Raw genomic sequence first — 57,671 nt, 5'->3', positions numbered from 1 at the left:
CACGTCGATTGCGGTCTTGGAAAGACGGTGGCCTTCGGCACGAACTCGCTGCTGGCCCCGACCGACTTCGTCAAGGAGACGGGCGAGACGCGCGTCATCGACGGCCTCGAATTCGTCTTCCAGATGGCGCCGGAGAGCGAAGCGCCTGCGGAGTTTCATTTCTACGTGCCGCTGCTCAAAGCCCTCAACATGGCCGAGAACGCCACCCGAAACCTTCACAACCTTCTGCCCTTCCGCGGCTCGGAAGTCCGCAATGCGCACGCGTGGTCGGGCTACATCAACGACGCGCTTCGGCTGTGGGGCGCCGAAGCGGAAGTCCTCGTCGGCCAGCATCACTGGCCTGTCTGGGGCAGCGCGCAGGTCCAGACACATCTGAAGCAGCAGCGCGACGTCTACAAATTTCTCCACGACCAGACGATGCGTCTGATCAACCACGGCCTGACGGCGGCGGAAATCGCCGAGACGATCCGGATGCCGAAGGCCCTTGATCGCGCCTGGCACACGCGCGGCTACTACGGCCACGTCCGTCACAACGTCAAAGCCATCTATCAGCGCGCTCTCGGCTGGTACGACGCCAACCCCGCGCATCTCGATCCGCTGCCGCCCGCAGCGCTCGGCACCAGGCTCGTCGCCTATATGGGTGGCGCGGACCAGATCCTCCGCAAGGCACGCGACGATTTCGCTGCCGGCGAATTTCGCATCGTCGCCGAGGTGCTGAATCATCTGGTGTTCGCCGAGCCCGACAACGAAGAGGCGCGCCTTCTCCTTGCCGACACCTACGAGCAGCTCGGCTATGCCAGCGAAAGCGCGACTTGGCGCAACAGCTACCTGTTCGGCGCCCAGGAGCTGCGACACGGCTCCGGAAAGGGGCGGAGCCGGCCACCGATCTCGCCCGCCACCGCCCGCTCGTTGCGAACGAGCCAGCTGCTCGACTACCTCGCCGTCCGCCTCAACGGCCGGGCCGCCGAAGACAAGCACCTCGTCCTGAACTGCCAGTTCGCCGATTCGGCGGATCACTTCGTTCTCAATCTCGAGAACTGTGCGCTCACCTATCTGCGCGACGCTCACGATCCGAACGCCGACGCAACGCTGACCGTTGATCGCCCCGTCTTCGAAGAGCTCGTGCTTCAAGCGACCACCATCGGCGAAGCAACCGCCGCGGGCAAAGCTAAGACGGTCGGCCGCCCGTCCGCATTCCAGGAATTGATGGACCTGATGGATCGCTACGACCGCGTCTTCGAGATCATCGAACCGCGCAAAGGCATGCCAGCGCGCTCATGATTATGCCCTCTCTCTCCTCGTGGGAGAGGGCATGTACAGCATCCAACAAGAGGATGGTCGGGAGACGGGGCGGTGCAGGACAGGCTGTGCAAGAACTCAGTTCGCGGGGCCTCCCGAGGTTCCAGCGCAGAAGAGGACGCATCGTGCTACGAGCCCAAGTCGAATCTCGTCTCGAACCCACGGTGGTATTGTGATTGAGGCCCGAGCAGTTTAGCTTCGGCCCATGTTGGAGATTGTAGAAACCCTCTAATCGTCTCGCTTGAGACGCACGGCTGCAGCCAGCCCGTGTCGCGTGATCTGCGATACGGCACGTGCCTGCGCATTTGGGCTTCTATAAAGGTTCACGACATTGGAAATCAGATCCGAGCGACCAACTGACGTCGCTGCTATCAGCTATATCACAACCGCAGCGTTCAAGACCGCGCCTCACAGTAGCGGGACGGAGGCGCGCATCGTTGAAGGCCTGAGGACAGGCCAAGCACTGGCGGTCTCTCTCGTTGCCGTAGATCAGGACGAAATCGTAGGGCATGTGGCATTCTCGCCAGTCACGATCGTTGGCGCCCGAGGAGGCTGGTATGGCCTCGGGCCAGTCTCCGTCAGGCCAGAGCAGCAGAGTCGGGGTTTTGGCCAATTGCTCATACGAGCAGGGCTCGAACAACTCCGATTGTTTCAGGCCGCGGGCTGCGTGGTCCTTGGCGATCCCCGCTACTATCACCGGTTCGGTTTTGAGAGCGATCCGGCTCTGACGTACGGCGGCCGTCATTCGCCCTACTTTCAGCGCCTGGTTCTAGGCGGCCCGCCAGCTACTGGCGACGTCGCCTATCACCCGGCGTTCGGGGCATAGCTGAACGAAGGCGGTCCAACTTGAAGGACCGCCTTCCATTTCCAACGAAATCTGGTGCGTCTGCTCCCAAGCACAGCGGGGGCTAAAGCGTGATGAGTTTAAGTTAGGCACTGACACTACAAAATATTCGGTGTCATCCCCATAGCCGTTCGAAGAACGGCGTCGCTTCGCTCGCCTATGAAAAGCAGGGATCCATATTCCAGAGCGACGGCGACAAACCCTGACGCTCTGGAATATGGGTCCCCGCTTTCGCGAGGACGACACCGAGAGTGTGGCTACGTCATCACACTTTAGGCCGGTTTCGCGGCGGGTTTTGCACAGCCTGGGGAGCGCTGCGCCTATTGCGCGAACTCCTGGTCGGCGACGTCGAGGCCGTGGTCGAGGGCTTCGAGCAGTTGCATCGCCTCGTCGTCGGAGATGATCAGGGGCGGCGCGAGAAAGAGCGAGGTCTGCTCGCCGCTCGTGCCGATGACGGCGCCCGCTTCCAGGGCACGCGAGGCGACGCGCGACGCGACCGGCGTTTCCGTCGTGTCCGCAAGCCACGTGCGCCAATCGGGTCCGTGCAGCTCCACGGTCCAGTGAAGACCCTGGCCGGCAATGCGACGGACGCTCGGATGCCGCCGGCCGATCGCCTTCAGCTTGCGCGTGAAGAGCTGCTCGAGGTGCTGCACGCGCGCCAGGATGTCGTCCTTGACGATGACCTGAAGATACGCGCTCACCGCGGCCATGCTGATCGGATGGCCGCGCAGTGTGCCGTAGTTCTGCCAGCTCGTTCCTGCCAGCCGCTCCATGACGGCCTTCGAGACGACGACGGCGGCGACCGCCGCTGCGCCGCCTCCGAGTGACTTCCCGAGCGTGACGATATCGGGGCGGCTCTTGCCGCCCTGAAAAGCAAACCAGCGCCCCGCCCGTCCCGCGCCGGTCACGACCTCGTCGGCGATCCAGTAGGACCCCGCCTCGCGGGCGCGCGAGGCAACCTCGTCCTGATACTCGGCGTCGTAGTAGATGCCACCCTGCGTATAATCGATGATCGTCGCGGCCGTGCCGGAAAGAATTTCGCCAGCACTGTGCAGATACTCCGATGGCGGCGGGTTGTGCAATTCGGCGCCGTAGATTGCACCGTCGGGTGCCGGCAGCACCCGAACCGGTGCCAGCGCAGCCGGCAGGCTGGTCCCGCCTTCGTGACGCGCAAGCCCGCCGTGCCAGTGCGGCTGCACCGTCACGCTGCGCGACAGCCCGACCAGGCCGTGATAGGCGCGCTCTCTGGTCGCGACCGCGGATCGTTTCGTCAGCGACTGGCACAGCGACAGCGCCATGTCGTTCGCCTCGCTGCCGCTGATGCAGAAACGGACGGCGCCAACCCAGTCTTCCTCGCCCTTGAAAGCAACCGATACGAGATTGTCGGCGGCCTCCTCGCGCCCGACCCACGTCCAGCCTTCGTTCACGACAGGCGTATCGGCGGCGCGGCGGACGGCCTCCACCATGGCCGGATGCCGATGACCGAGCGCGCCTCCCGTGTTGCTCCCGTCGATCACGCGCCGTCCATCCTCTAGATGGAAATAGACTCCCTCTCCGTCGACAACCGTCGGTGGCGCGTCGCGGCCTGCGTTCAAGCCTGTCGTCAACAGTCTGCTCATAGCCGCCCTTTCGTGCCGCTTCAGTTCTCGACGTAACGCACTCTCGGGTCATTCCTGCAAAAGCAGGGATGACCCCGAGCGTGTGGCGTCGACCTTCGAACTCAAACTCCTCGCTGCTTTAGAAGCGCAGCACGGATCCAGCGAGAGCCAGAACCAGACTTAAGCTCTGGGCCAGACACGCCTGTTACGAAGACGGCAAACCAAAGCCGCCGCCACCACTGCTCTCGACGGTCAAGAGATCGTCGGCCTGAAGGACGAGGTTGGACTTTCCGTCGATGTCAACGTTTTCGCCTTGTCGCGTCAGCGACACGCGGCAGGGTTCACCGGCCTGGCCTCCCTGCATTCCAAAAGGAGGCACGACCATACGCTCGATACAGGTCATGAGATGCATCGACGGCGCCAGGATTCGATACGAACGGACGATCCCGTCGCCACCCTTGAATTGTCCGCGCCCACCGGAGCCGCGTCGGATCGACTGCTGTTCGACGCGTATGTTGTAGTTCGCTTCAATGACCTCGGCCGGCGTGTTCGATGTGTTGGTGAGATGAACACGCGTCGCTGGACACCCGTGACGGTCATGCCGGGCGCCCTCGCCTCCGCCATGAACTTCATAGAGCATCTTCCAGGATCCATCTTGTCGGGGCTCCGCAAACGAGAGCACGCCGGCCGTCGTTGTCCCGCCCGCAGACAGTCGCTCCGGAATCGTGTCCTGCATCGCGCGGAACACTGCATCGACGATGCGCATCGACGTCTCATGGTTTCCCGCGGCAACGGCGGCGGTCCAGCCAGGCTCGAGTATGGAGCCAGGACGAGTGATGATCGTCAGCGGTCGCAACGCGCCCGCATTCTGCTGCATGTCGCGGCCGCTCATGATGCGCGCCGCGTAGGCGACCGCGGACTTGGCGATGAACGGCGTGGTGTTGCAGAAGTTCGAAACCCGGTCGCAACTTCCGGACAGGTCAAACGTCGCTTCGTCTCCAGCGATAGTGATCCTGACATGGATCCGCGCCGGCTCTCCGTCCGGCCCGCCGTCGTCCATATGGTCTTCGCCTTCGTAAGTGCCGTCGGGCAGCTCCCGAATGGCGGCACGCATTTCGCTTTCTGAAAGATCGTGAAGGCGAGCAAGCGTTGCGACGAACACGTCCTTTCCGTGCTGCTGGCAAAGTTCAACGATGCGCTTTTCGCCGGTCTTGGTCGCCGCGATCTGGGCGAGCAGATCCCCCTCGCAGGACTCGGCGTCACGCACGTTCACCTTGATGAAATCGAGGATCGGCGTCTGCACGCCGTCCTTATCGGCGATCAACACCGGCGGAATGCGCATCGCCTCCTGAAAGGTATCGATGGCCTTGGCAAAATAACTGCCGGGCCACGTTCCTCCGACATCGGGCCAATGCGCGAGGCTGACGGCAAAGGCGACGATGTCTCGCTCGACGAACACCGGCCGGACGACCTTGACGTCGTTCAGGTGATTTCCGCCGAGCGCGCCGAGATTGTAAATGAGAACGTCGCCGTCCTTGAGGCCTGCCGCCGGCACCACCTTGAGCAGCTCAGGGATGGTGAACGCCATCGCGCCGAGATGGACCGGAATATCGCGCCCCTGCCCGACGAGGCCGCCCTTGGCATCGGTGATCGCCGAGGAAAGGTCGCCGGCCTCCCGCAGCAACGGCGAACGGGCAGAGCGGGTCATCACCAGGCTCATTTCTTCGGCAGCGGCCGACAGGCCATGCCGGATGACTTCTACAGCAAACGGATCCAGTCTCATGCGCGCACCTTCGAAAGGAACAGGTTTCCGCTCGTATCTGCGGAGGCTTGCCATTGCGGCGGCACCACGACAGTCGACCATGCATCTTCGATGATCGCCGGCCCGGTGACGGCCTGCGCGAGGCTTGCCCGATCGACGATCGCCGTCTCGACATCGCGTTCGTCGTCAAAGGAGCAGATCCGAGACCTGATCGAGGCGTTGGCGAGCGGCACTCCGGGGCGGTTGATGGCCGTGGATGACGGCCGACGCGCCTGAACTCTCACCGATTCAATGACGCAGCGTTCGCGCGTCGCGTAGCCGAACAGGTCGTGGTGTTTCGCAAGAAAATCGTGGTGCAGGCGTTCGACGTCGATCGGCAATGCAAACGGGATCGGAATGGCGTCGTTCTGGGCGGCATAGCGCATGAGCGCCACCAGTTCGATTCCGATCTCGTTTTTCGGAATGCCATTCTCGAGCAACGGAGCGCACGCCTGCGCGATGAGCTGACCGATGCGCGCCTCGATGCCGGAACGATCGATATCATCCAGGGCAGCACGGAACGTCTGCTGCTGAAGGAAGCTGAAATCCGCGGTCAGGCATCCGAGCGCGGAGAATGCGCTCGAAGCTGCCGGCACCACCACCTTGGCGATACCGTAGAGTTCGGCCAGCCCCGCCGCATGCATTGGCCCGCCGCCACCAAAGGCGAGCAGCGTACAGTCACGACCGTCGATGCCGCACTCCACGGTCACCCGTCTCAAGGCGCGCGCCATCGTCGCGTTTGCGACACGGATGATGCCGAGTGCGGTTTCCGTCAGGCTCAGGTTCAGTGCCTTGGCGATCGGCTCGATGGCGCGGGCGGCGGCTCCGACGTCGATTCCGATGCGATCGCCCAATCGCGTTTCCGGATTCAAATATCCCAGCAGCGCATTGGCGTCGGTGATGGTCGCGTCGCGGCCGCCCCGCCCATAGCAGGCCGGGCCTGGCTCCGAGCCCGCGCTCTCCGGCCCGACCGTCAAGCCTCCCGGCCCGTTGCGCACGATGGAGCCGCCGCCAGCTCCGATGGAATGCACCGCCAGCATCGGTTGCCGCAACGGGCGATCGCCGAGCATGCGCCCATCGGTCATTTCGGGCTGTCCGTCGACGATCAGGCAGACGTCCGTCGTTGTGCCGCCCATGTCGAAGGTGAGAACGCGTGGCTGCTCGAGTTGCCGCGCCAGGCCCACCGACGCGGATACGCCCGCGGCAGGGCCGGACATCGCCATGACGATCGGCTGACGCTTGACGGCCGAAACCGGAATCATCGCACCTGCCGAATGAAAGACCTGCAGCCCATGGCCGATGGGAAGCTTCTCCTCCAGCTCGCTCAGATATTCCACGGCGATCGGCATGGCCGCCGCGTTGAAGCAGGTCGAAGAGGTGCGCTCATACTCACGTGCTTCCGGATTGATCTCCTGGGAGAGCGAGACGTAGGGAACGATCTCCTTGAGCCGCTCGGCGAGCATCTTCTCGTGGATCGGATTGGCGTAGGCATGCAGCAAGGCGATCGCCACGCTCCTCGCTTCGGTCTTTGCCAACCACGCCAGCAGCCGGTCGATCTCCGCATCGTCCAAGGAAACGATGACACGTCCCTGGTGGTCGATGCGCTCCTTCAGGCCGAAGCAGAGCTCGGCCGGAACAAGCGAAGGTGCCTTGGGAGGAATGTCCAGCCGGTAGAGATCGCGCCTGCGGTATCGACCGATTTCCAGGACGTCCTCAAACCCCGCCGTGGCGATCAGTGCAACCTTTGGCAGCCTGCCCTCCACGATCGCGTTGGTGATGCGGGTCGTCCCATGGATGAACTTGTCCACGTCGGACTTCTGCAGCCCGACCGCCTCGATCGCCTCGAGCATGGCTTGCACCGGCGCGTTCGGACGAGATGGTACCTTTGCAATCCGCGTCTGCCCGGTGTCACGCCGGATCGCGATGATATCGGTGAAGGTCCCACCGATATCGGTGCCCACTTCCCATTTTCCTGCCACGTCGATCGTCTCTTTCGTTCTCAATTGGAGGTTCGTTAAACTGGTCCCTTACCGAGAGGACCATCGCAGATGAGTTTCTCGAAATCGCAGCAAACTCGGCGCGCCCCCTCTCCCCGGTCGAAGTCGGATGTTTCCGACTTCGACCACTTGATAGCGCCGAACTCGGGTAAACCCGAGTTCGGGTGGGGAGAGGGCTGGGGTGAGGGGGAACCGGCGCCCGTGGTGTCGCACGGCTTCACGCTCGGCGCTCGTGGAAGCTCGATCTTCGCATCATGACTGCCGAACGCCCTCACCCTAACCCTCTCCCCCGGGAGAGGGAACTTGCCGAGCGCGTGGCTGCCTCTTAGCTCCTAATGCGATAGCGGGTTCGGCGACTTTCGCTTCCACCGCCGCTGTCGGATTGAATTCTGGAATCGCTGCGAGCAGATCCCTGGTGTAGGGATCGGCCGGATTGGCGAAGAGGTCGCTGCTCCGCCCCTGCTCGACGATCCTGCCGTTGCGCAGGACGATCGTTCGATCACAGAGCATGCGCACGACATTCAGGTCATGGCTGACGAACAGATAAGACAGGTTCTCCTCCTGTCGCAGCCGCACGAGCAGTTGCAGGATGACGGCCTGCACCGAGACATCCAGTGCGGCCGTCGGCTCGTCGAGGACAAGAAGCCGCGGTCCGGTCGCGATGCCGCGGGCGATGCCCACCCTGGCTTTCTGACCGCCCGACAGCTGGTGTGGAAACCGGTCGAGCAGCTCCAGCGGCAGGCCAACCCGGCGCGCGCAGTCGAAGACGCGTTCCGTCAACACGGCGCGTCCACGAATACCCATCAGCTTGCGCAGTGGATGCGCAATACAGTCGAATGCGGAAAAGCGCGGATTGAGGCTGTCGTGAGCGTCCTGGAAGACGATCTGGATATCCTTGCGCAAGGCCGATCTGTTGAACGTCCGCGCCGGCTCCGCATCGATCGCCGTGCCATCGAAACGGATCTCGCCTTCGGTCTGGTCGAGCAGGCGACAGACGATGCGGGAAATCGTGCTCTTGCCCGATCCGGACTCGCCGACCAGCCCGACGCTTTCACCTGCGTTGATCGCAAACGAAACGCCATCGACCGCAGTGCTCGCACCGAACCGTTTCGTCAGCCCCGTCACTCTCAGCAAGGGAGAGCTGCCGTACGTAGGTCGCGCGGAGATCGCCCCGAACTCGGCGCGCTCCCTCTCCCCGTTGGGGAGAGGGTTGGGGTGAGGGGCACTAGCACCGATGGTGTTGTACCGCTCACCTGCTTGCGCTGCTCGTATCGACGTTCGTCCGTCGGACCATAACCGCCTGAGCCCCCTCACCCTAACCCTCTCCCCAACGGGGAGAGGGACCACGGCCGAGCGCCTGGCTGCCGCTTGTTCAAAGACGGGTCCCCTGCTCAACGTTGCCACGCCCTCCTCAACCACCAGATCCTCGATCCGGCTCACCTTCGTCGGTGACGCCGCCACAAGCCGCTGTGTGTAGGGATCGCGAGGCGCATTGAACAATTTGTTCGGTGCCGCCTGCTCGACCACCCTACCGTCTTTCATGACGACGACACGGCCGCAGTACTTGGCCGCCAGACCCAGGTCGTGGGTTATGAAGATAACCCCCATCGCGCGTTCGGCGGCGATGCCGGCGATCAGGTCCATGATCGCCTTTTGTGTGCTCACATCCAGACCCGTCGTCGGCTCGTCTGCGATCAAGAGATCAGGCTCGCAGGCGATCGCCATCGCGATTATGACGCGCTGGCACATGCCGCCGGACAATTCGTGCGGATACGCATTCAGCCGCGTTTCCGGGTCGCGGATCAGCACCAGCCTCAGCAGATCGAGCGCGCGCTCTGTGGCGGCTGCCTGAGACACGCGCCTGTGCGCCCGGATGGCGTCGGCGATCTGCAATCCGACCGTCCGTATGGGGTTCAGGGCCGCGCGAGGATTCTGGAAGATCATCGACATGCGCGAGCCACGAACCGCCCGCAGCGCACTGGCGGACAGGTGCGTGATGTCTTCGCCCTGGAAGACAATCCGGCCGGAGGAGACGCGGCCGGCGCGGTCGAGCAGGTGCATGGCCGCCAACGCCGTGACCGACTTGCCCGATCCGCTCTCTCCCACGACGCCAAGCGTTTCGCCGGGGTTGACCGCCAGCGTCACGCCGCGCAGCGCATCCACCGTGTTTCGACGCGTCGCGAACGAAACGTGCAGATCCTCGATCGAAAGCAGAGCGCCCGTCATGTGCGCATTCTCGGATCAAGGATGTCGCGAAGCGCATCACCCAGCAGATTGAAGAACAGCACCGACAGCATCAGCGCCGCGCCGGGAAACGCCACCAGCCACCATTTTCCGGACGTGATGAAGCGTGCGCCCTCCGCGACCATGATGCCCCATTCGGCAGTCGGCGCCTGCACGCCGAGCCCGATGAAGGACAGGCCCGCCGCATTCAGGATGGCCCAGCCGAGATTGAGCGACACCTGAACGGCCATCGCCGGCAGAATGTTCGGCAGCAGAAAGAAGAGGATGATCGACAAGTCGTTTTCGCCACCCGCGCGCGCCGCCTCGACCCATCCGGAGTCGCGACGCACGTTCACCTCGGCGCGGGCGAAGCGGATATAGAACGGCAGATTGATGAAAGCCGTGGCGAGAATGACGTTCTCGACGCGGTTTCCAAGCGCCGCCACCATCGCCATGGCGAGCACGAACAACGGAAACGCCATGAGGACATCGACGACGCGGCCGACGACGCGATCGAGCCGGCCGCCGACATAACCGCAGACCCCCCCGATCACGGCCCCGAGCACAAACGACAGGCTCACCGCCGACAGCGCAATGGCGAGATCGATCCGCGTTGCCGCAACCACCCGGCTGAAGATGTCGCGACCGAGCTGGTCCGTGCCGAACCAGTGGGCCGTGGTCGGAGGCTGCATAGCGTTGGCGACGTCGGTCGCCAGCGGATCCTGCGGCGTGATCCACGGCGCGAGGACGCCGATCAGTGCGATGATGATGGCGCCTGAAGCAGCAACCAGCGTCAGCGGATTCGACGCGACGACCCATCGGACGTGTTTGAGGGTGATGACGCTCATGCGACGGAAATTCGCGGATCGGCGATGCCATAGAGGACGTCGATGACGAGATTGATGATCACGAAGATGCAGGCCATCAGCAGGACGAAGCCTTGCACCGGCGCGTAGTCCGACGACAGAAGCGCATCAAGGGCGTAAGATCCTACGCCTGGCCAGGAGAACACCTTCTCGACGAGCACGTTCGCGCCGAGCATCGTCGAGAACATGATGCCCGCGATCGTAAGAACCGGCAGCATCGCATTCCTGAGCGCGTAGACGATATTGATCTTGACCGAGGAGAGCCCGACGGCGCGCGCGGTCCGGACGAAATCGCTTGAAAGCACGCCGAGCATTGACGCCCTGGTGATGCGCGCGAGCGGCGCGATGACGAACAGCGCCATGGTGGCTGACGGCAGGATCAGCTGCTTGGCCGCTGCCATCCAACCTTCGAGATCGCCGGCGATCAGGAAGTCGACGAGCATGAACGACGTCACGCTCGGCGGCGCCGAGACGAAGATGTCGAGCCGCCCGGTCGGATCAGGCGCGACCCCAAGAATGTAATAGAAGACGAAGATCAGGATCAGCCCCGACACGAACGTCGGAACGCAGACGCCCAATGTGCAAACGAACCGCACACCGTGGTCGATGAGCGAGTTCGGGCGCATGGCCGCCGCGATGCCCAGCGGGATCGCGATGATGACCGCCAGCGTAAACGCCGTGAACGTCAGCTCGAGCGAGGCAGGCAGTCGCTGACGAAGATCGGTCAATACCGGCTGTCCTGTCGTCAGCGAGTTGCCGAGATTGCCGGTGCCGACGTCCCGAAGGTAGTGCATGAGTTGCACGAACAGCGGCTGGTCGAGCCCCATGCGCTGGCGGAGGTTGTCGATCTCCGCCTGCCCCGCATTGGGACCGGACGCGAAGAACACCGCCGGATCACCGGGCAGGACGCGCATCAACACGAAGGTGACGACCAGCACCCCGAGCAAGGCTGGAAGAGATGACAGCAGACGCTCACCGACCCTGATGATGATTGCCCTGGCGGACCGCACCGATCACCTCCGCGCCAGATCGCGAAAATCGACCTGCCGGTGAAACCAGTATGTGTAACCGTCAAGCTTTGGCGTCATGACCGCATCCTGATTGGCCTGCCAGAGCATGATGAGCGGCAGCTCCTTCAGGTACTCCTCGATCATCCGCTTGCTCATCTCCTCGTACTTCTCCGGATCGAGCTCGTAGCGCGCCTGCGTCGTCAGGTCTGCGATCGTGCTGTTGTTCCAGGAGCTGTAGTTCCAGCGCTGCTCGCCGCTGAAGAAAGTGCGGAAGAAGTAATCCGTCGTCGGCAGCCAGGCGCTGGAGCCTTCGGTGAAGAAGGCCAGCTTCTTTTCGGCCACGGCCGTCGACATCTGCGCGTCAGGCAGCTTCTGGATCTCCATATCGATGCCGACCTTCGCGAGCGCTTCCTTCATCAGGACGGCCATCGGCTCCGTGATTGCCGCCGAGCCGACATTGATCGTGAACGTCGTCTTGAGGCCATTGCCGTGTCCGGCTTCGGCAAGCAGCCGCTTGGCCTTCTCGAGATCGGTCTTGACCGGCATCGGTTGCGGAAAGGTCCCGTTCGGCACCTCCGACCAGGACGCGCCGAACATCGGAAGCCCGCGCTTGAAGATGGCGGCGCTGAACATGGCTTCGTATGGCAGCGCCGCGGCGACGGCCTGACGCACCTTGATGTTGTCGAACGGCGGCATCCGCGTGTTGAACGCGATCATGGTGAAGCCGTTGCTCTGCGGCGTCGAATCGACCTTCACCTTGCCGCGGGACTGCAACGCTGGCAGGTCTCCGGCCTGCAGATCGATGGCGATGTCCGCATCGCCTTTTTCGATGAGGTTGGCGCGCGTCGCGGCCTCAGGGATCGTCTGCTCGATGATCCGCTTGAAATACGGCAACCGTCCCTCACGCCCGCCGGTCCAGTTCTCGTTGCGGCGCAGAATAATTTGTTCGCCCGGCTTGAAGGACTCGATGACATAGGCGCCGCTCCCGGCGGTGTTCGTCTTCATCCACTCCTGTGCCCAGGCATCTTCGGCCGTTGCGTGCTTCTTCGCCAGCTTGCTGTTGATGATCGGTGCGAGCGGCGTGGCAAGGTTGGCGAGCGCAAGGCGGTCAGGTTTTGGCAAGGAAACTTCGAACGTCTTCGCGTCGACCACCTTGAACTGCTCGGGCTTCGTCAGCGACCCCGTGCCAAGCTGGCCGGCCGAAAGCGACTTGGCGCTGACGGCACGGTCGAGCGACCACTTGACGTCGTCGGCCGTGACCGGGCTCCCATCGTGCCATTTGGCGTCGCGCAGCTTGAACGTAATGGTCAAGCCGTCCGCGCTGACCTGGTAGCTCTCGGCAAGTTCGCCGCGGATCTTGGTACGATCGAAGACCCACACGCCGTTCTCGAGCTTGCGATCAAACGCAACCAGCCGGTCGTAGGTGCTCGTCGATACGCCGAAGGCCTCGCGCGTCGCGCCCGGCATCGATGGGTCCAGGGTGTTGATGTTGTTGCCGGTCAGTTGCCGAAGCGTCTCGGCGCGCGTCTGCGCCTGTGCGGCAGGGGCCAGTGCCAGCACTCCCATTGCAACCACGATCGGCTTCAAGAACCCATTGCGAGCGGCCATGATGAGCTTCCCCTGCTATCTGAAGCTCATGTGACAGCGGCCTTTCAGCGACGCATAGAGCCAGAGTTGAAGGAAAAGGCTGGGCCAGCTTGCCGTCTTAGGGGAGCCAAAATTTTGAGCCATCGCTGCTCAAGGACGCGGCATTCATCTCGTGACTTGTCTGTAGCCCGGGTGAGCGAAGCGACGCCCGGGGCTGACTCTCCGCCAAGGCTCACCCGGATGTCGCTGCGCTCATCCGGGCTACAGGCCGAACTTCCGACCGCAGGCACTCGGCCATCCGCGCAATGAGAGGGTACGCGTCGTTCGCATTGAGCTGGCCGTACCCAAAGACGAGTCCCTGCCGCGTGGGGCTTTCCAGGTAGTTTTGCGAAAGCGGTTGGACGTGAATGCCGGCTTCGCGCATCCTTAGCACCGCCTCTCGATCGGTCATCCTTTGGCGCAGGCGATCGGTGAACAGAGCAACCAGGTGCAGGCCGGTGACGGCTGACGACACGTGAAGGTCTTCGCCCATGAGCCTTTCGATGGCGTCGATTAGCGCGCGCCGGCGGGCCGCATAGATCTTGCGCATCCGGCGAAGATGGCGAAGGAGATGACCCTTGCGCATGAATTCGGCCAGCGCCAGTTGGCCGATGCCCGACGTATGGACGTCGATTCGCGACCGACCGCGTGAGAACTGCTCGATGAAGGCTCGATGGGCCACCATGAATCCCATGCGCAGGCTTGGCATCATGAGTTTGGAGAACGTGCCCAGATAGATCACGCGCCCTTCGGCATCGAGCGAGCGGAGCGACGCCGTCATGCTGGCTTCGTGCCTGAACTCGGAGTTGTAGTCGTCTTCGATGATCCAGCCGCCGCTCTTGTTGGCCCAGGCGAGCAATTCCAGCCGCCGTTCGAGCGCCATGCTGACGCCGAGCGGATACTGATGGGACGGCGTGACCACGATCAACTTCGCCTTCGGCGCGCGACGTATGCCCTCGGCGACGCAAAGCCCTTTCTCGTCGACCGGTACGGGCACGAGCTTCGCGCCCGCGGCCGTGAGCGCCCAGCGCGCTTCGACAAAGCCGGGCTCTTCCACCCACACTTCGTCCCCATGATCGAGAATCATGCGGCTGCAGAAGTCGAGCGCGCCCGACGTTCCCGACGTCACAACCACGTCCTCTGCGGTGCACGACAGGCCGCGAACGGCGCCCAGAAAATTCGCGATCTCCGCGCGGAGCAAAGGGTGGCCCTCGGCGGGCAGATTCAGGCAGTCCGCCTTCTTCGGGTTCTGCCAGGCCTGCCGCAGATGGATTGCCCACTCCTTGAACGGGAAGCTTGCGATATCCGGCGCGCCCGTGGAGAACTCGGACTTCCAGTTGACGTCGTATTGCGCCTCGAGCAGCGCCTTCCAGCGATTGGAGACGTTGGCCAGACCCCCATGACGTCCCGCCTCCGCCGGCGGCCGTGCCTCCAAAGGCTTGATCTGCTGCGGGCCGACGGCTGCAACGCTGACGCCGCCACGCGGCGTCGATTCCAGGTAGCCTTCGGCATACAGAAGATCCCAGGCGCTCAGCACGACCGTGCGCGAACAGCCAAGTTCTCGCGCGATCTCGCGCGACCCCTGGAAATGAGTGCCCACCGGAAAATGCCCCTGCAGAATGCAGCGACGCATGTGCTCGGCGATCTGCAGATGAAGCGGCACCGACGAATTCCGTTCGAGGTGCATTCCTGCAATCGAAACGCGCGATCTCGATGAACGAACTTGTTCCATGGGCCTAGAAGAGGTCAGAAACCGAACGCGTGCAAGAGGCGAGTAGTGAGCGGTGAGTAGCGAAATACTCCGTCATTGCGAGCGAAGCGAAGCAATCCAGTCTGAGCCTGCCGCAACCGCCGCGCTGGATTGCTTCGTCGCTGCGCTCCTCGCAATGACGGGGTGTGACGATCTGCACAGGATGTTCACAGCGAGTTCGTTTTTTCCGAAATTGTTCTTGCCTTCATTCCTATCCGCAATATCCTCCTCCCGTCCCGCTCCAACGGAAGGGCGCGTCGCGATCGTCTTATCGATGCGGAGCGGGATGCGGTGGCCGTTACGATGCCGGGCCTTGGAAAGCGCCGGAGAAATCCGTGTGATGCCCGAAGGCAATCAAGACGTCGGTACGACGGACGGACGGTCCAAGTGCATGTCCGGGCGACAGTTCGCACGAACCGGGCGAAGCCAGCGAAAGTGGCGAGGCCTGGGGACATGCAGCAAGCCGTGCAAGAACCATCGCGTGCGGAGCGCAGGCGTTGAGCCTCCTCCGTGGCATTTGTTGTTTGCCATGTGCTTCCCAAGAGCACATGGCGCCGCGGGCGTGGTGAAACGCCCTTGCGTTCCGCACAGCCCTTTCGGGCCAAAGGAAAGCGCAAGAAGACCGGCAAGCCTCAGGCCGGACAAAGAACGGGGGCGACGATGCACGTCTGTAGCCCGCATGAGCGAAGCGATATGCGGGGCCGACTCTGCGACACGTCTCACCCGGATGTCGCTTCCGCTCATCCGGGCTACAGCTCAAAAGGTTGTTGGCGAATGAACAATTCAGCTTCCCAGACCGTGCGCCAGAACCTTGCGCATCACTTTCGGCAAAGCTTCGCCCTCAAGCGTCGCGACAGGCACCCATCGCGCCCCATCCGGCGCGCGCGTTCGCGCAGGAACCTGCGAGGTATAGACGACAAGCTCCAGCGGAAAATGGGTGAATACATGCGTGACGAGACCGGGCTTGCGATGCCAGCGTCTAAGTCCTGCGAGCTTCGGCGCCTGGCTCTGCGCGATCTCGTCGTCCTGGCCTGCGAGCCACTCCGACGTCGGGACCTCGGTCATGCCGCCGAGCAGACCTTTTGCAGGCCGCGTGCGAACGAGCACATCGCTGCCGCAGGTAACGACGAAAGCCGCACCGCGCCTGACTGCGCCCGTCTTCTTCGGCGCCTTGCGCGGAAATGTCTCCTGGTCGCCCCGCGCACGCGCTGCACATGTGCGCGTCAGCGGACACAGGACGCAGGCGGGCTTCTTCGGCGTGCAGATGGTCGCCCCGAGATCCATCAGCGCCTGTGCCGCATCGCCAGATCTTTGCTGCGGAAGCAGCGTTTGCGCCAGCCGCTGGATGCGCGGCTTGGCCTTCGGCAAATCGTCCTCGACCGCAAACAGCCGCGACACCACACGCTCGATGTTGCCGTCCACCGGCATCGTTGCCCGATCAAAGGCGATCGCAGCGATCGCAGCAGCCGTGTAAGGGCCGACGCCGGGGAGCGCGCGCAGTCTGTCTTCGTTATCGGGAAAAACGCCGCCGTGCTCGCGCATCACCGTCGCGGCGCAGGCATGCAAATTGCGCGCGCGCGAGTAGTAGCCAAGCCCCGCCCACATCCGCAGGACATCGTCGAGCGAGGCCGCGCCAAGCGCCTCGACCGTCGGCCAGCGCGTCACGAACTTCTCGAAATACGGCCCCACCGCCTTGACCGTCGTCTGCTGCAGCATGATTTCCGACAGCCAGACCCGATAGGGGTCGCTGCGCTCACCGCGGAGCGCGCGCCACGGCAGCACGCGACGATGGCGGTCGTACCAGGCAAGCAGCGGCTCGGCGCGAACTGCGGGGAAAGACCCCGCATCTTCCTCCGGTGCTTTCTTTCGCCGCGTCGCCCCGCCTGATAGACTCATGTCCCACATGTCGCAAACCCGGTCGCGCTAGACAAGCAACCCGAAACAAGCAGCCATGTCCAAACCCGGTCCGTTATTCGCAAAGCCGCTCGCCGCGATCCTCGGCAAGACGATCGACGAGGTTTTCGCACGGCAGGGATTTGCCACGCGGGAACTGATCACGCGCTGGACCGAGATCGCCGGCGCCGAGATCGCCGCGCATTCGCAGCCGATCAAGGTTCAATGGCCGCGCCCCGTCGGCGACGCGCCGGCCGAACCTGCAACCCTGGTACTGCGGGTCGAAGGGCCGATGGCGCTGGAGATCCAGCACCAATCCGGTGTCATCCTGGAACGGGTGAACCGCTTCCTTGGCTGGCAGGCGATCGGACGGCTGGCCCTGCGGCAAGCGCCGCTCACCCGGCCCGAAAGGCGCGTTCCGCCGCCTGCTCCGGATGCTGCGAAGGTCGCAAAGATCGCAGAGACGCTCGATGCGGTGGAGGACCCGGCGCTGAAAGACGCGCTGGCGCGGCTCGGCGCGTCGGTCGGCCCCCGCGCCAAACCCATCAAATGAAATTGAGGTTATGCGCTGCCCTGACAGAACCGGCCCGCCATTGCCACATTGATGGTTTCAAGCTAGCCAAACTTCAGCCCTTTAAGCCCTTTCGGGAGCATCCTGTGATCCTCACCCGTCGTGAGTTTACCGTCGCCCTGTCCGCCACCGCGCTGGTTGCCGGCTTTTCACCGCTCGGCCTGATCAGGAGCGCCATGGCGCAGGACGCCAATCCGGCCGAACTCGCGCAGCCCGTACCGCTCGGCGACATGGCGCTGGGACCGGCTAACGCGCCCGTGACGATCATCGAATATGCGTCGATGAGCTGCGGCCATTGCGCTGAATTCCAGAAGACGGTTTTTCCGAAGATCAAGGCCGAGTACATCGACACCAACAAGATCCGCTACATCTTCCGCGAATTCCCGCTCGACATCAAAGCGGCCGCCGGCTCCATGCTCGCGCGCTGTGTCGGCAAGGACGATCCCAAGAAATATTTCGCCGTGGTGGACATCCTGTTCGCAACCCAGAACGACTGGGTGCTGAAGGATACGTCGGAGCAGTTGCGGCGCGTCGCCAAGCAGGCGGGCATGAACGACGAGACCTTCAACGCCTGTCTCGCCAACCAGAGCATGCTGGACGCGATGAAGAAGGGCCAGGACCAGGCCTTCGAGAAATTCAAGGTGGATTCCACGCCGACCTTCTTCGTCAACGGCACGAAACTCAAGGGCGGCGCCAGCTTTGAGGACTTCAAGAAGCTGATCGACCAGGGCCTGAAGAGCTGAGATTTCGACATTGTCACTGACGCGACGCAATTTCGGCGCTGCGCTTGCGGCAACTGTGCTGGCCGCGGCCTGCGCCTTTCAGCCGTTCGGTTTGATCGGCAGCGCCATGGCACAGGAGATCGATCCTGCCGAACTGGCGAAGCCGGCGCCGCTCGGCGATATCGTGCTGGGATCGGCGAACGCGCCGGTGACCATGATCGAATACGCGTCCTTGAGTTGCGGGCACTGTGCTCAGTTCCACAAGGCCGTCTATCCGACGATCAAGTCGGACTACATCGACACCGGCAAGGTCCGCTTCATCTTCCGCGAATATCCGCTGGACTTGCAGGCTGCGGCGGCTTCGATGCTGGCGCGTTGTGTCGGTCGGGGCGACGCGCTCAAATATCATGGCGCGCTGGGAACCCTGTTCGGCAGCCAGGAGGAGTGGGTTCGAAAGGAAACCCGCGAGCAGCTGCGGCGGATCGCAAACCAGGCGGGTCTCGACGACGACGGCTTCCACACCTGTCTCGCCAATCAGGCGACGGTCGACGCGCTCAAGCTTGGCATGGAACACGCTCACGTCCGGCTCAAGGTCGATTCGACCCCGACCTTCTTTGTCAACGGCGTCCGGCTGAAGGGCGCGTGGTCGCTTGACGAGTTCCGCAAGCTGATCGACTCGAAATTGAAAAGCTGACGCTTTGGAAGCTGAAAGAGCGCCGATCAACAGCTATTTTAATCGCGCTGGAACCGGCTAAATATCTGGAAAAGCTGCAAAAGGCGGTTGCGGCGAAAGAGCTGTCTGGCCATTGTCCGCCACGCTCGTCGCGATATGCGACTCAGATGCGTTGAGTATAAATTCTAGATCATCGGGCCGACGTGCATCGTTTGCCCCCTGAAAGAACAAGTCTTCCATGAAACTGACGCGACTCCGTCTGCACGGCTTCAAGTCCTTCGTCGAACCGACCGATTTCCACATCGAGCCCGGACTGACCGGCGTGGTCGGACCGAACGGCTGCGGCAAGTCGAACCTCGTCGAAGCGCTACGCTGGGTCATGGGCGAAACGTCGCACAAGTCGCTCCGCGCCGCCGACATGGATTCGGTGATCTTCGCCGGTTCCGGCAACCGCCCCTCGCGCAATCACGCCGAGGTGGCCATGACCATCGACAACCGCGAGCGCACCGCGCCGTCGTCGGTCAATGACGAGGACTTTCTGGAAATCTCCCGGCGCATCGAGCGCGAGGCCGGTTCCGCCTACCGCATCAACGGACGCGATGTGCGTGCGCGCGACGTGCAGATCCTGTTCGCGGACGCAGCGACCGGCGCGCGGTCGCCGGCGCTGGTGCACCAGGGCCGGATCGGCGAAATCATCCAGGCAAAGCCCGAGCAGCGCCGGCGCGTGCTGGAAGATGCCGCCGGCGTCGCAGGTCTGCATGCGCGGCGCCACGAGGCGGAGCTGCGGCTGAAGGCGGCGGAAACCAACCTGACCCGCGTCGAGGACGTGATCGGCCAGCTTTCCGGCCAGATCGACGGGCTGAAGCGACAGGCGCGGCAGGCCATCCGCTATCGCGAGGTCGCTGCAAAGGTGCGCAAGGCGGAGGCCATGCTGTTCCACCTGCGCTGGCTCGCCGCTCATGCGGACGTCGCCGATGCGGGCCACGTGCACGATCAGTCGGTGCGCGAACTCGCCGAGCGGACGCGCGAACAGGCCGAGATGGCGCGCCTGCAGGCGCTGCGGGCCGCCGACCTGCCGAGCCTGCGCGAGAATGAAGCGGCCGCAGCCGCCGGGCTGCAGCGCCTCACCAATGCGCGCGAGATGCTCGACCGCGAAGAGGCCCGCGCGCGCGAGCGCATGGGCGAGCTCGATCGCCGCCTGTCGCAGTTTACCGCCGATATCGAGCGCGAGCAGCGCCTGTCGTCCGATGCCGATGTCGCGCTGACGCGCCTCGATGCCGAGGACGAAGCGCTGAAGGAAGAGATCAAGGCGAAGCTCGAACTGCGCAGCGGTGTCGATACGCGCGTGGCCGAAGCCGAAGCGACGCTTGCCGAAGCCGAGAAGGTGTTTGCCGAGCTGACCACCGCGCTCGCCGCACTGACGGCCCAGCGCAACTCGCTGGAGGCGAACGTTCGCACCCACCGCGACCGCATCGCCCGACTGGATCAGGAAATCGCCGGCGTCGAGGGGGAAGTCGCACGGCTCGCCCAGGCGACGGAGGGGCTGGGCGACCTGGCCATGCTGGAGGCGGCGCGTGAGACGGCCCAGCAATCGCTGGCAGAGGCCGAAAGCGCGGCCCACATGAGCGAAGCCACACACGTCAATGCACGGGCCAGGCTCGAGGCTTCGCGCGGCCCGCTCGCCGATGCCGAGCGCCGGGTGCAGCGGCTGGAGACCGAGGCCCGCACGATCTCGAAGATCGTCAACGGCGAAACCAAGAATCTCTGGCCGCCGATCATCGATGGCGTGCATGTTGCCAAGGGCTACGAGAAGGCGCTCGGTGCGGCTCTCGGCGACGACCTCGATGCGCCGGTCGATCCGTCGGCACCGATGCGCTGGTCGCAGGCGGGCTCGGGCGAGAGTGACCCTTCCCTGCCCGACGGCGCCGACGCGCTTGCCAACCATGTCGAAGCGCCCGCCGAGCTGCAGCGCCGACTGCGCCAGATCGGCGTGGTCAGCCGTGAACAAGGCGGGAGCCTTGCCGGCCAGTTGAAGAGCGGTCAGCGCCTCGTCTCCCCGGAGGGCGATCTCTGGCGCTGGGACGGTTTCATCGCCGCGGCGCATGCGCCGACCGGTGCGGCCCGCCGCCTCGCCGAGCGCGCGCGCCTCGTCGACATCGAGGCCGAGCTGGAGAATGCGCGGACGGACGCCGCGACCCGCCGGCAGGAACTTGAGACGGCAGATGCCGAGCTGAGGGCAGCGGCGGCAGCCGAAGTGACCGCACGCGAAGCCTGGCGCAACGCCCAGCGCGAGGCAGATGCCGCGCGCGAACGCCACACCGACGCTGAGCGCGAGATCAACCGGCATGCCGCGCGAAACTCCGCGCTCGCCGAAGCCCGGGCGCGGCTGACGACGGATCGCGGCGAGGCCAATGCTGCACATGAGGCTGCGGTGGCCCAGCTGGCGGAATTGCCGCCGAGCGAAGAGACCGAGATCCGCCTTGCCGCCGTGCGCGACGAGATCGCCGGTCATCGTGCAACCGCCGCGCAGGTCCGTGCCGAGGCGCAGGCGCTGGCACGCGAGGCAGAGCTTGCCGACCGCCGTCTCCAGTCGATCACCGCCGAGCGCGGCGAGTGGCAGACACGCAAGGACGGCGCCTCGTCGCAAATCGCAACCATCGAAGCGCGCGTCGCCGAGGCCCAGACCGAACGCGCCGAGCTCGAGGCTGCACCCGCCGTCTTCGCCGAGAAGCGCCGTGCACTGATCTCTGAAATCGAGACCGCGGAAGCCTCCCGCCGTGAGGCGGCCGACAAACTCGCCGAGGCCGAGGGGCAGATGGCCGAGGCGGATCGCGCCGCCCGCGCCTCGCTCGAACAGCTGGCCTCGGCACGCGAGGGCACTGCGCGCGCCGAAGAGCGGATGGAAGGCACCAAGCGCCGGCTGCAGGACATCGAGCGCGAAATCCGCGACATGCTCGAGGTGGAGCCGGCCGGCGTCGCGCCGCTCGCCGAGATTCAGCCGGGCATGGAGCTGCCGCCGGTCGAGGAGGTCGAAACCGACCTCGAAAAGCTGCGCCGCGACCGCGAGCGCCTCGGTGCGGTAAACCTGCGCGCGGAGGAAGAGCTGCGCGAGGTCGAAACCCAGCACACGACGCTGACGACCGAGCGCGACGATCTCGTCGAGGCCATCAAGCGGCTGCGCCAGGGCATCGGCAGCTTGAACAAAGAGGCGCGCGAACGCCTGCTCACCTCGTTCGAGACCGTCAACGGTCACTTCAAGCGGCTGTTCACCGAGCTGTTCGGCGGCGGACAGGCGGAACTGCATCTGATCGAAAGTGACGACCCGCTGGAAGCCGGCCTGGAAATCGTCGCCAAGCCGCCGGGCAAGAAGCCGCAGACGCTGTCGCTGTTGTCCGGTGGTGAGCAGGCGCTGACCGCACTGGCGCTGATCTTCGCGGTGTTCCTCACCAACCCGTCGCCGATCTGCGTGCTGGACGAAGTGGACGCGCCGCTCGACGATCATAACGTGGAGCGGTTCTGCAGCCTGCTCGACGAAATGATCAAGTCGACGGAGACGCGCTTCATCATCATCACGCACAATCCGATCACCATGGCGCGGATGAATCGCCTGTACGGCGTGACCATGGCCGAACGCGGCGTGTCGCAGCTCGTCTCGGTCGACCTCGAAGGCGCGGTGCAGATCAGGGATTCGGCAGTTGCCTAAGGGCTGATGAACGGCCTACCCGACAGTCTGCGCGGCGCTCTGGCACGGCTATCGGAAGGACTGTCGCGGCGCGAGCTCGCAGAGCGCGCCAAGGCCATCTCGGATGGCTACCGCAGCGGCGGCACCTCGAAGCCGATCACCGAGGCGCACGATGCGCTGGCCTACGCACTGGTGCGGATGCCCGCAACCTACGCGGCCGTCTCGGCTTGCCTCACGGCGCTCACTGCCGCGCGGCCGGACTTCGCACCGGTCTCGATCGTCGATGCCGGCGCGGGGCCGGGAACAGCGGCATGGGCAGCTGCCGGCACCTTCTCGTCGCTGTCGGATATCCTGCTGCTCGACACAAATGCCGCGCTGACAGAACTTGCCAGGACGCTAGTAGCCGGCGACGCGCGGCTGTCGCATGCGGGCGTCCGCCTGGGCGACGTCCGGCAGTCGCTCGCCAATGCACCGACGTCGGACCTTGTGATCGCGAGCTACCTGATCGGCGAACTCGAGGAGCGACAGCGCACCGAGCTCGCCGACCTCATGTGGGAGCGGACGGGCGATACGCTGCTGGTGGTCGAAACGGGTACGCCTGCGGGATATCGACGCATCATCGAGCTGCGCGCCCAGCTCATCGCCAAAGGCGCGCATGTCCTCGCGCCCTGCCCGCACGACGGCGCCTGCCCGCTCGTTGCTCCCGACTGGTGCCACTTCGCCCAAAGGCTGCCGCGCTCGCGCGACCACCTCAAGGTGAAAGATGCCGAGGTGCCGTTCGAGGACGAAAAGTTCTCCTACGTCGCGCTGTCGCGCGTCCCGGCCGAAGCTCGCGCCTCGCGCGTGCTGGCGCCGCCGCGTGTGGGCAAAGCGGCGGTCGCAGCCAAGCTCTGCACGCCGCAGGGTGTGCTCAGCGCCGAAATTGCACGCCGCGACAAGCCGGCCTACGCGCAGGCGCGGCGCTGGCGCTGGGGCGATGCAGTTTCAGGGGATTTCGTAGACTAGCATCTCGTCGGCGATGCCACGCAGCGCGGCGCGCTGCTGCACCGGATGGAGGCCGGAGGATTGCAGGATCTTCGACGACTGCGCGTCCTCGACGATCGATGAGGTGGCAAAAATCGCCCGAGACGAGGCCAGCGATTGCACCCGTGCCGCCGTGTTCACCGTGTGGCCGAAATAATCCTGCCGATCGTTCAGCGTCACCGCCAGGCACGGTCCCTCGTGGATGCCAATCTTCAGCAGGAGATCCTCACTACCGCGTTCAGCGTTGATCTTCTGCATCGCGTCGCGCATGCGCAAGGCGGCTGACAGTGCATGGCCGGGCGACTGGAACGTCGCCATCACGGCGTCGCCGATGGTCTTGACCACGGCTCCCGCTTCCGACGACACGATCTCGTTCAGCACGCGGAAGTGGTGCCGCACGAGATCGTAGGCAACGAGATCGCCGACGCGTTCGTAGAGCTGGGTCGATCCCTTCAGGTCCGTGAACAGGAACGTCAGGCTGGTGATCTTCAGCCGCTGATCGACGTCCATGGTGTCGGTCCGGTAGATATCGCGGAACGTCTGATTGGTCAGAAGCCGCTTGGCCGTGAGAAACGGCTTCCGCTTGCCGAGCATCTGGTGCAGCGCATCGTTGGCAAGCCAAACGCCCGGCAGCACCCGTCGGCCGGTGCGGTTCTCCAAGGTGATGCGCAGCGGTCCCGGCCGCATCTCGACGGTACCGCTCTTGGCCTTGGCGGAATCGAAGACGACGTTGAGCGTCTGCCGCTCTTTGGTCGGGTCGCCCTTCACATCGATGAAATGCGTCGTGTGGGTGACCGGATCGAACACCATGGTGAACTCGGCGGGCAACTGGATCGACACCAGCGCCTTCTCGCCGGGCGGCAGTTCGAGCGCCTCGATGGTAAATTCGTCGAAGCGCTCTTCCAGATTGTCGGGCAGGTCGATCCCGGTGCCCCAGAAAAACTGGCGGCCATACTCGATGAAAGACAGGGAGTCCGGGTCGTGCCCGGCGATCTTGCGCACCCGGGGGCTGACCGTGAACACCACCTCGACCATCTCGTCGAGCGTCGGCTCATAACCGGCCGCGCACAGCGCGCATTCGTATTCATTGTGATTGAGCGACTTCAAGGTGGCGCCGGCCTCCAGCACGCCGCCGCAGCCAGGACAGAGCATGTTCCAGGACATGTCGAAGATGCCGAGCCGTGCCGCGTGCAAAAACGCGGCAATCGCACGCTCCTCGTCGACCTGGTTCGCTCTCGCGAAATCGAGCACGTTCAGGCGGCACAGCGACCGGTCGCTGCCGTCCGCGACCAGCCGCTCGATGGCATCCGCAGCCTTCGGATCGGCCGCATGCCGCAGCACGTCGAACAGGGCTTCGGTCTCGCTCATGGGGGCGAATTTACGCCAAAACACGCCCGCGCGGCCAGCTAGAACAATGGTTGGCCCCGGAACCGCAACGGAGCCCGGAGCGGGTCCCGCGCCTGCACAATTCGGTTCGGACCGGAGTCCGGGCCGAGGCGCCAGTCCCGCCCGCGTTTACCAAGACGTCGCGAAACCGTCGCAACGTCATCATCCAGCGCCTTGAATTCCCGATATTTCCTGCCAAGCTCGCAGGGGGATAAAGACTTTGCGGAAGAAATCCGGCATATCACCTAAATACCAGACCGGATCGAAAAGGGGCATCATGGCGAAACCAGCAGTCATTGTTGTGGGGGCGGACAAGGGCGGCGTCGGCAAGACCACGGTCTCACGCACGGTGCTCGACTATTTCAGTGCCAACAATGTCCCGACCCGCGCCTTCGATACCGAAGCGCCGCGCGGCACGCTGAAGCGCTTCCACCCCACCGTCACCGAGATCGTCGATGTGACCTCCACATCCGATCAGATGAAGATCTTCGACACGCTGAATTCGGCGAACGCCAGCGTCACCGTGATCGACGTGCGCGCCGGCCTTCTGTCGCCGACCCTTAAGTCGCTGCGCGACATCGGCTTCCTCGACGCGGCCCAGTCGGGCCAGATCACCTTCGCGGTGTTTCACATCCTCGGCCCGTCGATCGCCTCGCTGGACGAGATCGCCGAGACCGCCAACTTCATGTCCGGCGCGAAGTATTTCCTGGTCAAGAACTTCATCAACAACACGAGCTTCTTCGAGTGGGATCAGGCGACCTACAACTCGTATTTCCGCAAGATCAAGAACGCGACCGAGATAACCATTCCGAAGCTGAACGAGATGGCCTACGAGCAGGTCGAAGTTGCCTCGGTGCCGTTCCTGAAGTTCGTCGCCAACAAGAGCCAGCGCGACGAAGCCGCGAACTATTCCTTCGTGCTGCGCGGCTATGTCCGTCATTGGCTCGGCAATGTCTGGGGTGAATTCGACCGCATCAAGCTCACCGACATCGTCGGCAAGGACAAAGGCAGCGCCACGACCAAGGCGGAGCTGCCGACAGGAACCTGAGACGCGTATGCCCGGTGCAGAAGCAAACGCCGGGCATGACCGCTTTGAATTCTGCGACAGCGTGACGGCTGGCGTGATATGCAGCGACGCAGTCGCCGCATCCGACCAGCCCGATGAACCATACGCCCGTCTACATCATCTGCTCGCCCCGGCCGCGCGTCGGCAAGACGCTGCTGTCGCGTCTGCTCACCGAATATCTGGCACTGGAGAACCGGCATACAACGGCGTTCGACCTGAACCTGAATGAACCGTCACTCCTGGATTTCCTCCCGAAGCTGACCGAGACCGCCAATATCGACGACACGTTCGGCCAGATGCAGCTGATGGACCGGTTGATCGTCCACGACGGCGCGCCGAAGGTGATCGACCTCGGCTTCCATGCCTTCGACGGCTTCTTCAGGATGGCGAAAGAGATCGGATTCATTAAAGAAGCCGAGCGGCGCGGGGTTCAGGTGGTCATCCTGTTCATTCCCGACCGCGGCCGCACCTCGCAGCTCGCCTGGAGCATGCTGCAAGCCGATTTCGGGAATGCGGCGCTCGTTCCCGTCAACAACGAGCAGGTTCTGCTCGGCGAGGTTCCGCCGTGGATCGGCAAGCGGGAGCTTCTCGAAATCGCGATGCTGCCGGGATTCCTGAAAACCTATATCGACCGGAAAACCTTCTCGTTCGCGAGCTTCCTGAGGACGTCGACCGATACGTCGTCGGAGCTCTATCAGTGGACCGTCAAGTGCTTCGTGCGCTTTCGCGAGCTCGGCTTGAAGCTGATGCTGCGACGGTCGTAGCGCTCCTCTCGCGCGGTCAGTGCCCTTCGAACGAGATCAGGGTGCGCACCGGCACATCCATGTCGCGCAGCTTCTGGGCACCGCCGAGATCTGGCAGGTCGATCACGAAGCAGGCCGCCAGCACTTCGGCGCCCATCTGGCGCAGCAACTTCACTGCACCCTCCGCGGTGCCGCCGGTCGCGATCAGGTCGTCCACCAGGATGACGCGCTCGCCCTTTTTCACTGCGTCCTCATGCATCTCCATCTCGTCGATGCCGTATTCCAGCGAATAGGCAATGCGCACCGTGGTGTGCGGCAGCTTGCCTTTCTTGCGGATCGGCACAAATCCGGCGGAGGCTTGATGGGCGACGGCACCGCCGAGGATGAAGCCGCGCGCCTCGATGCCTGCGACCTTGTCGACTTTCGAGCCGGCCCACGGCTGAACCAGCTCATCGACCGCGCGGCGAAATGCGCGCGCATCGCCGAGCAGCGTTGTGATATCGTGAAACATGATCCCCTTCTTCGGATAGTCGGGGATGTTGCGGATCGTCGAGCGGAGATCGCCTTCAAGACTCATTTGCCATGCTTTCGAATTTAAGGATGCCGCTCACGCGGGTTCCTTCTTCACTAGTGTCCTGTTTCTGACGCTCGCACCACCTCGCCGCGAGTCCTTCGTGCGAGCGTCAGAAACAAAAAGGACACTAGCAACTTTATAATGCTAGTGCGGTGTTTCTGACGTTCCGATGAATGAGGTTGCAGCAAGGGTGATCGGAACGTCAGAAACACCGCACTAGCGCCTTCTGACCAAGCCTGAACGCGTTCTCGACCACGCGCAGGCCCACCTCACCGCCGAGCGACATCAGCGACTCGGGATGAAACTGCACGCCGCCGATCGGCAGCGACTTGTGCTCCAGCGCCATTACCACGCCGTCCTCCGTCGTCGCTGTCACCTGCAGCACATCGGGCATCGAATCCTTCGCCACGTGCAGTGAGTGATAGCGGCCGATGACGATCTCGTTCGGCAGATTATTCAAGAGGCACCCGCCCCGCACCTGCACGCGCGACGGCCGGCCATGCGCCGGCTGCGCCAGCTGGTTGAGCGTGCCGCCGAAATATTCGCCGATCGCCTGCGCCCCGAGACAAACGCCGAACACCGGCAGCTTCTTCGCAAGGGCCGCGTCCAGCGTCCTGGCCATGCCAAAATCCTCCGGCCGGCCCGGGCCCGGTGACAACACCAGGAGATCGTACTTGTCCTTGGCCAGCATCTCCAGCGCATGGTTGTGCCGCGTGACGCTGACGCTCGCGCCGACCTGGCGGAAATAATCCGCCAGCATGTGCACGAAACTGTCCTCATGGTCGATCAGCAGGACCCGCTTGCCCGATCCGGTCGCGTCCGGCTGGACGGCCGACAGCGGCTTCGGCGGATCGCCGCGCAGCGCCTGGAACAGCGCCGCAGCCTTGATCTGGCATTCCTTGTCCTCAAGCTCGGGATCGGAATCAAAAAGGCAGGTCGCGCCGACGCGGACCTCGGCCAGGCCATCCTTCATGCGAATGGTCCGGATCGTGAGGCCCGTGTTGATGCTGCCGTCGAATCCGACGAAGCCGAACGCACCGGCGTACCAGCGGCGCGAGGAGCGCTCATGGTCCTCGACGAACTGCATGGCCCAGAGCTTTGGCGCCCCCGTCACCGTGACGGCCCATGCATGGGTCAGGAACGCATCGAGCGAATCGAAGCCGGGCCGCAGCATGCCTTCGACGTGGTCGACGGTGTGGAACAGCTTCGAGTAGGTCTCGATCTGCCGCCGCGCCAGCACCTTGATCGACCCGGGCACACAGATGCGCGCCTTGTCGTTGCGATCGACGTCGGTGCACATGTTGAGCTCGAACTCGTCCTTCTGCGAATTCAGGAGCTCGCGGATCTGTTCGGCGTCGCCGATGGCGTCCGCGCCGCGGGCGATGGTGCCGGAAATCGGACATGTCTCGACCCGGCGGCCGTCGGAGCGAACGAACATTTCCGGCGAGGCGGAAACGAGGAATTCCCCGTCGCCGAGATTGAGAAGGCCGCCATAGGGCGACGGGTTGATCTTGCAAAGCCGCTGGAACACTTCCGCCGGCGAGCGCTCACACGGCTCGCCGAACAGTTGCCCCGGCACCGCCTCGAACAGGTCGCCGCGCGCGAACGCTTCGCGCGCCTTCTGCACGGTCGCCTGGTAGACGCCGGGCGCGTGATCGGCGAAGCCCTGTCGGCCGGTGTGCACATAGACGCTGTCGGGCGTCTCGCGCGGCAGGCCCTCGGTCGACTGCCCCTTCCAGGCGAAATCATAAGCGATCGTCACGCCTCGCCCGGTCGCGCGGTCATAGGCCAGCAGGCGATCCGGGATATAGAGCACGATATCGCGCTGGTCCGCCTCGCGCGCCCGCTTCTGCACGAGATCCTCGACTTGAAAGACGAGGTCGTAGCCGAAAGCGCCATAGAGCCCGAGCAACGGTTCGTCGTTCTCGCTCAGCGCGGCGACGATGGCGCGGACGAGCGACATGATCGAGGCACGGCGCGTACGCTGCTCCTCATTGGCGGGCGCCTCACCCCGCAGGATATGTCCTGCGATGCGCTCCGGCGTCCGTTCTGTCACCACCACACTGCTGTCGCGCAGCACATCGGCCAGGAACGCGACCAGCACCCGGCCACGCTCGTTCAGTGCCGCGATGAAGAAGTCGGCGCCGGTCGCCTCCAGCCGCAGCGGCGGATCGGCGAAGCCGAGATCGAAGCTCTCGTAGCGCCCCGGCACCGTCGTCCCCGACGACAGCACGACTCCGCGCCGCCGGTCGAGCAGCTCGATCAGCGCGTCAAGCGCAGCACCACCGGTGAACCCCGCGACGGCGCGCGTGACAGCCAGGCCGCCGGCGGTGGTGTAGGTCTTCAGGTCAGGGAGTGAAAAAACGGTCCTGTTCATGTGTCCTCGCTATCACGCAGGGCAAACGAACAGAAGGCCGCCCGCACTGCGTTGGCGGCCCATTTGACGATTGTTGTAAGAAAATCGCGCCGGCCACCTGCTAGGAGGTGGCCCACCAAAGACGGATCTGGGTGGTCGCGGTGCGCATGGCGGCATTAATCATCATGGCCTCGCGTTGCCGTCAAGAGCCTTGACGGCGGCCAGCAGCCGCCCCGAAACGATGCGAACCGGTGTTGCATGCGAAACCACGAGTTTCAGATGGCCTCTCCGAGTTATTCAACCCAGACTAGACCAAAGTGGCCTGGTCGGAGCCGATGACCGGCCCCGACTTGCATCACTCTGCCCCGTTCAGGCAGCCGCCCGATGCCAGGCGTTGTTGGCCGCTGTGAGGACGGCGGCGTCATTGATCATCGTATTCGCCGAATTGGTCGGATCAAACCCGACACCAGCGCTGCTCGCCGCAAAATGGGCCTCGAAGGTCGCCATCGCGGTGACGAGCTGATCGGCGGCATTGTTGCTCAGCGTGTCGAACGAGCTCATGGCTGCGCTGCTCCCGGCATCAACGACGATATTCGTGATATCGCCATCGCTGAACCGGTAGACCTCGAACTCCTTCACGGTGTCCGTGCCGTCCGGCGATCCTGCGCGCTGGTCGACGAACGTGTAGCTTGCCGTGCCGCTGTCATATGTCACCTGGTAGTCTGACCGCTGGCCCGAAAACACTACTACGTCGGCAGTGCCGTCCGGACCTATCCAGCCGCCGTTGCTGTCGCCGTACAGAATATCGTTTCCGCCGCGGCCCTCGATGATGTCATTGCCGGCATAGCCGTAGACGTAGTTGGCGTCGCTGTCGCCGCGCAGCACGTCATTGACCTGCGTACCATCCACCCATTCGATGCCTATATAGCTGTCCCCGGCTGCGGCACCGGTGTTGTTGTCTGGACTGGCGAGATCCGCTGTCACTCCCTCGGTGGCAGCCACACCATTCCCTGTCCAATAATAGTTCGCGAGATCCAGGCCGATGCCGCCATCGATGATATCCGCGCCGAAGCCAGCAAGGAGATTATCGTTGCCATCCCCGCCTTCGAGACGGTCGTTGCCGTTCCCGCCGCAGAGGATGTCGTTGCCGGCCAGACCGATGAGCCAATCATTGCCGGCAGTCCCAACCAGCGTATCGTTGCCCTCGGTACCAGGCATGATGCCCGTGCTCGTGACGTCGCCGTCGCTGAACCGGTAGATCTCGAACTCCTTCACCGTGTCCGTGCCGTCCGGCGATCCGGCGCGCTGGTCTGCGAAGATATAGGCGCCAGTCGCGCTGTCGTAGCTCACCTGGTAGTCCGATCGTCGCCCTGAGAACACCACCACATCGGCGGCGCCGTTCGGACCCCAGCTGCCACCGTTGCTATCGCCGTACAGCACATCGTTGCCGCCGCGACCCTCGATGACGTCGTTGCCGCCCAGGCCATAGATGATGTTGGCGCCGCCGTCGCCGCGCAGCACGTCGTTGGTCTGCGTGCCGGTCAGTTGCTCGATACCGATGTAGCTGTCCCCGGCGGCCGCGCCTGTGTTGTTGCCGGGATCAGCCAGATCCGCCGTCACTCCCTCGGTGGTCCATATTCCGTTTGCCGCCCAGAAGTAGTTGGCATAATCAAACCCGGCACCACCGTCCATCACATCCGCGCCGGCGCCACCTATCAGCTGGTCGTCACCGTCGCCGCCTTCGAGACGGTCGTCCCCGCTACCGTTGTAAATGGTGTCATTGCCCGCGAGGCCGATGAGCCAGTCATTGCCGGCCGTGCCGGACAGCACGTCGTTTGCAGCCGTTCCATTTTGCAAGTTCAGCGCACCTGATTGCAAAGCAGCGGCAGCGACATCGCCGTCGCTGAACCGGTAGATCTCGAACTCTCTGGCCGTGTCCGTTCCGTCCGGAGATCCGGTGCGCAGATCGCGCAGGATGAAGGTTGCTGCAGCGCTGTCGTATCCGATGAGGTAATCTGACCGCCGGCCTGAGAACACCACCACGTCGGCAGTGCCGTCCGGACCCCAGGCGCCGCCGTTGCTGTCGCCGTACAGCACATCGTTCCCGCCCTCGCCCTTCGAGACGCCCGGCTCCGCTCTCCGAGCCACGCCGGGCTTTTCAGGGTGAGGGTTTATGTTGGGCGATCGCGGACTGCATTGAGTGCGGCCTGTCACGCCGGACGGGCGACCCAGACCAAGCCGCGCCATTTGCCGACATTCTCGTAGTCTACTGTAAAGTCTCGTGACGGATCCCGTTGCAGACCCAGCCGCTGCATCACACGCTGCGACCGGAGATTGTCCGGCGCGGTATAGCTGACGACTTCGGTCAAGCGTACGCGACCAAAGGCGTCATCGAGCGCAGCCTTCGCCGCCTCGGTGGCATAGCCCTGCCCCCATGCGGCCCGCACAAGGCGCCAGCCAATGTCGAAGTGAGCGCCGAGTGGATGGTCACCATTCCGCGGCATGATCCCGGCGTAGCCGAGCAACTCCCCATTGCGGCTTTCGATTACCCATCGACAGACGCCATGAAGCGCGAAGGCCGCCGCGTAGCGGTCGAGCTTTGCATCGCTTTCAGTCCGGCCGATCGGTCCGCCGAGGTCGTGCATGACCTGCGGATCAGCGTTCATCGCCGCGAACGCCTCGCGATCCGCATCGCGCCAACTGCGAAGATGCGTGCGAGGCGTCTCGATGATCACGGGGAGCCCGTGGCTGCGTCCATGACATACACCGTCTGCGAATGCGTGCCGACGTTCTCCTCGATCGGCGTCCAGCCCTGTCGCACGTAGAAATTCCGTCGCCTGGGCGATGAGCAGAGATAGATGCGCGCAAAGCCTCGCGCGAACAGCACCTGCGCAGCATGACCGACCAACGCGCGGCCGACTTGCTGCAACCGATGCTGCGGCTCGACCCAGACGGCGGCGACCCATGGCCCGTATTGCGGCCGGTCGGCGAGATCGGACGCAATCCCGAGCGTCGAGCCGAGAAATTCCGAGCCGGCGTGCGCGACAATCGCGAACGGAATCGGATCACCTTTCATCATCTCCGCCAAGCCGCTCGATACCTGCTCGAGCGGCTTGCCGGCCGGCTTCCACCAGGCGCGCCAGACACGATCTGCGACGGTGTCGAAAAACTCGGGCCGCTGCCGCAGATCGGAAATTTGCAAGGTCAAGCCAAGCTCTTCTTCAAGCCAGATGCTTGTTCAAGAACGTCACCGCACGATCCCAGGCGAGCTCAGCGGCCTTGCGATCATGCACCGGCGCCCGCTGCTCGTTCACGAAGGCATGGTCGGCGTCATAGCGGTGGATTTCAAAGGTCTTGCCGGCGGCCTTCAGTCCCGCCTCGAAGGTGTCGACGGCCTCCGGCGTGATCCACGTGTCCTTCAGCGCGAAGTGACCCTGCAGCGGCACCTTGACGTCCGCTGGCTTGACCACATTCTCGGGCGGGATGCCGTAGAAGGGCACCGCGCACGCCAGTTCCGGGATTTTCGCCGCCGCGATGATCGAGACCACGCCGCCGAGACAGAAGCCGGTGATGCCGGCCTTTGCGCCGTTGCGCTTCAGGAACTGCACGGCGCCGCGCACATTCTGTTCGGTGGCGTCGGCGAAGTTCATCGAGTTCATCTCTTTGCCGGCAGCCTCCGTGTCGTGATAGGGCACGACGACGCCGTTGTAGAGATCGGGCGCCAGCGCATCGAACCCCGCGAGCGCGAAGCGGTCGCAGATGCCCTTGATCTGGTCCTGAAGACCCCACCATTCCTGGATCACCACGACGCCCGGCGCGTTCGCGCGCGCAGCGAGCGCGAGATAGCCGCCATTCTCCTTGCCGTCAGGACGCTTGTAGCTGATGCTGGTGCCCATTCGATCCTCCACTCGCTTTTGAAATGGTGCTGGAAACCATTGTGGCCGCAGCCTCTGAATTCCGCAATGCCGTGCGGACGGCCCTTCCATGACCCTCGCGCAACAAACGTGACGCAAATAAAAAGGCCCCCTTGCGGGAGCCTTTTTGTTCGTCGGCGCAGAGCCTGGCGCGGCCGATCAGTGCGCCATGGCCCAGACCTTCTTCTTCGTGAAGTAGAGGAGGCCCGAGAGCAGGATCAGGAAGATGAAGACCTGAAGACCGATCCGCTTGCGCGCTTCCATGTGCGGCTCGGCGGTCCACATCAGGAATGCCGTCACGTCCTTCGCATACTGGTCGACTGTCTGCGGCGATCCGTCATCATAGGTCACCTGCCCGTCATTTAGCGGCTTCGGCATGCCGATGGCGTGGCCGGGGAAGTACTTGTTGTAGTTCGAACCGGCCGGCAGGGTGAAACCTTGCGGCGCGTCCTCGTAGCCGTTCATGAGCGCCACGAGATAATCGGGACCCTGCTCCTGATACTGGGTGAAGATGTCGAAGATGAACCAGGGAAATCCGCGCTCATAAGTACGCGCCTTGGCGATCAGCGAAAGATCCGGCGGATTGGCGCCGCCATTGGCGGCGCGCGCGGCCTGCTCGTTCGGGAACGGCGCCGGAAAGCGATCAGCCGCGCGTCCCGGACGCTCGAACATCTCGCCCTGATCGTTCGGCCCATCCTTGATCTTGTATTCGGCAGCAACCGCCGTGGCCTGCGCAGCCGAGTAACCCGGACCGCCCGGCTCCGCGAGGTTGCGAAACGCCACAAAGGAGAGGCTGTGGCAGGTGGCGCAGACCTCCTTGTAGACCTTGAAGCCGCGCTGCAGCTGAGCACGGTCGAACTTGCCGAACGGACCGGCAAACGACCACTTCTCCCGCGGCGGCTGTGGCGCGCCATGGTCATCCTGGGCACTCGACGGCTGAGCGCTCGCCAGCAACAGCGCGCCCGCCACCGCAACGATTGCAGCCGCGGTCGCAACCATCGGCTGTTTCGCAGAGCCCGTCTTCGCCAGCACGTCGTCGGCAATCGAATTGGGGATGGCGCGTGGCGTCTCGATCCGGCTGAGCAGCGGCAGCACGATCAGGAAATGCGCGAAATAGTAGATCGTCAGGATGCGCGCGACGATCACATAGGCGCCTTCAGCGGGCTTCGAGCCGAGCCAGCCCAGCACCAGGCAGACGGCCACGAAAATCCAGAAGAACTGCTTGAACAGCGGGCGATAGCGCGCCGAACGGGTCTTTGCGGTGTCGAGCCATGGCAGGAAGGCGAGGACGACAATTGCGCCGAACATCGCCAGCACGCCGCCGAGCTTGTTCGGGATGGCGCGGAGGATGGCGTAGAACGGCAGATAGTACCATTCGGGCACGATGTGCGACGGCGTCACGCCGGGATTCGCCGGGATGTAGTTGTCGGCATGGCCGAGATAGTTCGGCGTGTAGAACACGAACCAGGCATAGATCAGCATGAAGCAGACCATGCCGAACGCGTCCTTGATCGTCGCATAAGGCGTGAACGGCACCGTGTCCTTGTCGGTCTTCGGCTCGACGCCGGCCGGATTGCCCTGGCCTGCCACGTGCAGCGCCCAGATGTGCAGGATCACCACGCCGAGGATCATGAACGGCAGGAGATAGTGCAGCGAGAAGAAGCGGTTCAGGGTCGGGTTGTCGACCGAGTAGCCGCCCCACAGGAACGTCACGATCGGCTCGCCGATGAACGGGAACGCCGAGAACAGGTTGGTGATGACGGTCGCGCCCCAGAAGCTCATCTGCCCCCACGGCAGCACATAGCCCATGAAACCGGTCGCCATCATCAAAAGATAGATGATCACGCCGAGAATCCAGAGCACCTCGCGCGGCTCCTTGTAGGAGCCGTAATACATGCCGCGGAACATGTGGATGTAGACGGCGATGAAGAACATCGATGCGCCGTTGGCGTGCAGATAGCGGATCAGCCAGCCATAATTCACGTCGCGCATGATGTGCTCGATCGACGAGAACGCCATCGTCGCGTGCGGCGTATAGTGCATCACCAGAACGACGCCGGTGACGATCTGCGCGGCAAGCATGAAAGCGAGGATGCCGCCGAAGGTCCACCAGTAGTTCAGGTTGCGCGGCGTCGGGTAGGCGACGAACGACGAATGCACGAGGCCCATGATGGGCAGACGCCGCTCGAACCATTTCAGGACGGGATTTTGCGGCTGGAAGGTGGACGGTCCGCTCATGATGCAACCTTAAGAGATAGAATTTCGCACGACGTGGATCGATGGCGGCTGACGATCAGCCGATCTTGATCGTGGTGTCCGAGACGAAGGTGTACGGGGGAATCGGAAGGTTGGTCGGAGCGGGTCCCGAGCGGATGCGGCCGGACGTGTCGAACACCGAGCCGTGGCAGGGACAGAACCACCCGCCGTAAGGCCCCTGGTTGCCGAGCGGTATGCAGCCGAGATGGGTGCAGTTGCCGTAAACGATCAGCCAGCTCGCATGGCCTTCCTTGACCCGCGTAGAGTCGGCCTGCGGATCGCGCAGCTCGGAGAGCTGAACGTTTTCGGCTTCCTTGATTTCCTTTTCCGTGCGGTGACGGACGAAGATCGGCTTGCCGCGCCAGAATACCTTGATCATCTGCCCGTCGGCGATCGGTGCGAGGTCGACGTCGATCGGTGCGCCTGCGGCGATCGTGGAAGCGTCCGGGTTCATCTGAGAAATGAGCGGCCAGACTGCCGCTGCGGCTCCCGCTGCTGCAACCGCCCCGGTTGCGACGTAGAGAAAATCACGGCGCGTCGCATGCGCCGAAGCCGTCGTCGTCACGATTCCAAACCCTTTCGGTCATGGCCGGCTGAACCACCCCGATGACGCCCGCATGCATGTCATGCGCCACCCGACAATGGCTACCGGCGCCGCGCCCCCGCGGCGGTAGGTCGAACAAGAACGGCCCCATCAATCAAGGCGAAACAGGGTCGTTCAGAACGGTTCTATTGACACCCTTGCCGCGGCAGCGCAAGTGCGCGTTCGCACCGCCGCGATGGGTGATTGCAAACCTCTCGTGCACTGTGACTTTTCCTCGAAAATGCGGCCGCTAAGGAATGCCCGCAACCGCCATGCGCATAGCTCTTTTCCAGCCGGACATTCCGCAGAACACCGGCACGATTCTCCGCCTCTGCGCCTGCCTAAATGTCGAAGCTCACATCATCGAGCCCGCCGGCTTTCCGATATCCGACCGGCACTTTCGCCGGGCGGGGATGGACTACCTCGACCAGGTGCGAATCGAACGCCATCCGGCCTGGGAGGCATTTGAAGACTGGCGGCGCCAAGCCGGCCTCCGGCTCCTGCTGCTGACGACCAAGGGCAGCAGGTCTTACCTGGATTGTCAGTATGGCCCTTCGGACATTTTCTTGCTGGGACGCGAGTCGGCCGGCGTGCCGGACAAGGTGGTCGCCGCCGCCGACGAGCGGCTGGTGATCCCGATGCAACCGGGCATGCGCTCGCTCAATGTCGCCATGGCCGCGGCCATGGCGCTCGGCGAGGCCTTGCGGCAGATGCGCTGAACGGGCCGGCACGCGCCATGTTCCCCGGGGTCAAGGCGTCGTTGTCATCCATTGCTGCGCATTGTCAGTACTGCTCATTGTCCGTGCGATGAAACCGAAATTCCTGCCAACTTCGCGGCAAATCCAGCGCAGGAACTTCAGATTCAAAAACCGCATTAAGTTCATAAACTTGCTTGGGCTCCTTACATTTTTTTTTGTGTTCGCATGTCGAGTGTGGCGCGAAGTGAACTTCGGAAACGAAGCACTCGTCTGCGAAAGCGAAGGAGCCCCAGGAAGTGAGCCATGACGATCTCATCATCATCTGCAGGATTTCGGGCGCGCTGGTGATCGGCGCGATGATCGGCTTTGAGCGCTCCTTCCATGGACGTCCGGCCGGATTTCGCACCCACTCGCTCGTCTGCATCGCCTCGACGTTGCTCATGATCGTCACGGTCTACCAGAATCAATGGATGACCATGATCGCTCACGAGGCGATCCGGACCGACCCGACGCGGATGGCACAGGGGATCATGACCGGCATCGGCTTTCTCGGCGCCGGGGTGATCTTCAAGGAAAGCCTGACCGTTCGGGGGCTGACGACCGCGGCATCGATCTGGGTGACCTCGGCGATCGGCATTCTTATCGGCGTCGGCTTCTGGTTCGCGGCGATCGTCGGCGCCGTAACGACGTTGATCGTACTGGCGCTGTTTCGGTATATCGAGGCGCGATTGCCGACCGAGTTCTATGCCCACCACATGCTTCGATTCGCGCGCGATCAGGTGATGAGCGAAAACGAACTACGCAAGCTTGTCGGCGGTCACGGCTTTTCGATCGCCAACCTTTCGTCGCGGTTGACTGAAGGCGGCCGGCAGTTCGAGTATCGGATGACGATCAAGAGCCGGAATCGCAAGAACGCGGAAAATCTTTCCGCGCACTTGCGCGAGCTTCCGCAGGTGCTCGAATTCCGCATCGCGCCGACCGGCGATTAACATGGGTGAGGCCGTCGTCTTGAACAGCAACGCAGTTGAGGCACAAAAAGCACGCGCCCGCGCATGGTTCGAATCCCTGCGTGACGACATCTGCGCGACTTTCGAGGCGCTTGAACGCGAAGCCCCCGACGCTCTTTATCCTGGTGACGCCGGCCGTTTCGAGCGCACGCCGTGGGAGCGGACGGACCATACCGGCGCCAAGGGCGGCGGCGGCGTGATGTCGATGATGCGCGGACGCCTGTTTGAAAAGGTCGGCGTGCATTGCTCGACCGTGCACGGCGAATTCGCGCCCGAGTTTCGCGCGCAGATGCCCGGCGCGGCCGAGGACCCACGCTTCTGGGCGTCGGGAATCTCGCTGATCGCCCACATGCGCAACCCGCATGTTCCGGCGGTGCATATGAACACACGCTTCGTCGTGACGACGAAAACGTGGTTCGGCGGCGGAGCCGACCTGACACCGGTACTGGACCGGCGGCGGACTCAGGACGATCCCGATACGATTACCTTCCATGCCGCCATGAAGGCCGCCTGCGGCGGTCACAATGGCGTCGCCGACTATGACAAGTACAAGACCTGGTGCGACGAATACTTCTACCTGCCGCACCGCAAGGAGCCGCGCGGGGTCGGCGGCATCTTCTACGACCACCACAACTCCGGCGACTGGGACGCCGACTTCGCCTTTACCCAGGACATCGGCCGCGCGTTCGCAAAGGTCTACCCTGAACTGGTGCGGGCGAATTTTGCGACACCCTGGACGGCGGAAGATCGCGAGGAGCAACTGATCCGCCGCGGCCGCTATGTGGAATTCAACCTCCTGCACGACCGCGGCACGGTGTTCGGCCTGAAGACCGGCGGCAACGTGAACTCGATCCTGTCGTCACTGCCGCCGGAGGTGAAGTGGCCGTGACGCATCCCCTGCCCCGCGCCATGCTGATCGACATGGATGACACGATCCTGTCGGCCTACAGCAAACCCGAGGCTGCCTGGCTTGCGGTCGCGCACGAATTCGCGGCCGAACTCGCCCCGCTGCTACCGACCGAGGCCGCCGCCGCAATCGCCGCCGCGGGCCGACGCTTCTGGGCGAGCGCCGAGGCACACTGGCGACTGAAGTTGAACGAAGCACGCCACGTGGTCGTCGCCGACGGCTTTGCGACCCTTGCTGCCACGGGCAGGCGCGCCATGTCGCAAGACTTCTGCATCCGCATAGCGAACCGCTACGGCCTCTATCGCGAGGAGCAGATGACGCTGTTTCCGGGCGTGCACGAGGCAATCGACGCGCTGAAACTGCATGGCGTCAAGCTCGCTCTGGTGACAAACGGCGCCGCCGAAACCCAGCGCGCCAAGATTCTGCGGTTCGCGCTCGCAAACCGCTTCGACCACATCCAGATCGAGGGCGAGCACGGCTTCGGCAAACCTGAGGAGCGCGCCTATACCCACGCTATGGACGCGCTCGGGGTGACCGCACGCGATACATGGATGATCGGTGACAATCTGGAATGGGAGGTCGTCACACCGCAGCGACTTGGCATCTACGCGATCTGGATGGATGCGCATGGGGACGGCCTGCCCGAAGGCTCCACCATCAAGCCCGACCGCATCATCCGCTCGCTGTCGGAACTGCTGCCGGCTTGAACGGAAGGGCTGATGAAAATCCGCGAGGTGGCCATTGCCGGATATCGCTCGCTGCGAGCGATCCGCTTTCCAGTGGGCCAGCTCACCGTGTTTGTCGGCGCCAACGGCGTCGGCAAGACCAACCTTTATCGGGCGCTGCAGCTGCTCCAAGCGTCAGCCGCCGGCACGCTCTCGCGGGAGCTTGCGTCTGAAGGCGGCATGCAGTCCGCACTTTGGGCGGGCCAACGAAAAGTCAACAAACCCGTGCGGATCAAGCTGTCGGTCGAGTTGGGGGCGGAAACCGAGAGGTCCGGGCAATCACGCTTCGACTATGGCGTCGAGGTCGGTGTCGTGCATTCCTACGAGATCGACATTGGATTAAGGACGCCCACCGCAGCGGCGTTCGCCCTCGAGCCGCAGGTCAAGGAAGAGATGCTCGTCTTCCGCGGCGCCAAACGGCCGCTCACTGTGCTCGAACGCAAAGGGACGCGCGCGACGGCGATCGACAACGACGGCCGCAAGCACACGCTCAGCACCGGTCTGCTCGCCTCGGAGACCGCGCTCGGCGGCTTGCGCGATCCCGGCCGTTTCGGCGACATCGAATTCGTGCGCCAGACCATGCTGGACTGGCGCTTCTATCATGATTTCCGCAGCGACCGGGACGCACCGCTGCGACGGCCGTGCCTTGCGGTGACCACGCCGACGCTTGCCTCGGACGGCGGCGACCTCGCAGCGGTGTTTGCGACACTGGTGCATATCCGAGAAGACGCGCACGAGCTCCATCAGGTCATCGACGACGCGTTTCCGGGCGCACGCCTCGTCGTGCCCTCGCCCGACCGCACAGCCTCGTTCGGCCTGATTCAGGCCGAATATCCGCAGCGCGTGTTCGAGGCGAACGAGCTGTCGGACGGGACCTTGCGTTACCTCGCGCTGGCCGGAGCGCTGCTCGGCTACCGCCTGCCGGGCTTCATCGCCTTGAACGAACCCGAAGCGAGCCTGCATCCGGACCTGCTGGAGCCACTCGCACGGCTGATCGTCCGCGCCGCGGAGCGCACGCAGGTCTGGGTGGTGACTCACTCCGAACGGCTTGCGGCGGCCTTCGCCTCGGTCGGCGGCGTGACGCCGCGCACGGTCGTCAAGCGGAAGGGCGAAACATGGATCGACGGCCTGAAGCTCAGCGGCAGCTTCGCGCAGGACGATGATGATGAGGACGCGGACGATTAGAGCCAATTCGACAAAAGGACTCCTCGCGACATCCTTCTGTGATTGGCCTGTCATGACCCCGGCCTATCGTGCGCCCATCTTCATAAGGGAGCCGGTCATGGAATTGAAAGCAGGCGATGTGGTGGTCTTGAAGTCGGGCGGCCAGGCGCTGACCGTTGCGGAAGTCAACGACCAGAACATTGAGTGCATCTGGATCGGCGAGGAAGGCGAACTGTTCCGCGAGACCCTTCCTGCCGTGACCCTTGAGCGCGCTGAAATCGCCACCGACGAGGCCGAGAACGGCGACGACGAGAACGGCGACGAGGAAGAAGAGGACGACGGCGAAGAGACCCGCGCCGTCGCCTGATTCAGGTTCTCATCGACTTTGGTTTTATCGACTGAGGCGGCGGCGAACGGCGCCCCCGTCAGCGAGTTTCGCTGTCGTCGAACGCTGCCGCCTCAACCTTCGCCTGTCGACACACCTCATCTCAGCGCGGCGATGATCATCACGACGCCGCCGAGAATGATGACAGCGTCCAGCATGGCGGTGTGGACGCGGATCGGCAGCCGTTCGAGCAGCGCCTTTGCGATAAAGCCGCCCGGAAAGGCGACCGCGCCGATCAGCAATCCGAAAACGATGACCTGCGCCGTAACCGCGCCGGTAACGCCGAAGACGGCGACCTTGACGATGCCGATGGCGATGGTGACCGCAGCATCCGTCGCAATGACGGCTGCGCCCTCGAGGCCCGCGGCCATCAACAGCGACAGCAGGATTGCGCCCGATCCCGTGGTGCCGCCGACCACAAGGCCATAACCCGCCGCGCCGATCACGAGCCCGCCGTCGTGCAGCTTCACCGCACGTCGATGCGCCAACCGGCGCAGCGGAACGCTCAAGATCAGCATCGAGCCGATCACCAGCGCTGCGCCAGCGCCGGACAGCCGCGTATAGGCGTAAGCGCCGAGCACGCACGTAAAGGCCGCAGCCGCGATAACGATCGCCGAGCGGCGTCCGTCGATATGTCGGAAGAATGCCGCGACCCGCCCGGTGTTGGTGAACAGCGCCGAAATCGCAATGATCGGCACCACCGGCTCGGCGCCCACCATCGGCACCAGCACCAACGGCATCAGTGCGCCGGTCCCGTAGCCAGCGACACCACCTATCACGGACGCAAACAGCGTGACGCCGGTAACGACTGCGAGCTGTGTGAGCGAGATATTCGCGAAGGCGGAAAGAATGTCAGTGAGAATCGGCACCCCTCGTTGGTCCTTCCTGATCCTCCATCGCGCGATCGACGATGGCAGCAAGCTCACCCTTGCCCGACGGAAAACCTGCATCGATCCAGAACTGCTCGGCGCGGGCAAGGGCTGCGCCGAGCGCGGGGCCGGGCCGCAGTCCTCGCGCCATGAGGTCGGCTGCTTTCACGGGAAAGACCGGCGCAGCCCAGCGTGCGCCGAGCGTCGCAAGTCCTTGCCAGTAACCTGCATCGCCGCCCTTGCGCGCCCAGCCGAACAACACGCGGTCTCGGTAGCGATCAGGTCCAAGCTTGTAAAGGCGAACGCGCCCCTGCGCGTCATCGATCGAAGCGAGCCGCCACCAGCGATGCGCCATCGAGCGGAGTTGCTCGCTTTCGGCATTCGACAATCGCAAACGCACAGTCAGCCGCTCGGCGTCCTCGACGGTCGCGACCGCAAGCGCTGCAAGCCGGCGGATCACGTCAGCATCCAGACCAAGCTGCTGCTCGGCCGCAACCATGGCTGCGAACGACGGATGATAAGTGACGCCGCCGAGCAGCGCGAGCAGCAGTCCGCCGTCACTCATCTCCTGCAAGGCGGAGGCCGCGCCTCGCGCGATCAGGAGCTTCAGCATCTCGCTGCGGATCCGCTCGGCCGACAGGTTCGCGAGGCCGGCGCGTCCGGCGATGCACGCATTCAGACCATCCCGGTCGACCGGTCCTTCACCGTAGGCCGCGTGGATGCGGAAGAAGCGCAGGATGCGCAGGTAATCTTCCGCGATCCGCCGCGCGGGCTCGCCGATGAAACGCACACGGCGCTGTGCAAGATCATCAAGGCCGCCGGTGTAGTCGTACACGGTGCCGTCGGCGGATGCAGACAGGGCGCTGATCGTGAAATCGCGCCGCTCGGCGTCGCGCTGCCAGTCACGCCCGAAGGCTACCCTCGCCTTGCGTCCGAATGTTTCGACGTCCTCGCGCAGCGTCGTCACCTCGTAGGGATGCTTGCCGATGATCAACGTCACCGTGCCATGCTCGACGCCCGTAGGTGCGAACTTGATCTTCGCGGCCTTAGCGCGGCGGATGACCTCGTCCGGAACGGCCGTGGTCGCGATATCCACTTCCCCAACATCAAGGCCCAGCAGCGCATTGCGCACCGCGCCGCCGACCACACGCGCCTGCTCGCCATTGCTGTTGAGGAGCGCGAGCGCCTTGGCCACCCCGCCGCCGCTCAGCCATGGCGCGCCGCGCAAGCGATCCACCGTGCGCACTGCCGGCGCCTTGCTCACTTCTCTGCCCCCCGTACCAGTCTGCCGTTCTCGATGTGCGCCGGCACATAGGTCGATCCCGGCGGCGCGCCGGAGAAACTGGCAAGAAATGCAAAACTTGCGATGATCAGGAGCAACGCTGCCGCGGTCAGCCAGCCGATTATCGGCAGCGGCCAGGAGGTCTTGTGAAAGAGCTCAGCGCGCGTGGCGATCAGGTATAATGCGTAGACCGCGAATGGAATGAGAAACAGCCCGATTTCCGTAAGAACCGGACGGATCATCTGGCGAACATCCGCTGATAGAGAACACGCAAGATACCGGCAGTCACTCCCCAGACATAGCGATCGCCGTACGGCATCTCATAATAGCTGCGGGTGATGTCGCGAAATTCGCGCGTTTTCAAGAAGTGATTTGCCGGATTCATCAGGAATGCCAGCGGCACCTCGAACACGTCGTCCACTTCCGATTTGTTGACACGCAATTCGAAACCGGGATCCACCCGCGCGACGGTCGGCAGAATGCGATAACCGAACGGCGTACCGTAAAGATCCATATAACCGATCGGTTCGACGAACTCCGCGTCGAGTCCGATCTCCTCCTCCGCCTCGCGCAGCGCGGCGTACATCGGCGAAGGATCCGTCGGATCGATCTTGCCGCCAGGAAACGCCACCTGGCCAGCGTGGTCGTTCAGATGCGCCGCGCGCTGGGTCAGCAGCACCATCGGCTCTTCGCGCTCGACCACCGGAATGAGCACCGCGGCCGGGCGGATCGGCTTCTCCTTGGCGATGATCTCCAGCACGTTTCGCATGCCTTCATCGTCGGTCGGCGGAATGATGGTCGGATCGGTCAGCGCCGGCGGCACGTCGAACGTGAACAGCTCACGTGCGCGACGAAAGAACTCGTCCGAAGTGATTGTTACGCGCTCGAGCCCGGTCTTGTCCGACAAGTCCTTGTCCGACGACTCGTCACGCGGCACGCCAGCGGGGGCACGATCGCTCAAACGTTGTCCCTCACCTGCTCGGCGCCGGCCATTGCAAAAAAGACGCCGGCAGAACTGACGCCGAACATATCGCGTCCATTCACGATACGCTCTTCGCCGAGTTCCACCAGATCATAGTAGATGGGCCGCGTCACCTTCGCCCACAGGTCGCTGCGCACATGCAGGTACGGCATCAATCCGCCGTCCTCGGCCTGCTTGAAGCGCAGTTCGTGCGCGCTGTCGCACTCCACCCAGTCGTCGACGTTGGTGCGAAAGTGCAGACGCTGGTCGTCGCCAGTCCCATCCCTCTGCATCTCGACAGCCATGAACGGCGCGTCATCGACGCGGATGCCGACCTTCTCCACGGGGGTCACGAGAAAGTGCTTATCGCCCTCCCGTTTCAAGATCGTTGAGAACAGGCGCACCAGCGCCGGCCTGCCGATCGGCGTGCCCATGTAGAACCAGGTTCCGTCGGCGGCGATTCGCATGTCGATATCGCCGCAGAAGTCCGGGTTCCATAGATGCACCGGCGGCAAACCCTTGCTGGTAGCGGTGCGCGCCGCGCTCGCAAGTCCGTCCAATCCTTGGGAGGAGATTTGCCCTTGGTTAGCCATGGTTTGTCGTTGTCCTGCGCTGAGGCGGGTTCACTCGCCGGATCGTGATTAGCTGGTGTCTCTGTCGCCCCGATAATGCGGGAATATCGGAATTCAAGAGAATACATCAGCTTAGGTTCAGTCTAGCATAGCCCTAAATGGGTTGCGCGAGTCAGGCACGAGCCTTGCCTTGCGATGGTTGATTGTCGGCGGACGCCCGAAACAGGAGATCTGAATGGCTGCGGAAGGTGTCGAGAAACTGGAAGACGTGATTGTGCGGTCCGCGGAGCAGGTTGCGGACAGCATCAAGACTGCCAGGGAGGCCGTCGGCACCATCATCTTCGGCCAGGAGCGGGTGGTCGAGAACGCGCTGGTGACGATCCTCTCCGGCGGCCATGCACTGCTGATCGGCGTCCCGGGCCTTGCCAAGACCAAGCTGGTTGAGACGCTCGGCGTCACGCTCGGTCTCGATGCCAAGCGCATCCAGTTCACGCCCGACCTGATGCCGTCGGACATTCTCGGCGCCGAGGTGCTGGATGAAAGCACGACCGGCAAACGTTCGTTTCGTTTCATCACCGGTCCGGTGTTCGCCCAGCTGCTGATGGCCGACGAGATCAACCGCGCCAGCCCGCGCACGCAGTCGGCGCTGCTGCAGGCGATGCAGGAGCAGCATGTAACTGTGGCGGGCGCCCGTCACGATCTGCCGAAGCCATTCCACGTGCTGGCGACGCAGAACCCGCTCGAGCAGGAGGGTACCTACCCGCTGCCCGAGGCGCAGCTCGATCGCTTCCTGATGGAGATCGACGTCGACTACCCGGATCGCGACGCCGAACGGCGTATCCTGTTCGAGACCACGGGCTCGGAGGAGACCCACGCCAAGGCAGCGATGAGCCCCGAAGCACTGATGACCGCACAACGGCTCGTACGCCGACTGCCGGTCGGCGACTCGGTGGTTGAAGCGATCCTGTCGCTGGTCCGCTCGGCACGTCCCGGCCCGGACGGCGGCGAAGGCGCCAAGCACATCGCCTGGGGCCCCGGCCCGCGCGCGAGCCAGGCGCTGATGCTTGCCGTGCGCGCCCGCGCGTTGCTCGACGGGCGGCTTGCGCCATCGGTCGACGACGTTCTCGATCTCGCAGAGCCGGTTCTCAAGCACCGCATGGCGCTGACCTTCTCGGCGCGCGCAGAAGGCCGCACGGTCAGCGACGTGATCGGCCAGCTCAAGTCGCGGATCGGTTGATGGCAGAAGCGTCCCTTCACACCGCGGGGGAGATCGAAGCAGTTAGACGCGCCGACGGCGAAAGTCGCTCGCTGGCCGCGTCGCTCCCGCGCCTCGTGCTGGAAGCGCGCCGCATCGCCAACAATGTCATTCACGGACTGCATGGACGTCGGCGTGCCGGCGCAGGCGAGAGCTTCTGGCAATATCGCCGCTTCACCAGCGGCGAGCCTGCACAGAACATCGACTGGCGTCGCTCCGGCCGCGATGATCATCTCTATGTGCGCGAACAGGAGTGGGAAGCGGCGCATACGGTGTGGCTATGGCCGGACCGCTCGGCGTCGATGGCGTTTGCGTCGAAGAAATCCCGCGACAGCAAGCTCGAGCGGGCACTGATCGTCGCCTTCGCGCTGGCCGAACTGCTGGTGGAGGGCGGTGAGCGCGTCGGCGTTCCCGGCATCATGCATCCGACCGGCAGCCGCAGCGTGGTCGACAAGATGGCGCAGGCGATCCTGCACGATACCACCGCGCGCGCGAGTCTGCCTCCCTCCTTCGTGCCCTCGTCGCTGTCGGAGATCGTCGTGCTGTCGGATTTCTGGTCGCCGATGAGCGAGGTTCAGACGACCCTCGCCGGCCTGTCGTCCACCGGCGCGCACGGCACGCTTGTGCAAATCGTCGATCCCGCCGAGGAGACATTCCCTTATTCCGGCCGCATCGACTTCATCGAACCGGAAGGCGCAGGCACCATCACCGCCGGTCGGGCCGAGACCTGGGCGACCGACTACCTTGCCCGCGTGGCGCGGCATCGCGACGAGATTCGCGACGAGACCCGACGCCTCGGCTGGCTGTTCTCGGTGCACAACACTGATCGCTCGGCGGCGGAGCTGCTGCTGTTCCTGCACGGCGGCATGACGGTCAACAAGGGTGGCCAGATCGGACGCCACGCATGATCGGCAGCCTCCCCATCGCTTTCGCGCAACCGCTGATGCTGCTCGGCCTCGTCAGCCTGCCGGTGCTGTGGTGGCTGTTGCGGCTGATGCCGCCGCGCCCGCGGCGCATCGACTTTCCGCCGACCCGACTGCTGTTCGACATCGCCCCGAAGGAAGAGACTCCGGCGCGCACACCATGGTGGCTGACGCTGATACGGTTGCTCGCCGCAGCGCTGGTGATCTTTGCGGCCGCGGGACCAATCTACAACCCGATCACGGGCGCGACGCGTTCGACCTCGCCGCTCGTCATGCTGATCGACGACGGCTGGAGCGCCGCAACCGGCTGGGAGACGCGTATCCACTCGGCGGATGAGCTGATTGCGGCCGCAGAGTCCGACGGCCGCGGCGTGGCGCTGATTCCGATGTCGGAGCCTGCGCGCGACATCACACTGATGCCGGCCGGCAATGCGCGGATCGCGCTGCGCCAGCTCTCGCCAAAGCCCTATGCGGTGGAGCGGGTCGACATGCTGCCCGCCATCGGCCGTTTTCTGAATGCGACCGGCGACGCCGAGATCATCTGGATATCCGACGGCGTCGATACCGGACGTGGCTCGGAGTTCGTTGCAGGCCTTCCGGGCGCGATCGGCGATCGCCAATTGACGATCTATGACGGCGGTGTCGCGCCGGCCCACGCGCTGGCAGCAGCTGAGAATGCAGCGGCACGCATGGTGGTGAAGGTGCTGCGTGCGGGCGCAGGCACGCCCGAGACCGGTCTTGTGCGTGCGCTGGATGCGAAAGGGGCGCCGATCGGCGATGCGCGGTTTGTCTTCAATATCCAGGATACGGAGACGGAAGCTGCCTTCGACATGCCGGTGGAGTTGCGCAACGATGTGACACGGCTGGAGATCGCCGGCGAGCGTTCGGCCGGCGCCGTGCAGTTGCTCGACAAGCGCTGGCGCCGCCGCGCGGTCGGCGTCGTCAGCGGCGCGACTTCCGACACGGCCCAGCCGCTGTTGGCATCCACTTTCTATTTATCGCGCGCGCTCGGACCGTTTGCCGACGTTCGCCTCGGCGAGCGCGCCGCACCGGCGACGGCCATCGGCCGCTTTCTCGATCAGAAGCTGCCGATGATCGTGCTGGCCGACGTCGGCACGCTCGGCCCGGACATCCGCGAACGGTTGAACGCCTGGATCGCGCAAGGCGGCGTGCTGGTCCGCTTCGCAGGCCCGCGCCTAGCTGCGGCAGACGACGACCTGGTTCCGGTGCGGCTGCGGCGAGGCGGACGCAGCCTCGGCGGCGCGTTGACCTGGGAGAAGCCACAGTCCCTCGCGGCCTTTGCCGCCGATGGCCCGTTCGCCGGTCTCGGCGTCGCCAAAGACATCACGGTCAGCCGCCAGGTACTCGCCGAGCCCGACGCATCGCTGACCACCAAGAGCTGGGCCACTTTGGGAGACGGTACCCCGCTGGTCACCGGCGAGCAGCGCGGCAAAGGCGTGGTTGCCCTGTTCCATGTCAGCGCCGACACGCGCTGGTCGGATTTACCGCTTTCAGGTACATTCGTGGAAATGCTGAGACGCATCGTCGACATATCGGGCTACACCCAGACCGCGGGTGCAGGTCCAGCGGGCGAAGCGACCACCGAGACGGTAGCGCCGACGCGCATTCTCGACGGCTTCGGTGCGTTCGGACCGCCGCCTTCCAACGCCAAGCCGCTCAAGGCCGACTATCGTGACCGCGCAACACTGGATCATCCGCCGGGCTTCTACGGGCCCGCCGACGGACCGCTCGCGGTGAACACGCTGGCCCCCGCCGACCGCATCGCCACGCTCGACACGTCGGCGCTGCGCGCACGCCATGCCACCTACCGCAGCGAAGAGCCGCGCGACCTGCGCGGCTGGCTGCTCTCGGGCGCGCTCGGCCTGTTCCTGCTCGATGCGCTGGTCGTCGCCATGCTGGGTGCGGGCGTCGCCGGTCTGTTCGGACGGCGACGGGCGACGGCCGCCGTGGTCGCGCTGATGTTCGCGGCCGCCGCGGTTCTTTCGAGCCTGCCCGCTTCGGCACAGAATGTGCCGGCGCAGAATCCGCCTTCGCAAAATGCCCCTGCACGGAATGCCTCTGGAAAGAATGCCTCTGCACAGACTGACGAGACAAACATCAAGGCGGTGTCGCAGACGCGTCTCGCCTATGTCGTCACCGGCAACAGCGACGTGGATTCGATCGTTCAGGCCGGCCTTTCGGGGCTGACGCTGTTTCTTGCGCAGCGGACCGCGTTTGAAGGCGGCGATCCGGTCGGCATCGATCCGGCGCGCGACGAACTGTCGTTCTATCCGATGATCTACTGGCCGGTGATCGCCGGCGCACCGCGCCCGCCGCAGGAGACGCTGAACAAGCTCGACGCCTACATGAAGCAGGGCGGCACGGTGCTGTTCGACACGCGCGACGCCGTCGAGGCGACACCGGGCAGCGAATCCGAGACGCCCGGCATGCTGACGCTGCGCAACATTCTCGGCTCGCTCGATATCCCCGAACTGGAGCCGGTGCCGCGCGAGCACGTCCTGACCAAGACGTTCTATCTGCTGCGTGACTTCCCCGGCCGTTTCACCAACGGCCAGACCTGGGTCGAAACGCTCCCGCGCGAAAACGACGAGGGCGACGATGCGGCCGCGCGCCCGGCACGCGGCGGCGACGGCGTCTCGCCGATCATCATCACCTCGAATGATCTTGCGGGCGCCTGGGCGCTCCGCCCCGACGGACAACCGATGCTGCCGCTCTCGCCGGGCGAACCGCGTCAGCGCGAATTCGCGTTCCGTGCCGGCGTCAACATCGTGATGTATCTGCTGACCGGCAACTACAAGGCCGACCAGGTTCACGTGCCGGCGCTGATCGAACGCCTGGGACAGTAGCGCCATGCAATACGGCCTCGCCTTCGCACCGCTTGTACCTGTGCCAGTGCTCTGGATCGGACTGGCGGCAATCGTCGTCATCGCGGCGATCCTGTTGTTTGCGCGCGCGCGCGGCGCGGCGATCCGCGTCGGAGCGCTGGCGCTGATCCTGCTGGCGCTCGCCAATCCGTCCTTCACACGCGAGGACCGAGAGCCCCTGTCGTCGGTCGCCGCCGTGGTGATCGACAAGAGCCCGAGCCAGAATTTTGGCGATCGCACACGCGAGACGGAGCAGGCGCGCGAAGCGCTGGTCGACCGGCTGAAGCAGATCAAGGGGCTGGAGGTCCGCGTGGTCGAGGCCGGCCAGGCGGACGGCGAAACGGACGGCACGCGCCTGTTCACGGCGCTCACGACAGCGCTGTCGGATGTGCCGACCGACCGCGTCGCAGGCGCTTTCCTTGTCACCGACGGCCGGGTGCACGACATCCCGGCGAACGCGTCCGCGCTCGGCTTCAATGCGCCGGTGCACGCCCTGATCACCGGCAGCAAGGACGAACGTGACCGCCGGATCGCCATCGTTGCGGCGCCGCGTTTCGGCATCGTTGGACAGCCGCAAAAGATCACCTTCCGCCTCGATGACCAGGGTGTCACCGGCCAGCGCGCCCAGGTCGCCGTGCGCCGCGACGGACAGACGATCAGCCAGCGCACAATGATCAGCGGCCAGACCACGACGATCGACGTCGACGTGCCGCATGCGGGCCAGAACATCGTCGAGATCGAGGCTTCGCCGCTCGAAGGCGAGCTGACGCCGGTGAACAATCGCGCGGTCGTGTCCATCGACGGCGTGCGCGACAAGCTGCGCGTCTTGCTCGTCTCCGGCGAGCCTCACTCCGGCGAACGCACGTGGCGCAACCTGCTGAAGTCCGACGCCAGCGTCGACCTCGTGCACTTCACGATCCTGCGTCCGCCGGAAAAGCAGGACGGCACACCGATCAACGAGCTGTCGCTGATCGCATTCCCGACGCGCGAACTGTTCCTGCAGAAGATCAACGAATTCCAGTTGATCATCTTCGACCGCTACGCGCGGCAAGGCGTGCTGCCGATCGGCTATTTCGAGAATATCGCGCGCTATGTGCGCAATGGCGGCGCGGTGCTGGTGGCCGCCGGTCCCGATTACGCCAGCAACACCAGCATCTGGCGGACGCCGCTCGATACGATCTTGCCGGCCGAACCGGTCAGCGTGAATGAACGCGGCTTCCATGCACGCGTCAACGACCTCGGCAAGCGCCATCCGGTGACGCGAGGGCTCGAAGGGGCCGGTAGCGAGCCGCCGAACTGGAGCCGCTTCTTCCGTCAGATCGAAACGCGCAATGTCACCGGCTCCTCGATCATGGAGGGCGCTGACGGCAAGCCGCTGCTGGTGCTGTCCCGGCAAGGCGAGGGACGCGTGGCGCTGCTGCTGTCCGATCAGATCTGGCTCTGGGCGCGCGCCTATGAGGGCGGCGGACCCCATCTCGATCTGCTGCGGCGGCTGTCGCACTGGCTGATGAAGCAGCCGGATCTGGAAGAAGAGGCCTTGCGGCTGTCAGTGCAGAACCGCGATCTCGTCGTCACCCGACAGACGATGACCGAGGAAATCCCGCCGGTGACGGTGACCTCGCCTTCCGGCGCCAAGCGCCAACTCAATCTGGCGATGACCGAACCCGGAGTGTGGCGCACGAGTTTCACCGCGGACGAACTCGGCCTGTGGCAGGCGACCGATGGCAAGCTGACCGCGCTGATCAATGTCGGCCCGACCAACCCGAAGGAATTCTCCGAGGTCACCTCGTCCACCGACATGCTGACGCCGCTGACGCAGGCGACCGGCGGCGACACGCGGCGGGTGATGAACGGATCCTCGCTCGAAATGCCGCGCATCCTGCCGGTCCGTGCGTCCAGCCTGTTCCGCGGCGACGGCTGGCTCGGACTGAAGATGCGGGAGGCGAGTGTCGTCCGCGGCATCGGCGTGCTGCCGATCTTCGCCGGCGTGATCGGCCTGTTGCTGCTGCTCGGTGCGTTTGCCGCCACCTGGCTGCGCGAAGGCCGCTAGCCTGCAAGAACAAGGCGTGTCGTCCCGGCCAAGCGAAGCGCAAGCCGGGACCCATGACCACCGTGGCCATGAATCACGTTGATTCGGTGCGAACTCTTCCAATTCGATGGCTATGGGTCCCCGCTTTCGCGAAGACGACCCTGAATATGATATTGATCGTACCGGACCAGGCCATCGCGCCTTGGTTCGGCGGTCGCAGGAGTCCCGTGCATGCACACACATTCACTCGAGCCATGGAAGCACCATCACGGTTTCCTGGGCGCAAGACATGATCACCACGCGCGCCGGACCTGGCTGGTCGTTGCGCTGACGGCGGCGATGATGGTCGCCGAGATTGTCGGCGGCACGGTGTTCGGCTCGATGGCGCTGGTCGCGGACGGATGGCACATGTCCACCCATGCCGGCGCGCTCGCGATCGCCGGCTTAGCGTATCATTTTGCCCGCAAGCACGTTCATGATCCGCGCTTCACGTTCGGGACCGGCAAGCTGGGCGAGCTGGCGGGATTCGCGAGCGCAGTCATCCTGGCCATCGTCGCGCTGCTGATCGCTTACGAGTCGATGCAGCGCCTGCTTGCGCCCGTGCCGATCAGCTTCAACGAGGCCATCGTCATCGCGGTCGTCGGCCTTGGTGTGAATCTCGCAAGCGCATGGCTGCTGCGCGAGGACCACGACCACGGTCACCATCACGGCCACGACCACCATCATCATCACAGACACCATGACAGCAACCTGCGCGCCGCCTACCTGCACGTGCTGGCCGATGCCCTCACCTCCGTTCTGGCGATCGCCGCATTGCTGGCCGCGCGCTTTTACGGATGGGTCTGGATGGATCCCGCCGTGGGGATCGTCGGCGCGGTCGTGATCGCTTCATGGTCGATCGGCCTGATCCGCTCGGCCGGCATTGTGCTGCTCGACATGGTGCCGGATGCCTCGCTCTCCTCGCAGATCAAGCACAGGCTCGAAATCAAGGGCGACCGGGTGAGCGACCTGCATCTATGGCGCCTCGGGCCGGGACATTCCGCCCTCGTGGTCTCAGTGGTGTCGGACGAACCAAAGGATCCAGCGGTCTACAAGGCGCGTCTGGGGGGCCTGCACGGGCTGTCCCACGTCACGGTGGAGGTTCACCCCTGCAAGGAGCATGGCGGCCATTGACACCGCGCGCCGGCCCTGAAATGTTACATTATAACATTTCCGATCGGGGTGATCTGGAAAGCGGCGGGCGCAAATGGGGTGGCTGCGAGCAAGGTTGAGGTTTGGCGCATGCGCGGCATTGATCGCGCTGGCGCTCAATCTTGGGCTTTCGTTCGGCCATCACCACTTCAGCGGAGTGCCGGCGCAGCACGATATCGCCGCCATCGAGCATTCGCACAGCGCGGCCCCCGACGGCGACAGCGAAGACGACCACGATCACGACGGCTCGTCCGCGATCCATCCTTGCTTAACCTGCATCGCGCTGACAACGGCGGCACTCGCTGCCGGGCCGCTCGTTCTTCCCGTGCGCGCGTCGCCGCTGCACGGCGTTCTCGCGGCGGCCGCATCGTCCGCCACAGAAGGCAGACACCACACGAGCTTCGAAGCGCGCGCGCCGCCGCAATCCTGATCGCGATTAGCCATCGCCGTGCGATCCGCGATGCCCCGGCTCGTTGCCGCGGCTTGCGACCATCACCTTAAAATTCCGTCAGGCGGAAGCCTGCGCCGCGCGTGCGCTTGCGACACGCCCTCAGGACTCAGACCCTCATGCTTTCTTCATTCCAGCGCGCGCTGCTGTGCTGCGCTTCGACGCTCGTCATCTCTGCATCCGCAGATCGTGCTGCTCAGGCGCAAGGCGCCGTCACGCTTCCCCAAATCACGGTGACGGCACCAAGCCCCATCACCCGCAGGCCGGCCGCGCAGCCGCAGCAGCCGGGCAGCGTCACCCTGCCGGCAGTTGCAGAAGAGCCCCAACAGGGCATTCTGCCGATCGTCACCGACCAGTTCGCGACCGTGACGGTCATCCCAAACGAGGAGCTGCGTCGTGAGGGCGCTCCGACGCTCGGCGACCAGCTGTTCGCCAAGCCGGGCATGACTGGCTCGAGCTTCGCACCGGGCGCCGCCAGCCGCCCGATCATTCGCGGCCTCGACGTCAATCGCGTCGGCATCGTCGAAAACGGCGTAGACAATGGCGGCGTGTCAGACCTTGGCGAGGACCACTTCGTTCCGGTCGATCCGCTCGCGACCAACCAGATCGAAGTGATCCGCGGACCCGCCGCGCTGCGCTGGGGCTCGACGTCGATCGGCGGCGTCGTCAGCGCCACCAACAACCGCATTCCGGAAGCGCTGCCCTGCGGGCCGACGCCGTTGCAAACCTATGGCTACAGCGTGGTTGCTCCCGGACCGGCGGCCGGATGCATCACCGCCGAGACGCGCTCGGCCTTCTCCACCGTCGATCGCGGCGTCGAGAGCGGCGTGCTGATCGACGCGGCCGGCGGCAATGTCGCCTTCCATGCCGACGCCTATGGCCGTCGCAATGGAGACTACGCGATCCCCGGCCATCCCTATCTCGATGATCCGGATCATCCGGTCGGCGGCCGCCAACCCAACTCGTCGGCTCGCAGCTTTGGCGGCTCGGTCGGCGCCTCGTATATTTTCGACGGCGGCTTCATCGGCGCGTCGATCACTCACAACCAGGCGCGCTATGGTATTCCCGGCCTGCACAGCTCGGAGCTGAATGAGCGGATCGACGCGCGCCAGACCAGAGTCAACGTCAAGGGCGAGTATCGCCCCGACTCGCCGATCGTCGACGCCGTTCGTTTCTGGCTCGGCGTCACCGACTACAAGCACAACGAACTTGGGCTAGAAGACGCCGCCGATCTCTGGAGCGATACGATCCACCAGACCTTCACCAACAAGGCGCAGGAAGGCCGCCTCGAGGTGCAGTTCATGCCGTTCGATGCGCGCTTCGCCGAGATGACGACCGCGGTCGGCCTGCAGGCAGGACATCAGGAGCTCACCGCATCGAGCCCGGAAAATCCCGGATCGCTCTTCAACGGCCTGTTCGATCCGAACGAGAACACGCGCGTGGCGGGCTACCTCTTCAACGAATTCCGCTTCTCGCCTGCGACGAAGGCGCAACTGGCGGGTCGGGTCGAGCATGTCAATCTCGACGGAACGATGCCGAATTTCCCTTCGGACTTCCTTCCGGACGGCGTGCCGCAGATCGGCATCGGTCGCAACCTGTCGTTCACGCCGGTCTCAGGCAGCATCGGCCTCATCCACGAATTGCCGGGCAACCTGGTCGCGAGCATCACCGGCCAGTATGTCGAGCGTGCCCCGAAGCCGGCGGAGCTGTTCTCGCGCGGCAGCCACCACGCAACGGCCACCTTCGATATCGGCAATCCAAACCTGAAGATTGAATCCGCACAGTCGATCGAGGCCAGCCTGCGTAAGGCAAAGGGCCCGTTCCGCTTCGAGGCAACCGTCTTCTATACGCGCTTCAACAACTTCATCTACCGGCATCTGACCGGCGCCTTCTGCAACGACGATTTCGACTCGTGCCATACTCATGACCACGCCCATGAGGAGCCCGAGCACGAGGAACCCGCCCATGAAGGTCACGGCCACGCCGATCATCTTCACCAGGCCGTCTATACGCAACGCGACGCGATCTTCCGCGGTGGTGAATTCCAGTCCCAGCTCGACGTCGCGCCAATCTTCAACGGCGTCTGGGGCATCGAGAACCAGTTCGACGTGGTGCGCGCGACTTTCACCGACGGCAGCAACGTGCCGCGCATCCCGCCGGCGCGCATCGGCGGCGGCCTGTTCTATCGCGATGCCAACTGGTTCGCACGAATCAACCTGCTGCACGCGTTCGCGCAGAAGGATATCGCCGCAGAGGAAACAGAGACGGCAGGCTACAACCTGCTGCGCGCCGAGATCAGCTACCGAACGCCGCTCGATCCGCAACGGTTCGGTGCGCGCGAACTGACCGTCGGTGCCTACGGCAATAACCTGCTCAACGAAAAGATCCGGAGCGCCGTGTCATTCACCAAGAACGAGGTGCTGATGCCCGGCGTCAACGTGCGGCTGTTCGCAAACCTGAAGTTCTAGATCGCTTTTCGATTAGCTTGATCGGAAAGCGCTCTGGATTTTTCGCGGAAAACCGGTGTCCACTTTTCCGGCAAATGCTCTAGCCGTCACGTCGCGCAAAATCCCAGTCCGGGCGGACACGCCCGGACACGCCGTCGAAGGCGCCCTCGTGCAACTCGGCGATCAGCACGCGGGCATGGTCGACGGGACCCGGCATGATGGCGCGGCCGCGTGGCACGGGCTTGAACCCGACGCGGCTGTAGTAAGGCGCATCGCCAACCAGCAGCACGAGGCGTTCTCCCTTCGCCTTCGCCTCGGACAAGCAGCGCTCCAGCAGCATGCGGCCGATGCCATGGGCGCGAAACGGCGGCTCGACCGTCAGCGGCCCCAGCATCAGCGCCTTGGTGTCGCCGATGCAGATCGGAAGCTGGCGCACTGAGCCGACCAGCAACGTGCCGATCCGCGCCGTAAAGGACAGGTCGAGCCTGTGGTCGACATGCTCCCGCAGGCGATAGGCGCTGAGCACGAAACGGCCCGGGCCGAACGTCCGCTCATGCAGCCGCTCGATCGGCTGCGCGTCGGCGGCGGTCTCCGGCAGAATCGTGATGGAAAGTTCAGGCATCGGGTGCCGCGCTTAGCATTTGACGCAAGGGACGTCCACAATCTCAGCCGGCCTACCTCCAGTCCGGCGAGATCGGCTCACCCTGGACCGCCTCGCCGATCCGTCGCCGTGTGCCTATTGTGGTGCCGTCCGGCAGAGCCTTCTGGTCGAAAAAGCCGCAGTCGATGATCTCGCGATTGGGCAACGGCTTGGCCGGCTGATCAAACTCGCGCACGATATAGACGACGACGTGATCGCGCCGTGACACGTGGCGGTTGAAGTAGACGCCGTGCAGCACCGGCTGCCCGTCGAGAGCGATGTTGCCCTCCTCGTGCAGCTCGCGGCGGAGCGCATCAAGCGCCGTCTCGCCGACCTCGACGCCGCCGCCCGGCAGGTGCCACCCCTCCACGTAACTGTGCTTCACCAGAAAGACTCGACCTTGCGCGTCGAACACCAGCGCCCGCACGCCGAAGGTCATGCCGCGCGCAAACCGCCAGTAGAGATGCAGGCATCGCCGGATCACCGGCTCGAACATGATGCGGATGCGGGAGAGGGTCATTGCAGGGCCATCCGGCGGGGCCAGCGTCCCGGTTCAAGCGTTCGTATCACGTTGCGGTAACCTCGTCTGCGAAACGTTAGAGCCAAGAGGGACACTGGCAACTTCAGTTAAGCTAGTGTCCTTTTGGTTTTTGACGCTCGTACGAAGAAATCGCGGCGAGCCGATACGGGCGTCAGAGACAGGACACGAGTGTCCCGAATCCGAAGTTCGCTATACTTTGCAGCGAGCTCAGAGCGAACTTCGGATTCGATCAGGACACTAGCAAGTTTATGATTCTAGTGTCGTTTATGGATCAGAAATTCGCACG

At 64.2% G+C, this 57,671-nt stretch carries 47 protein-coding genes (1 of these 47 running past the window's edge); 22 read left to right on the top strand and 25 right to left on the bottom strand.

Annotation, left to right across the window (positions count from 1 at the left end; genetic code table 11):
* Both RCO31_RS23745 and RCO31_RS23740 read left to right on the top strand, forming a co-directional pair.
* A protein-coding gene (locus RCO31_RS23745; RefSeq protein WP_308971000.1) for an alkyl sulfatase dimerization domain-containing protein crosses the window boundary here: on the top strand, window positions 1–1,281 show its 3' portion. Its footprint begins 666 nt before the window's first position; the window shows 1,281 of its 1,947 coding nt (coding positions 667–1,947); the start codon falls outside the window, past its left edge; the stop codon is at window positions 1,279–1,281.
* A 349-nt stretch (window positions 1,282–1,630) separates the two neighbouring features.
* Window positions 1,631–2,125: an N-acetyltransferase gene (locus RCO31_RS23740; RefSeq protein WP_308970999.1), complete on the top strand. Its 495-nt coding sequence runs from the start codon at window positions 1,631–1,633 to the stop codon at window positions 2,123–2,125.
* Between the two features lie 338 nt (window positions 2,126–2,463).
* Here the strand turns inward: RCO31_RS23740 and RCO31_RS23735 are convergent, their stop codons facing one another.
* The 9 genes from RCO31_RS23735 to mutY all read right to left on the bottom strand — a co-directional run bounded on the left by RCO31_RS23735 (window position 2,464) and on the right by mutY (window position 16,910).
* Window positions 2,464–3,762, bottom strand: coding sequence for an aminotransferase class III-fold pyridoxal phosphate-dependent enzyme (locus tag RCO31_RS23735; RefSeq protein WP_308970998.1), 1,299 nt, complete (start codon window positions 3,760–3,762; stop codon window positions 2,464–2,466).
* A gap of 184 nt (window positions 3,763–3,946) precedes the next feature.
* Window positions 3,947–5,524, bottom strand: a complete 1,578-nt coding sequence (locus RCO31_RS23730) for a hydantoinase B/oxoprolinase family protein (RefSeq protein WP_308970997.1) — start codon at window positions 5,522–5,524, stop codon at window positions 3,947–3,949.
* Window positions 5,521–7,545, bottom strand: coding sequence for a hydantoinase/oxoprolinase family protein (locus RCO31_RS23725; protein WP_308970996.1), 2,025 nt, complete (start codon window positions 7,543–7,545; stop codon window positions 5,521–5,523). Before RCO31_RS23725 ends, RCO31_RS23730 begins: the two co-directional genes overlap by 4 nt.
* Before the next feature lie 270 nt (window positions 7,546–7,815).
* Window positions 7,816–9,765, bottom strand: a complete 1,950-nt coding sequence (locus RCO31_RS23720) for an ABC transporter ATP-binding protein (RefSeq protein WP_308970995.1) — start codon at window positions 9,763–9,765, stop codon at window positions 7,816–7,818.
* Window positions 9,762–10,610, bottom strand: coding sequence for an ABC transporter permease (locus RCO31_RS23715; RefSeq protein ID WP_308970994.1), 849 nt, complete (start codon window positions 10,608–10,610; stop codon window positions 9,762–9,764). Before RCO31_RS23715 ends, RCO31_RS23720 begins: the two co-directional genes overlap by 4 nt.
* On the bottom strand, window positions 10,607–11,638 hold the full coding sequence (locus RCO31_RS23710; protein WP_308970992.1) for an ABC transporter permease: 1,032 nt from the start codon (window positions 11,636–11,638) through the stop codon (window positions 10,607–10,609). Before RCO31_RS23710 ends, RCO31_RS23715 begins: the two co-directional genes overlap by 4 nt.
* Window positions 11,639–11,641: 3 nt before the next feature.
* Window positions 11,642–13,246 carry an ABC transporter substrate-binding protein gene (locus RCO31_RS23705; protein ID WP_308970991.1) on the bottom strand — a complete coding sequence of 535 codons (1,605 nt, stop codon included), beginning with the start codon at window positions 13,244–13,246 and terminating at the stop codon, window positions 11,642–11,644.
* A gap of 211 nt (window positions 13,247–13,457) precedes the next feature.
* Window positions 13,458–14,996 carry a PLP-dependent aminotransferase family protein gene (locus tag RCO31_RS23700; RefSeq protein ID WP_374991528.1) on the bottom strand — a complete coding sequence of 513 codons (1,539 nt, stop codon included), beginning with the start codon at window positions 14,994–14,996 and terminating at the stop codon, window positions 13,458–13,460.
* 801 nt (window positions 14,997–15,797) lie between these two features.
* The gene (gene mutY, locus RCO31_RS23695; protein WP_308970988.1) at window positions 15,798–16,910 is read right to left on the bottom strand and encodes an A/G-specific adenine glycosylase; all 1,113 of its coding nucleotides are present in this window, start codon (window positions 16,908–16,910) and stop codon (window positions 15,798–15,800) included.
* Window positions 16,911–16,965: 55 nt separating this feature from the next.
* Here mutY and RCO31_RS23690 point away from each other — a divergent pair, with 55 nt between their 5' ends.
* From RCO31_RS23690 to RCO31_RS23670, 5 genes are all read left to right on the top strand, one after another.
* Entirely contained in the window at window positions 16,966–17,460 is a 495-nt protein-coding gene (locus RCO31_RS23690; RefSeq protein WP_308970987.1) for a DciA family protein, read from the top strand.
* A gap of 104 nt (window positions 17,461–17,564) precedes the next feature.
* Window positions 17,565–18,221, top strand: a complete 657-nt coding sequence (locus tag RCO31_RS23685) for a DsbA family protein (protein ID WP_308970986.1) — start codon at window positions 17,565–17,567, stop codon at window positions 18,219–18,221.
* Window positions 18,222–18,231: 10 nt separating this feature from the next.
* A complete protein-coding gene (locus RCO31_RS23680) occupies window positions 18,232–18,894 on the top strand; it encodes a DsbA family protein (protein WP_308970985.1) in 663 nt (220 codons plus the stop codon).
* Between the two features lie 217 nt (window positions 18,895–19,111).
* Window positions 19,112–22,576: a chromosome segregation protein SMC gene (gene smc / locus RCO31_RS23675; RefSeq protein ID WP_308970984.1), complete on the top strand. Its 3,465-nt coding sequence runs from the start codon at window positions 19,112–19,114 to the stop codon at window positions 22,574–22,576.
* A 6-nt stretch (window positions 22,577–22,582) separates the two neighbouring features.
* Entirely contained in the window at window positions 22,583–23,560 is a 978-nt protein-coding gene (locus RCO31_RS23670) for a small ribosomal subunit Rsm22 family protein (protein ID WP_308970982.1), read from the top strand.
* Here the strand turns inward: RCO31_RS23670 and RCO31_RS23665 are convergent.
* Window positions 23,540–24,946: an adenylate/guanylate cyclase domain-containing protein gene (locus RCO31_RS23665; RefSeq protein ID WP_308970981.1), complete on the bottom strand. Its 1,407-nt coding sequence runs from the start codon at window positions 24,944–24,946 to the stop codon at window positions 23,540–23,542. The genes RCO31_RS23670 and RCO31_RS23665 overlap by 21 nt on opposite strands.
* Window positions 24,947–25,241: 295 nt before the next feature.
* Here RCO31_RS23665 and RCO31_RS23660 point away from each other — a divergent pair, with 295 nt between their 5' ends.
* Together RCO31_RS23660 and RCO31_RS23655 are read left to right on the top strand one after the other, a co-directional pair.
* On the top strand, window positions 25,242–26,012 hold the full coding sequence (locus RCO31_RS23660) for a hypothetical protein (RefSeq protein WP_308970980.1): 771 nt from the start codon (window positions 25,242–25,244) through the stop codon (window positions 26,010–26,012).
* A 113-nt stretch (window positions 26,013–26,125) separates the two neighbouring features.
* Window positions 26,126–26,794 carry a hypothetical protein gene (locus RCO31_RS23655; protein WP_308970978.1) on the top strand — a complete coding sequence of 223 codons (669 nt, stop codon included), beginning with the start codon at window positions 26,126–26,128 and terminating at the stop codon, window positions 26,792–26,794.
* A gap of 16 nt (window positions 26,795–26,810) precedes the next feature.
* Here RCO31_RS23655 and RCO31_RS23650 read toward each other — a convergent pair whose 3' ends face one another.
* The 8 genes from RCO31_RS23650 to petA form a co-directional block, all read right to left on the bottom strand.
* Window positions 26,811–27,350 (bottom strand): adenine phosphoribosyltransferase, encoded by a 540-nt coding sequence (locus tag RCO31_RS23650; RefSeq protein ID WP_308970976.1) that lies wholly within the window; start codon window positions 27,348–27,350, stop codon window positions 26,811–26,813.
* A 199-nt stretch (window positions 27,351–27,549) separates the two neighbouring features.
* The gene (locus RCO31_RS23645; RefSeq protein WP_308970975.1) at window positions 27,550–29,724 is read right to left on the bottom strand and encodes an anthranilate synthase component I; all 2,175 of its coding nucleotides are present in this window, start codon (window positions 29,722–29,724) and stop codon (window positions 27,550–27,552) included.
* 348 nt (window positions 29,725–30,072) lie between these two features.
* On the bottom strand, window positions 30,073–31,851 hold the full coding sequence (locus tag RCO31_RS23640; protein WP_308970974.1) for a calcium-binding protein: 1,779 nt from the start codon (window positions 31,849–31,851) through the stop codon (window positions 30,073–30,075).
* Window positions 31,852–31,913: 62 nt separating this feature from the next.
* Window positions 31,914–32,438, bottom strand: a complete 525-nt coding sequence (locus RCO31_RS23635; protein WP_308970973.1) for a GNAT family N-acetyltransferase — start codon at window positions 32,436–32,438, stop codon at window positions 31,914–31,916.
* The gene (locus tag RCO31_RS23630) at window positions 32,435–32,911 is read right to left on the bottom strand and encodes a GNAT family N-acetyltransferase (protein ID WP_308970971.1); all 477 of its coding nucleotides are present in this window, start codon (window positions 32,909–32,911) and stop codon (window positions 32,435–32,437) included. The genes RCO31_RS23635 and RCO31_RS23630 overlap by 4 nt, the downstream gene beginning before the upstream one ends.
* 13 nt (window positions 32,912–32,924) lie before the next feature.
* Window positions 32,925–33,599: a dienelactone hydrolase family protein gene (locus RCO31_RS23625; protein WP_308970970.1), complete on the bottom strand. Its 675-nt coding sequence runs from the start codon at window positions 33,597–33,599 to the stop codon at window positions 32,925–32,927.
* Between the two features lie 177 nt (window positions 33,600–33,776).
* Window positions 33,777–35,855 carry a cytochrome c1 gene (locus tag RCO31_RS23620; RefSeq protein WP_308970969.1) on the bottom strand — a complete coding sequence of 693 codons (2,079 nt, stop codon included), beginning with the start codon at window positions 35,853–35,855 and terminating at the stop codon, window positions 33,777–33,779.
* A gap of 55 nt (window positions 35,856–35,910) precedes the next feature.
* Complete coding sequence (gene petA, locus RCO31_RS23615; protein ID WP_308970968.1) at window positions 35,911–36,438, bottom strand: ubiquinol-cytochrome c reductase iron-sulfur subunit; 528 nt, start codon at window positions 36,436–36,438, stop codon at window positions 35,911–35,913.
* Between the two features lie 290 nt (window positions 36,439–36,728).
* On the opposite strand from petA, the gene RCO31_RS23610 reads away from it, so the two are divergent.
* From RCO31_RS23610 to RCO31_RS23585, 6 genes are all read left to right on the top strand, one after another.
* On the top strand, window positions 36,729–37,175 hold the full coding sequence (locus RCO31_RS23610; RefSeq protein ID WP_308970966.1) for a tRNA (cytidine(34)-2'-O)-methyltransferase: 447 nt from the start codon (window positions 36,729–36,731) through the stop codon (window positions 37,173–37,175).
* 275 nt (window positions 37,176–37,450) lie between these two features.
* Complete coding sequence (locus RCO31_RS23605) at window positions 37,451–38,143, top strand: MgtC/SapB family protein (RefSeq protein ID WP_308970965.1); 693 nt, start codon at window positions 37,451–37,453, stop codon at window positions 38,141–38,143.
* A gap of 1 nt (window position 38,144) precedes the next feature.
* A complete protein-coding gene (gene hemF, locus RCO31_RS23600) occupies window positions 38,145–39,050 on the top strand; it encodes an oxygen-dependent coproporphyrinogen oxidase (RefSeq protein ID WP_308970964.1) in 906 nt (301 codons plus the stop codon).
* A gap of 20 nt (window positions 39,051–39,070) precedes the next feature.
* Window positions 39,071–39,775 carry an HAD family hydrolase gene (locus RCO31_RS23595; RefSeq protein WP_308971087.1) on the top strand — a complete coding sequence of 235 codons (705 nt, stop codon included), beginning with the start codon at window positions 39,071–39,073 and terminating at the stop codon, window positions 39,773–39,775.
* Between the two features lie 9 nt (window positions 39,776–39,784).
* Entirely contained in the window at window positions 39,785–40,978 is a 1,194-nt protein-coding gene (locus RCO31_RS23590) for an AAA family ATPase (protein ID WP_308971085.1), read from the top strand.
* Between the two features lie 52 nt (window positions 40,979–41,030).
* Window positions 41,031–41,324, top strand: a complete 294-nt coding sequence (locus RCO31_RS23585; RefSeq protein ID WP_374991527.1) for a YodC family protein — start codon at window positions 41,031–41,033, stop codon at window positions 41,322–41,324.
* 116 nt (window positions 41,325–41,440) lie between these two features.
* Here RCO31_RS23585 and RCO31_RS23580 read toward each other — a convergent pair whose 3' ends face one another.
* From RCO31_RS23580 to RCO31_RS23560, 5 genes are all read right to left on the bottom strand, one after another.
* On the bottom strand, window positions 41,441–42,211 hold the full coding sequence (locus RCO31_RS23580; RefSeq protein ID WP_308970962.1) for a sulfite exporter TauE/SafE family protein: 771 nt from the start codon (window positions 42,209–42,211) through the stop codon (window positions 41,441–41,443).
* Window positions 42,195–43,475 carry a CCA tRNA nucleotidyltransferase gene (locus tag RCO31_RS23575; RefSeq protein ID WP_308970961.1) on the bottom strand — a complete coding sequence of 427 codons (1,281 nt, stop codon included), beginning with the start codon at window positions 43,473–43,475 and terminating at the stop codon, window positions 42,195–42,197. Before RCO31_RS23575 ends, RCO31_RS23580 begins: the two co-directional genes overlap by 17 nt.
* Window positions 43,472–43,735: a DUF6111 family protein gene (locus tag RCO31_RS23570; protein ID WP_308970960.1), complete on the bottom strand. Its 264-nt coding sequence runs from the start codon at window positions 43,733–43,735 to the stop codon at window positions 43,472–43,474. Before RCO31_RS23570 ends, RCO31_RS23575 begins: the two co-directional genes overlap by 4 nt.
* Window positions 43,732–44,367, bottom strand: coding sequence for a CoA pyrophosphatase (locus RCO31_RS23565; protein WP_308971083.1), 636 nt, complete (start codon window positions 44,365–44,367; stop codon window positions 43,732–43,734). Before RCO31_RS23565 ends, RCO31_RS23570 begins: the two co-directional genes overlap by 4 nt.
* A gap of 83 nt (window positions 44,368–44,450) precedes the next feature.
* Window positions 44,451–45,047 carry a DUF1285 domain-containing protein gene (locus tag RCO31_RS23560; RefSeq protein ID WP_308970958.1) on the bottom strand — a complete coding sequence of 199 codons (597 nt, stop codon included), beginning with the start codon at window positions 45,045–45,047 and terminating at the stop codon, window positions 44,451–44,453.
* Between the two features lie 214 nt (window positions 45,048–45,261).
* Between RCO31_RS23560 and RCO31_RS23555 the strand changes: the two genes are divergently transcribed.
* From RCO31_RS23555 to RCO31_RS23525, 7 genes are all read left to right on the top strand, one after another.
* Window positions 45,262–46,263, top strand: a complete 1,002-nt coding sequence (locus RCO31_RS23555) for a MoxR family ATPase (RefSeq protein ID WP_308970957.1) — start codon at window positions 45,262–45,264, stop codon at window positions 46,261–46,263.
* The gene (locus RCO31_RS23550; protein WP_308970956.1) at window positions 46,263–47,189 is read left to right on the top strand and encodes a DUF58 domain-containing protein; all 927 of its coding nucleotides are present in this window, start codon (window positions 46,263–46,265) and stop codon (window positions 47,187–47,189) included. The genes RCO31_RS23555 and RCO31_RS23550 overlap by 1 nt, the downstream gene beginning before the upstream one ends.
* The gene (locus RCO31_RS23545; RefSeq protein ID WP_308970955.1) at window positions 47,186–50,071 is read left to right on the top strand and encodes a DUF4159 domain-containing protein; all 2,886 of its coding nucleotides are present in this window, start codon (window positions 47,186–47,188) and stop codon (window positions 50,069–50,071) included. Before RCO31_RS23550 ends, RCO31_RS23545 begins: the two co-directional genes overlap by 4 nt.
* A gap of 4 nt (window positions 50,072–50,075) precedes the next feature.
* On the top strand, window positions 50,076–52,139 hold the full coding sequence (locus RCO31_RS23540; protein ID WP_308970954.1) for a hypothetical protein: 2,064 nt from the start codon (window positions 50,076–50,078) through the stop codon (window positions 52,137–52,139).
* A gap of 210 nt (window positions 52,140–52,349) precedes the next feature.
* A complete protein-coding gene (gene dmeF, locus RCO31_RS23535; RefSeq protein ID WP_308970953.1) occupies window positions 52,350–53,291 on the top strand; it encodes a CDF family Co(II)/Ni(II) efflux transporter DmeF in 942 nt (313 codons plus the stop codon).
* A gap of 118 nt (window positions 53,292–53,409) precedes the next feature.
* Complete coding sequence (locus RCO31_RS23530) at window positions 53,410–53,739, top strand: hypothetical protein (RefSeq protein ID WP_308970951.1); 330 nt, start codon at window positions 53,410–53,412, stop codon at window positions 53,737–53,739.
* 137 nt (window positions 53,740–53,876) lie between these two features.
* Window positions 53,877–56,225, top strand: coding sequence for a TonB-dependent receptor (locus tag RCO31_RS23525; RefSeq protein WP_308970950.1), 2,349 nt, complete (start codon window positions 53,877–53,879; stop codon window positions 56,223–56,225).
* A gap of 79 nt (window positions 56,226–56,304) precedes the next feature.
* Here RCO31_RS23525 and RCO31_RS23520 read toward each other — a convergent pair whose 3' ends face one another.
* Both RCO31_RS23520 and RCO31_RS23515 read right to left on the bottom strand, forming a co-directional pair.
* Entirely contained in the window at window positions 56,305–56,826 is a 522-nt protein-coding gene (locus RCO31_RS23520) for an N-acetyltransferase (protein ID WP_308970948.1), read from the bottom strand.
* A gap of 52 nt (window positions 56,827–56,878) precedes the next feature.
* Window positions 56,879–57,364, bottom strand: a complete 486-nt coding sequence (locus tag RCO31_RS23515) for an NUDIX domain-containing protein (protein WP_308970947.1) — start codon at window positions 57,362–57,364, stop codon at window positions 56,879–56,881.
* Window positions 57,365–57,671 lie beyond the last annotated feature (307 nt).

Origin of the sequence: Bradyrhizobium sp. LHD-71 (assembly GCF_031157255.1) — a bacterium.
Taxonomy (GTDB): domain Bacteria; phylum Pseudomonadota; class Alphaproteobacteria; order Rhizobiales; family Xanthobacteraceae; genus P52-10.
This window is presented reverse-complemented; position numbering and strand designations above follow the sequence as displayed.

Bases quoted from the DNA above. Each gene is read 5' to 3' on its own strand.
- RCO31_RS23660 (WP_308970980.1), top strand. From the start codon at position 25,242: ATGGCGAAACCAGCAGTCATTGTTGTGGGGGCGGACAAGGGCGGCGTC.
- RCO31_RS23515 (WP_308970947.1), bottom strand. From the start codon at position 57,364: ATGACCCTCTCCCGCATCCGCATCATGTTCGAGCCGGTGATCCGGCGA.
- RCO31_RS23655 (WP_308970978.1), top strand. From the start codon at position 26,126: ATGAACCATACGCCCGTCTACATCATCTGCTCGCCCCGGCCGCGCGTC.
- RCO31_RS23715 (WP_308970994.1), bottom strand. From the start codon at position 10,610: ATGAGCGTCATCACCCTCAAACACGTCCGATGGGTCGTCGCGTCGAAT.
- RCO31_RS23555 (WP_308970957.1), top strand. From the start codon at position 45,262: ATGGCTGCGGAAGGTGTCGAGAAACTGGAAGACGTGATTGTGCGGTCC.
- RCO31_RS23705 (WP_308970991.1), bottom strand. From the start codon at position 13,246: ATGGCCGCTCGCAATGGGTTCTTGAAGCCGATCGTGGTTGCAATGGGA.
- RCO31_RS23610 (WP_308970966.1), top strand. From the start codon at position 36,729: ATGCGCATAGCTCTTTTCCAGCCGGACATTCCGCAGAACACCGGCACG.
- smc (WP_308970984.1), top strand. From the start codon at position 19,112: ATGAAACTGACGCGACTCCGTCTGCACGGCTTCAAGTCCTTCGTCGAA.
- RCO31_RS23670 (WP_308970982.1), top strand. From the start codon at position 22,583: ATGAACGGCCTACCCGACAGTCTGCGCGGCGCTCTGGCACGGCTATCG.
- RCO31_RS23570 (WP_308970960.1), bottom strand. From the start codon at position 43,735: ATGATCCGTCCGGTTCTTACGGAAATCGGGCTGTTTCTCATTCCATTC.
- RCO31_RS23560 (WP_308970958.1), bottom strand. From the start codon at position 45,047: ATGGCTAACCAAGGGCAAATCTCCTCCCAAGGATTGGACGGACTTGCG.
- RCO31_RS23625 (WP_308970970.1), bottom strand. From the start codon at position 33,599: ATGGGCACCAGCATCAGCTACAAGCGTCCTGACGGCAAGGAGAATGGC.
- hemF (WP_308970964.1), top strand. From the start codon at position 38,145: ATGGGTGAGGCCGTCGTCTTGAACAGCAACGCAGTTGAGGCACAAAAA.
- RCO31_RS23620 (WP_308970969.1), bottom strand. From the start codon at position 35,855: ATGAGCGGACCGTCCACCTTCCAGCCGCAAAATCCCGTCCTGAAATGG.
- RCO31_RS23645 (WP_308970975.1), bottom strand. From the start codon at position 29,724: ATGAACAGGACCGTTTTTTCACTCCCTGACCTGAAGACCTACACCACC.
- mutY (WP_308970988.1), bottom strand. From the start codon at position 16,910: ATGAGTCTATCAGGCGGGGCGACGCGGCGAAAGAAAGCACCGGAGGAA.
- RCO31_RS23650 (WP_308970976.1), bottom strand. From the start codon at position 27,350: ATGAGTCTTGAAGGCGATCTCCGCTCGACGATCCGCAACATCCCCGAC.
- RCO31_RS23720 (WP_308970995.1), bottom strand. From the start codon at position 9,765: ATGACGGGCGCTCTGCTTTCGATCGAGGATCTGCACGTTTCGTTCGCG.
- RCO31_RS23665 (WP_308970981.1), bottom strand. From the start codon at position 24,946: ATGAGCGAGACCGAAGCCCTGTTCGACGTGCTGCGGCATGCGGCCGAT.
- RCO31_RS23700 (WP_374991528.1), bottom strand. From the start codon at position 14,996: ATGGAACAAGTTCGTTCATCGAGATCGCGCGTTTCGATTGCAGGAATG.
- RCO31_RS23520 (WP_308970948.1), bottom strand. From the start codon at position 56,826: ATGCCTGAACTTTCCATCACGATTCTGCCGGAGACCGCCGCCGACGCG.
- RCO31_RS23595 (WP_308971087.1), top strand. From the start codon at position 39,071: ATGCTGATCGACATGGATGACACGATCCTGTCGGCCTACAGCAAACCC.
- dmeF (WP_308970953.1), top strand. From the start codon at position 52,350: ATGCACACACATTCACTCGAGCCATGGAAGCACCATCACGGTTTCCTG.
- RCO31_RS23730 (WP_308970997.1), bottom strand. From the start codon at position 5,524: ATGAGACTGGATCCGTTTGCTGTAGAAGTCATCCGGCATGGCCTGTCG.
- RCO31_RS23585 (WP_374991527.1), top strand. From the start codon at position 41,031: ATGACCCCGGCCTATCGTGCGCCCATCTTCATAAGGGAGCCGGTCATG.
- RCO31_RS23540 (WP_308970954.1), top strand. From the start codon at position 50,076: ATGCAATACGGCCTCGCCTTCGCACCGCTTGTACCTGTGCCAGTGCTC.
- RCO31_RS23690 (WP_308970987.1), top strand. From the start codon at position 16,966: ATGTCCAAACCCGGTCCGTTATTCGCAAAGCCGCTCGCCGCGATCCTC.
- RCO31_RS23525 (WP_308970950.1), top strand. From the start codon at position 53,877: ATGCTTTCTTCATTCCAGCGCGCGCTGCTGTGCTGCGCTTCGACGCTC.
- RCO31_RS23550 (WP_308970956.1), top strand. From the start codon at position 46,263: ATGGCAGAAGCGTCCCTTCACACCGCGGGGGAGATCGAAGCAGTTAGA.
- RCO31_RS23735 (WP_308970998.1), bottom strand. From the start codon at position 3,762: ATGAGCAGACTGTTGACGACAGGCTTGAACGCAGGCCGCGACGCGCCA.
- RCO31_RS23545 (WP_308970955.1), top strand. From the start codon at position 47,186: ATGATCGGCAGCCTCCCCATCGCTTTCGCGCAACCGCTGATGCTGCTC.